Annotated in this window: 37 protein-coding genes and 3 pseudogenes (1 of these 40 cut by a window edge); 32 read left to right on the top strand and 8 right to left on the bottom strand. The window is 28.6% G+C overall.

All coding sequences use genetic code 11. The features are described from left to right. Positions 1-185 (bottom strand): annotated as a pseudogene (locus KQI30_RS04595) (transposase); the annotation flags it as partial. Positions 186-364: 179 nt separating this feature from the next. Here KQI30_RS04595 and KQI30_RS04590 point away from each other — a divergent pair. The 12 genes and pseudogenes from KQI30_RS04590 (at position 365) to KQI30_RS04535 (ending at position 13515) form a co-directional block, all read left to right on the top strand. After that, the gene (locus KQI30_RS04590) at positions 365-1822 is read left to right on the top strand and encodes a methyl-accepting chemotaxis protein (RefSeq protein WP_216462066.1); all 1458 of its coding nucleotides are present in this window, start codon (positions 365-367) and stop codon (positions 1820-1822) included. Between the two features lie 149 nt (positions 1823-1971). Continuing rightward, the gene (locus tag KQI30_RS04585) at positions 1972-3117 is read left to right on the top strand and encodes an iron-containing alcohol dehydrogenase (protein WP_216462065.1); all 1146 of its coding nucleotides are present in this window, start codon (positions 1972-1974) and stop codon (positions 3115-3117) included. 2 nt (positions 3118-3119) lie between these two features. Beyond that, a complete protein-coding gene (locus KQI30_RS04580; RefSeq protein WP_216462064.1) occupies positions 3120-4058 on the top strand; it encodes an AEC family transporter in 939 nt (312 codons plus the stop codon). 158 nt (positions 4059-4216) lie between these two features. Further along, a pseudogene (locus tag KQI30_RS04575) lies at positions 4217-5061 on the top strand (dimethylarginine dimethylaminohydrolase family protein). 27 nt (positions 5062-5088) lie between these two features. Beyond that, the gene (locus KQI30_RS04570; RefSeq protein WP_216462063.1) at positions 5089-5742 is read left to right on the top strand and encodes a GntR family transcriptional regulator; all 654 of its coding nucleotides are present in this window, start codon (positions 5089-5091) and stop codon (positions 5740-5742) included. A 33-nt stretch (positions 5743-5775) separates the two neighbouring features. Next, positions 5776-7416: a M20/M25/M40 family metallo-hydrolase gene (locus KQI30_RS04565; RefSeq protein WP_216462062.1), complete on the top strand. Its 1641-nt coding sequence runs from the start codon at positions 5776-5778 to the stop codon at positions 7414-7416. Between the two features lie 9 nt (positions 7417-7425). Further along, the gene (locus tag KQI30_RS04560) at positions 7426-8697 is read left to right on the top strand and encodes an aspartate aminotransferase family protein (protein ID WP_216462061.1); all 1272 of its coding nucleotides are present in this window, start codon (positions 7426-7428) and stop codon (positions 8695-8697) included. A 40-nt stretch (positions 8698-8737) separates the two neighbouring features. After that, positions 8738-9820 carry a histidinol-phosphate transaminase gene (hisC, locus tag KQI30_RS04555; protein ID WP_216462060.1) on the top strand — a complete coding sequence of 361 codons (1083 nt, stop codon included), beginning with the start codon at positions 8738-8740 and terminating at the stop codon, positions 9818-9820. A 22-nt stretch (positions 9821-9842) separates the two neighbouring features. Next, positions 9843-10826: a C-terminal binding protein gene (locus KQI30_RS04550; RefSeq protein WP_216462059.1), complete on the top strand. Its 984-nt coding sequence runs from the start codon at positions 9843-9845 to the stop codon at positions 10824-10826. A 372-nt stretch (positions 10827-11198) separates the two neighbouring features. Continuing rightward, positions 11199-12020: a transporter substrate-binding domain-containing protein gene (locus KQI30_RS04545; RefSeq protein ID WP_216462058.1), complete on the top strand. Its 822-nt coding sequence runs from the start codon at positions 11199-11201 to the stop codon at positions 12018-12020. A gap of 108 nt (positions 12021-12128) precedes the next feature. Continuing rightward, positions 12129-12806 carry an amino acid ABC transporter permease gene (locus KQI30_RS04540; protein ID WP_216462057.1) on the top strand — a complete coding sequence of 226 codons (678 nt, stop codon included), beginning with the start codon at positions 12129-12131 and terminating at the stop codon, positions 12804-12806. Continuing rightward, on the top strand, positions 12793-13515 hold the full coding sequence (locus KQI30_RS04535) for an amino acid ABC transporter ATP-binding protein (protein WP_216462056.1): 723 nt from the start codon (positions 12793-12795) through the stop codon (positions 13513-13515). Before KQI30_RS04540 ends, KQI30_RS04535 begins: the two co-directional genes overlap by 14 nt. A gap of 74 nt (positions 13516-13589) precedes the next feature. On the opposite strand, the gene KQI30_RS04530 is transcribed toward KQI30_RS04535, so the two are convergent. Further along, the gene (locus tag KQI30_RS04530) at positions 13590-14441 is read right to left on the bottom strand and encodes a YitT family protein (RefSeq protein WP_367397832.1); all 852 of its coding nucleotides are present in this window, start codon (positions 14439-14441) and stop codon (positions 13590-13592) included. 419 nt (positions 14442-14860) lie between these two features. Between KQI30_RS04530 and hslO the strand changes: the two genes are divergently transcribed. The 6 genes from hslO (at position 14861) to KQI30_RS04500 (ending at position 22171) form a co-directional block, all read left to right on the top strand. Then, a complete protein-coding gene (gene hslO / locus KQI30_RS04525) occupies positions 14861-15727 on the top strand; it encodes an Hsp33 family molecular chaperone HslO (protein ID WP_216462054.1) in 867 nt (288 codons plus the stop codon). 23 nt (positions 15728-15750) lie between these two features. Then, positions 15751-16422 (top strand): response regulator transcription factor, encoded by a 672-nt coding sequence (locus KQI30_RS04520; protein ID WP_216462052.1) that lies wholly within the window; start codon positions 15751-15753, stop codon positions 16420-16422. Then, positions 16419-17435, top strand: coding sequence for a sensor histidine kinase (locus tag KQI30_RS04515; RefSeq protein ID WP_216462051.1), 1017 nt, complete (start codon positions 16419-16421; stop codon positions 17433-17435). The genes KQI30_RS04520 and KQI30_RS04515 overlap by 4 nt, the downstream gene beginning before the upstream one ends. Positions 17436-17538: 103 nt before the next feature. Then, the gene (locus KQI30_RS04510) at positions 17539-18309 is read left to right on the top strand and encodes an ABC transporter ATP-binding protein (protein ID WP_216462050.1); all 771 of its coding nucleotides are present in this window, start codon (positions 17539-17541) and stop codon (positions 18307-18309) included. Then, positions 18296-20284, top strand: a complete 1989-nt coding sequence (locus KQI30_RS04505; RefSeq protein WP_216462048.1) for an ABC transporter permease — start codon at positions 18296-18298, stop codon at positions 20282-20284. Before KQI30_RS04510 ends, KQI30_RS04505 begins: the two co-directional genes overlap by 14 nt. A 168-nt stretch (positions 20285-20452) precedes the next feature. Continuing rightward, positions 20453-22171: a cellulase family glycosylhydrolase gene (locus tag KQI30_RS04500; RefSeq protein ID WP_216462046.1), complete on the top strand. Its 1719-nt coding sequence runs from the start codon at positions 20453-20455 to the stop codon at positions 22169-22171. 64 nt (positions 22172-22235) lie between these two features. Here KQI30_RS04500 and KQI30_RS04495 read toward each other — a convergent pair whose 3' ends face one another. After that, complete coding sequence (locus tag KQI30_RS04495) at positions 22236-23633, bottom strand: aspartate ammonia-lyase (RefSeq protein ID WP_216462044.1); 1398 nt, start codon at positions 23631-23633, stop codon at positions 22236-22238. 398 nt (positions 23634-24031) lie between these two features. Here KQI30_RS04495 and KQI30_RS04490 point away from each other — a divergent pair, with 398 nt between their 5' ends. Beyond that, positions 24032-24493, top strand: coding sequence for an Lrp/AsnC family transcriptional regulator (locus KQI30_RS04490; protein WP_216462042.1), 462 nt, complete (start codon positions 24032-24034; stop codon positions 24491-24493). 246 nt (positions 24494-24739) lie between these two features. Continuing rightward, positions 24740-25999, top strand: coding sequence for an NAD(P)/FAD-dependent oxidoreductase (locus tag KQI30_RS04485; RefSeq protein WP_216462041.1), 1260 nt, complete (start codon positions 24740-24742; stop codon positions 25997-25999). An 80-nt stretch (positions 26000-26079) separates the two neighbouring features. Here KQI30_RS04485 and KQI30_RS04480 read toward each other — a convergent pair whose 3' ends face one another. After that, positions 26080-26694, bottom strand: coding sequence for a RusA family crossover junction endodeoxyribonuclease (locus KQI30_RS04480; protein WP_216462040.1), 615 nt, complete (start codon positions 26692-26694; stop codon positions 26080-26082). Between the two features lie 132 nt (positions 26695-26826). Further along, positions 26827-27002, bottom strand: a pseudogene (locus KQI30_RS04475) (YmaF family protein). Positions 27003-27137: 135 nt separating this feature from the next. Here KQI30_RS04475 and tsaD point away from each other — a divergent pair. Both tsaD and KQI30_RS04465 read left to right on the top strand, forming a co-directional pair. Beyond that, the gene (gene tsaD, locus KQI30_RS04470; protein ID WP_216462039.1) at positions 27138-28157 is read left to right on the top strand and encodes a tRNA (adenosine(37)-N6)-threonylcarbamoyltransferase complex transferase subunit TsaD; all 1020 of its coding nucleotides are present in this window, start codon (positions 27138-27140) and stop codon (positions 28155-28157) included. A gap of 150 nt (positions 28158-28307) precedes the next feature. Beyond that, positions 28308-28970, top strand: a complete 663-nt coding sequence (locus KQI30_RS04465) for a hypothetical protein (protein WP_216462038.1) — start codon at positions 28308-28310, stop codon at positions 28968-28970. A gap of 195 nt (positions 28971-29165) precedes the next feature. On the opposite strand, the gene KQI30_RS04460 is transcribed toward KQI30_RS04465, so the two are convergent. Continuing rightward, on the bottom strand, positions 29166-30293 hold the full coding sequence (locus KQI30_RS04460; RefSeq protein ID WP_216462037.1) for an LCP family protein: 1128 nt from the start codon (positions 30291-30293) through the stop codon (positions 29166-29168). A 431-nt stretch (positions 30294-30724) separates the two neighbouring features. Between KQI30_RS04460 and hisZ the strand changes: the two genes are divergently transcribed. The 10 genes from hisZ to KQI30_RS04410 all read left to right on the top strand — a co-directional run bounded on the left by hisZ (position 30725) and on the right by KQI30_RS04410 (position 37537). Then, positions 30725-31930 carry an ATP phosphoribosyltransferase regulatory subunit gene (hisZ, locus tag KQI30_RS04455; protein ID WP_216462036.1) on the top strand — a complete coding sequence of 402 codons (1206 nt, stop codon included), beginning with the start codon at positions 30725-30727 and terminating at the stop codon, positions 31928-31930. Continuing rightward, a complete protein-coding gene (gene hisG, locus KQI30_RS04450; RefSeq protein ID WP_216462035.1) occupies positions 31931-32569 on the top strand; it encodes an ATP phosphoribosyltransferase in 639 nt (212 codons plus the stop codon). Between the two features lie 6 nt (positions 32570-32575). Beyond that, positions 32576-33865, top strand: coding sequence for a histidinol dehydrogenase (gene hisD / locus KQI30_RS04445; protein WP_216462034.1), 1290 nt, complete (start codon positions 32576-32578; stop codon positions 33863-33865). 26 nt (positions 33866-33891) lie between these two features. Next, positions 33892-34482: an imidazoleglycerol-phosphate dehydratase HisB gene (gene hisB, locus KQI30_RS04440; RefSeq protein WP_437177720.1), complete on the top strand. Its 591-nt coding sequence runs from the start codon at positions 33892-33894 to the stop codon at positions 34480-34482. After that, a complete protein-coding gene (gene hisH, locus KQI30_RS04435) occupies positions 34479-35081 on the top strand; it encodes an imidazole glycerol phosphate synthase subunit HisH (protein WP_216462030.1) in 603 nt (200 codons plus the stop codon). Before hisB ends, hisH begins: the two co-directional genes overlap by 4 nt. Continuing rightward, entirely contained in the window at positions 35078-35791 is a 714-nt protein-coding gene (gene hisA, locus KQI30_RS04430) for a 1-(5-phosphoribosyl)-5-[(5-phosphoribosylamino)methylideneamino]imidazole-4-carboxamide isomerase (protein ID WP_216462029.1), read from the top strand. Before hisH ends, hisA begins: the two co-directional genes overlap by 4 nt. A gap of 4 nt (positions 35792-35795) precedes the next feature. After that, positions 35796-36554 carry an imidazole glycerol phosphate synthase subunit HisF gene (gene hisF, locus KQI30_RS04425; protein WP_216462027.1) on the top strand — a complete coding sequence of 253 codons (759 nt, stop codon included), beginning with the start codon at positions 35796-35798 and terminating at the stop codon, positions 36552-36554. A gap of 8 nt (positions 36555-36562) precedes the next feature. Beyond that, a complete protein-coding gene (gene hisI / locus KQI30_RS04420) occupies positions 36563-36868 on the top strand; it encodes a phosphoribosyl-AMP cyclohydrolase (protein WP_216462025.1) in 306 nt (101 codons plus the stop codon). 19 nt (positions 36869-36887) lie between these two features. Further along, complete coding sequence (hisE, locus tag KQI30_RS04415; RefSeq protein ID WP_216462023.1) at positions 36888-37214, top strand: phosphoribosyl-ATP diphosphatase; 327 nt, start codon at positions 36888-36890, stop codon at positions 37212-37214. A 134-nt stretch (positions 37215-37348) separates the two neighbouring features. After that, positions 37349-37537, top strand: coding sequence for an alpha/beta-type small acid-soluble spore protein (locus KQI30_RS04410; RefSeq protein ID WP_044038490.1), 189 nt, complete (start codon positions 37349-37351; stop codon positions 37535-37537). An 82-nt stretch (positions 37538-37619) separates the two neighbouring features. On the opposite strand, the gene KQI30_RS04405 is transcribed toward KQI30_RS04410, so the two are convergent. Then, a complete protein-coding gene (locus tag KQI30_RS04405) occupies positions 37620-39581 on the bottom strand; it encodes a DUF6055 domain-containing protein (RefSeq protein WP_216462022.1) in 1962 nt (653 codons plus the stop codon). Positions 39582-39801: 220 nt separating this feature from the next. After that, positions 39802-40845 carry the 3' portion of a DUF6055 domain-containing protein gene (locus KQI30_RS04400; protein ID WP_216462020.1) on the bottom strand. 396 nt of this gene lie beyond the right edge of the window, so 1044 of the gene's 1440 nt are visible here — the last part of the coding sequence; its start codon lies beyond the right edge, outside the window — the gene reads right to left on this strand; the stop codon is at positions 39802-39804.

The following is a 40845-nucleotide window of genomic DNA, read 5'->3' as shown; positions in this document are numbered from 1 at the left end:
ACACTATGAAATTTAATTATTTTAGGAAGTTTATCTATTTTAAATTTTTGATACTCTGGGCTATTTGAATCATCAAAAGATAATTGTCCAAGTGGTATATATTTAGAAATAAATATGAGGAATTGAAAAATTATATTAATTAAATATTGATTATATTCTAGTAAATAAGTTATAATTGAATCCACAATAACGACAACCTTTCTAAGTTATTTTTGGTTTGTGAGAGATTCAATTTTAACATAGAAATCAGGGGGTCGTTGTTTTTTTATGAAAAAAAACTTCTAGAACCTTGATATATAAAGATTTTTAAAGAAAGAAGTGTAAATAAACTTTACACTATCTAGGAATAAAAGAGGGGGATTATATGGAAAAAATAGCTGATGATAGACATCTTAAGAAAGTCAATAGAGTAATAATTATAAGTTTATTTGTAGCTATTGTAATGCATCTAGGTTATGTAGTTTTTAAGATTTCTTTATTAAAAAATGTAATAAGAGTTATATTGCTATCATTAATTAGCATAGTTTCCATTATACTAGATAGGAGTCATAAAACTTGTGGGCTTGTGAAATATGTAGTAGTTATAGGGATAATGATGTTTGCAATTACTTATCATACATTTACAATAATGACAATATGGATAATGGTAATAGCAATAGTAATAGCTGGGATGTATTTTGATAAAAACTATTTTATAAAAATGATGGTGGCAGGAAATATATTTGAGGTAATAATACAAATTGTTTTAGTTGAAAAAGATTGGATGCAATTTTTAAATAGTGTTTTAGCTGTAAATCTTGTAATGGTGATGATTTTCTGTATAACAAAATGGAGTGGTGATCTTATAGAGAAATCTAGAAAAGAAGCGGAACATTCAAAAAATTTATTAGCTAAAATTGAAAATACTATGGATAATATAGAAGTAGGTACAAATAAATTAAATGTATATATTGTAGAGAGTAGTGGAAATTTAAATACTGTAAGTGAAGAGAGTACTAGTTTAACTGATACTATAAAAGAAGTAGCAGCAGGGGTAGTTAGACAATCTGAAATTATTTCTGAGATAAATGAAAAAATGTTAGGTGCAGAGGAAAAAGTTTCAATGACTTATTCTGTATCAGAAAAAACAGTTGAAGTTTCAAAAGAATCTTGTGAGGTTGTAAAAGAATCTGTGACTATGGTAGATGAAATGAACAATCAAATGGGAATCATACAAAAAGCAGTATTAGAGACTGTAACTGGTGTAGAAGATTTAATAGAAGGTACAGATAGAGTTGGTAATTTCTTAGAAGGTATAAAGAGTATAGCAGGACAAACAAATTTATTAGCATTAAATGCTTCAATAGAAGCAGCAAGAGCTGGTGAGGCTGGTAAAGGATTTGCTGTTGTAGCAGATGAAGTTAGAAAATTAGCAGAACAAAGTGATAGTGTAGCTACAGAAATTGATAAAATAATTAGTCAAATAAAACTATTAACAACAAGAGTTTTAGAGGAAATTAAAAATGTTGAAGATGTATCTAATAAGGGTACAGAAACAGCAGTTAGTGTAAATGATACATTTAAAAAGTTGGAAAGTGCTTTTATGGAGATAGATACTAATCTTGAAGAAAGCTTAGAAAATATGAAAGATATGAAGAATGTATTTGTGGAGATAGTTGATGAAACAACTACTATATCTAATATATCAGAGGAACATTCTGCTTCTATAGAAGAAACATTAGCTATTACAGAAAATCAAAATGAAAAGATAATAGGATTATCTAAATCTCTTCAAGATATAGAGAAGTTTAGTGGTGAATTAAGAGAATTAATAGAAAAATAAAAAATGTAGACAATGCAAAAAAATAGTACTATAATTATTTTATTGAATACATATGGCAATGGTGTCAAGGATAGAAATATCTTTGACACCTTTTTTTATTATTATTGCATTGTATACAGGATACTAAACATTATGAAAGGAATAAGATGATGAAGGAGTTAAGATTAAATAGTGAAGTATTAGTAGTAGGAATAAATTCTTTAGAATATTTAAAGAATATTAAATATAGTAAGGCAATGATTATTACTGGTGGGAAGTCTATGTTTGCTACAGGGGTTATTGATAAAGTAAAGGAGTATTTAGGAAAAGACAATAAAGAAGTTTATATTTATTCTGGTATAGGTAAAAATCCTACTGTTAGCGATGTTAAAGAAGGAGTAGCCAAAATGAAGGTTATATCTCCAGATTTAATAGTAGCGGTAGGTGGAGGATCTCCTATCGATGCAGCAAAGATAATAACATTATTATATGAATATCCAGAGTTGGATATTGAAAATATAAGTGGTGTAAGATTGCCGGAGAAAAGACATAAAACGAAATTTATAGCAATACCATCTACGTCAGGAACAGGAACAGAAGTAACTCATGTATCTGTTATAACTTATCCGGAAAAAAACTTAAAAATAGGATTAAAAGCTGAAAGTTTAAGACCGGATATAGCGATTTTAGATGGAAATATACCAATGTCTCTCCCAAGAAATATTGCATCTGAAACAGGCATGGATGCATTAACACATGCTATTGAATCTTATATAAATAAGACATCAAATGATTTTACAGAGGTTCTTGCAAAAGGTGCTATTGAGGGACTAATAAAGTGGTTGCCTATTTCTTGTAATGATAAAACTTTGGAAAGTAGAGAAAAAGTACACAATTATCAAAGTATGGCTGGAATGGCGTTTTCAAACTCTGGATTAGGTATGGTACATGGAATTTCCCATGCTTTTGGAGGAAGATATAATTTAGCTCATGGATTAACTAATGCAATAATTTTACCATATGCCATGAGGTACAATAGTAAGGATAAAGAGGTTTTTGAGAAGTTTAAAGATTTATCTAAAGCTATTGGATGTAAAGATATAATAGTTGAAATAGAAAATCTTAAAGAAAAGTTAGGAATAGCTAAATCAATTTCAGAAGTTGGAATAAAGGAAGAAATATTTAAAAAAGATTTTGATATATTATTAGAAAATTCGATGATGGGGTCTACAGTTGTAAATCCTATTAAAATCACTAAAGAAGATATGAAAAAGATAATAAATGCTGTTTATTATGGCAATGATATTGAGGAATAATTATGATTGAGATAGGATCAATAGTATTTAAACAAGTATTAATAATGTTTATATTTATAGAAATTGGTAGGTATAGTTGTAAAAAAAGTATACTTACAGAGGAGGCAACTAGAGTATATAGTAATTTATTACTTACAATAGTAGCACCAGCATTACTTATAGATGTTTATCAAAAAAAGTTAATTAAAGATCAATTATTTGGATTAATGATATCATTTATTCTTGCTATACTATTTCACATTTTTGCAATAATTATCACTAATATTTTCATAAAAAAACGTGAAAATGAAAATTACAAAATTGAAAGAGTCGGAGCAATTTATTCTAATTGTGGCTTTATGGCATTTCCTATATTATACGCTACTTTAGGTGAAATAGGAGCATTTTATGGCACAGCATTTGCTGGTATATTCAATGTATTTTTTTGGACCAATGGTGTAATGACTTTAAGTAAGAAAGGTAGTTTAAGTTTAAAAAAGATATTAATAAATCCAGGAACAATGGGGTTCTTAATAGGAATAATATTATATCTTACACAAATTCATTTACCTTCATTCATTGGAGAATCGATTAGCCTTTTAGCTTCTATTAATACGCCTTTAGCTATGATCATAATTGGAGTATTTTTAGCTAAAATAGAGATAAAAGAATTATTTAATGATTTTAATATATATAGAGCAGCAATTTTCAGAACTATAGTATTACCATTAGTGATGATTTTTATTATTAAGATAATTGGTGTAACATCATGGTTTGGTGATGGAGAAATTGTAGCTATAACTACAGTAATAGCGTGTGCATGTCCCTCTGCGGCGTCTACAATATTGTTTGTTTCAAAAATGGATTTAGATAGTAAGTATGGAGCTAAAATTGTTGCTATGTCCACGATATTTTCACTATTTACGATGCCAATGTTGACATTAATTATGAAAATTCTATAAGAATATATTGACATAAATAATAATAAATACTATCATAAAAGTATAAAATAATAATTAAATAGATGGCAATGGTGTCAAAGGATATATTATCTTTTGGCACCTTTTTTATTTATATCATTGTATACAGAATACAAAAAACAAGCTTTGGAGGTTTTATAATGGATAAAATGTTTGTTAAAAATTCAACTGGAGTTTTAAAAAAGGTTTTAATGTGTAGGCCTACCTATTTGAAAGCTGTGCCAATAAATGAAATAGCGAAAAAATGGGAAACAACAGAATTAGATGTCGAGAAGATGGAAAAGGAGCATAGATCATTAGTTGAAGCATATGAAGCTAATGGTGTAGAAGTAGTGATGGTAGATGCAGATCCGAGAAGAGGAAATTCTGTTTTTTCAAGAGATTTTGGAGGATGTATAAGAGAAGGATATATACTTGGAAATTTTAAGGAACCAGTAAGATTTCTAGAAAGAGAGTATATAAAAAGAAAATGGAGGAATTAGGAATTCCTATAGTGGCAGAGTGTAAAGAAGGATTATTTGAAGGAGGAGATTTTACTTTTCTCGATGATAATACATTAGCTATAGGAATGGTAGCTAGGAGTAATGAAAAAGGTATTGATGAAATAAGAAAATCATTGAAAAAATACGGATATAAAGTAATAGCAGTGCCTTGTGATGAAAAATATCTACATCTAGATTTATGTTTTAATCTTGTAGATGAAAAATTAGCAGTTGCTTATAGAGATGGGCTTCCAAGAGAATTCTTGAAAACATTAGATGATATGGGGATTGAGACTATTGATATAAGTGAAGAAAGTGTTTTTAACCATGGATGTAATTTGCAATCAATAGGGAAAAAGAGAGTTATATCATTAAGACAAAATACTTATGTTAATGAAGAGCTTAGAAAAAGAGGAATTACTGTAATAGATTTAGATATTACAGAGATATTAAAAGCTGGTGGAGGACCACATTGCATGACATTTCCATTAAGTAGAGTGTAATTAAAATAAGATATTGGGGGATAATTTATGAAAACATTAGGGGCTATAAAAAGAAATCCTACATTAGCAGATAGAGCTTATGAAATTATTAAGGAGGCCATTATAGCTAATGAACTTAAGCCAGGTCAAGTACTTACAGAAGAGGGATTAGCAGAAAAATTACAAATAAGTAGAACGCCGATTAAATCAGCATTACTTAGGTTGGTATATGAAGAAATAGCAGAGTATAACGGTAGCAAAAATGTGGTAGTATCTGATATTACAGAAAAGAGTATAGAAGATATAACTGTTGTAAGAAAATCACTAGAACCTCTTGCAATATTATTGTTGGAAAATAAAATAGCAAAAAGTGAAATAGAGGAACTTAAGGAAACACAAATAGAGCAATCTTACACTGTAGATAAAAGAAATAGTAAGGAGTTTATTGATTTAGATTATAAGTTTCATACTAAAATAGCAGAATTAACAGGAAATACTTTTCTCAGCGATATGGTAAGAAAAGCAAATCTTATTACGAAGAGATTTTTAATATTATCAGGTACATTACAACAGCATAGTAGAGTTGCTAGTGAGGAGCATGAAAAAATAATTTATTATTTAGAAAAAGGTGATTTCAAGTTAGCTAGTAAAGCTATGGAGGAACATTTAGATAAGGTTAATAAGAGAATGTTAATTCGCTAAAACTTACAATGAAATGGGGGGAGATATAAAAGTATGTTTAATGAAATATTAGAGTTAACAAAAAAACTCGTTAGCATTGCAAGTGTAAATAATACAGCAGGGGAAAAAGAGATTGCTTGCTACATAGAGAGATATTTAAAAGAAATACCGTATTTTAAAAAATACAACGATAGAGTTTTTATTCAGAAATTAGATGATGAACTTGATAGAAGAAATGTATTTGCATTAATAAAAGGTGAAAAGGGAGATTCAAAAGAAACAATTATATTACATGGGCATATGGATACTGTGGGTGTAGAGGATTTTGCACAATTAAAGGATGTTGCATTTCATTGTGATGAACTTATGGAAAGATTAAAAAAATTAGATTTAGATAAAGAAACAAAGGAAGATTTAATGTCTGGAAAATGGCTTTTTGGTAGAGGAGCCTGTGATATGAAAAGTGGCGTGGCGGTATTTATGGTAGTGATGAAATATCTTAGTGAAAGAGTAAAAGATATTGATGGAAATATACTTTTATCTATAAATCCTGTAGAAGAAAATTTACATACAGGAATAATTAAGGCATTGGAAGTATTTAAGAATTTACAGGATAAAGAAAAATTAACATACAAATTAGCCATTAATAATGATTATATATGTCCACTATATGAAGGAGATAAGACAAAATATATTTATACTGGTGCAGTAGGAAAGTTATTACCATGCTTTTATATACAAGGAAAAGAAACTCATGTAGGACAATGCTTTGAAGGTTTTGATGCATCTATGATAGCTAGTGAGCTTATTAGAGAAATGAATCTTAATCCAGATTATTGTAATGAATATGATGAAGAATATACATTGCCACCATCTGTATTAAAGATGAAGGATTTAAAGAAGCATTATAATGTACAAACTTCATATTCATCTTTTGTTTATTTTAATTACTTTATTCATAATGAAACTATAGATGAAACTATGGAAAAGTTAAAAGGTGCTGCGAAAATAGCTTGTAAGAATGTATTATTAACTATTAATAGTAGATACAAAAAATATTGCAGTATTACTTCTATGAATTATTCAAAAATTCATTATGATATTGAAATATTAGATTATAAAAGTTTAGTGGCTTTAGCTAAAGAAGCTTATTGTGGAGATCTTAATAAATATATAAATGACATTAGAAAAAAAGCTATAGCAGCGGATATGGATAAGAGAGAAGCTTCTCTTGAAATTGTAAAAAAACTTATAGTTGTTGTTGGAATTAAAAAACCTACAATAGTTATTTTTTTCGCAGCACCATATTGTCCACATAATACCCTTATGGATGAAGTGAACTCAGAAAGAAATATTTATAATGACATAAATACTATTGCAGAAAAGGTAGGAGCAGAAGAAGGAGAAAGTTATGAGATGATGAGGTTTTTTCCAAGTTTAAGTGATAGTAGTTATTTAAAAATTGATGATGATAATAGTTCTATTGATAAGCTTATAGATAATTTTCCTGAATATAAAAAACTTTATAATGTGCCAATAAAGGAAATAAAGAAGCTTAATATACCAGCTATAAACTATGGATGTTTTGGAAAGGATGCTCATAAGTGGACTGAGAGAGTGTACATGCCATATTCATTTGAAGTTTTACCAAAGTTGATAGTAAAAACAATAGAGCACTATTTTGTGGAACAATAGGAGGATGTTATGGAAAGTCTTTATGAAAGATGTAAAAAAGTAATGCCACCAGTTAGTGGAAGAGCTACTAAGTTAGGAGTAGTTAAGGGGAAAGGCTGTTATCTTACAACAGAAGATGGAAATGAAATTCTTGATTTTGCTAGTGGTGTAGCAGTATGTAATATTGGTCATAACCATGATAAGGTAGTAAAAGCTGCTACTGAACAATTAAATTTGCTAATTCATGGAGGTCATAATGTTGTATACTATGAATCTTATGTAGCTTTAGCTGAAAAGTTAGTAGAAATCTCTGGTGGAGATAATATGGTGTATTTTAGCAATAGTGGTGCAGAAGCTAATGAAGGTGCAATAAAATTAGCTAAATATATTACAAAAAGACCTGCTATTATTGCTTTTAAAGGGTCATTTCATGGAAGAACAGTAGGAACTACATCTATTACAGCATCTAATTCAGCTTATAGAAAGAACTATGAAGGATTGATGCCAAGTGTATACTTTGCAGAATATCCTTATTTATATAGAACTCCTTATAAAAAAGATGGAGATAAATGTCCAAAAGAGTATATGAATCAATTTAATGATATTTTCAAGAGATTAATAGATCCCTATTCAGTGGCAGCTATAATAATGGAGCCAATTCAAGGAGAAGGTGGATATATAGTTCCACCAGTAGAATTTGTTAAGCATGTTAGAAAAATATGTGATGATTATGGAATAATGCTTATTTTTGATGAAGTACAAACTGGTTTTGGTAGAACAGGTAAAATGTTTGCTAAAGAATACTTTGAAGTGGAACCAGATATATTTACTACAGCAAAGGCTATAGCATCAGGTTTCCCTCTTAGTGCAGTAATTGCTAAGAAAGAATATATGGAAAAATGGCCAGCTGGTGCTCATGGAGGTACTTTTGGTGGTAATCCTGTGGCTTGTGCTGCTGCATTAGCAACAATAGAGGTTTTAGAAAATGGTGCTATTGAAAATGCTGAAAAGATGGGTACTTATTTTAAAGGTAGGTTAATGGAATTAAAAAATAAGTACAATTGTATAGGTGATGTAAGAGGTATTGGACTTATGTTAGCTATAGAGATGGTGGATAAAGATGGAGAGCCAGATTCAGCATTAACTAAAAAAGTAATTTCTGATGCTTTGGATAATAAACTGTTATTACTATCATGCGGATGTGATAAAAATGTTATAAGATTTATTGCACCGACTATAGTTACTACAACAGAAATAGATATAGCTATAGAAATTTTAGATAAAGTATTAAAAAATCTTTAAAATGCTTAAGTAGAATTTGATATAAGTGAGGACTGTATATATGAGTAAATTTTTAATAGATAAATTTTATAACTTAGAAGCGTATGTGCCCGGAGAACAACCAAAAGATCAAAAGTACATTAAGCTAAATACTAATGAAGCACCATATCAAGCATCGCCTAATGTGGTAAAGGCAATAGATAAATCTGTAGTGGCAGGATTAAATCTTTATTGTGATCCTGATACAACAGAACTTACGCAAACAATAGCGGATTTCTATGGTATTGATTTTAATGAAGTTTTTATAGGAAATGGATCTGATGAAGTTTTATCATTAATTATGATGGCATTTATTGATGAAAAGAGTAAAGTGTGTTTTCCAGATATAACATATGGGTTTTATAGGGTATTTTCTAAATCTTTTGATTTAGATGCAAAAGAAATACCTATAAAAGATGATTTTACAATTGATATAAATGATTATATTAATTGTGATAGGAATATAATTATTGCAAATCCTAATGCACCAACAGGATTAGTATTAACTCATGAAGAAATAGAAAAAATTGTAGCATCTAATAAAAATAGAGTTGTAGTAATTGATGAGGCATATGTAGACTTTGGTAGCAAATCATGTGTTGATCTTATAAAAAAATATGACAATTTAATTATTGTACAAACTTTTTCTAAATCAAGAAATTTAGCAGGAGCAAGGGTAGGATTTGCTATTGCTTCAAAGGAAATAATAGAAGATTTAAATAAAATGAAGTTTTCTATTACTCCATATAATATAAATACAATGTCACAAATAGCAGCCATAGAAGCAATAAAAGATAATGGCTATTTTGAAGAATGTAATAATAAAGTAATAGATACGAGAGAAAGAATCAAGAAAGAATTAAAAAATCTTGGATTTAAGGTTACAGATAGCAAAACTAATTTCATTTTTGTAACTCATGATTCTATTAGTGGTGAAAAGTATCATAATGAATTAAGGAAATATGGTGTATTAACTAGACATTTTAAAAATAAGAGAATTAATGAATATGTGAGAATATCAATTGGAACTGATAAAGACATGGATAAGGTTGTAGAAATTACTAAGAAAATATTAAGTGAAATCAATGATTATAATTTAGTATGAAGATAGATTTAGGGGTGGAGAAATGAAAATAGTAATTTGTGATTATCCAGATGTTTTAATCAGAGATCTTGATTACGAAAAGAATATTATAAAAGACAATATAAAAGATGCTGAAGTAGTTGTTTATCAGTATAGAGATAATAAAGATGAATTTATTGAAATTATAAAAGATGCTGATGCAATTTTAACAGCTTTTTTACCTATAGATAAAGAAGTTATAGAAAAAACAAAAAAATTAAAATGTATTTCTGTTAATGCAGTTGGTTATGATACTGTTGATGTTGTAGAGGCTACAAAAAAGAATATTTCTGTTTTAACTATTAATGAATACTGTACACAAGAAGTTGCAGATCATACTTTATCATTGATATTATCTCTGGAAAGAGGAATAAAACATTATATAAATGATATTGATAAAAAACATATATGGCAGTATCAATCAATTGATGGATTAAGAAGATTAGAAAATGAAACATTAGGAATATTTGGGTTTGGAAAGATAGGACAGGCTGTAGCTAAAAGAGCATTAGCTTTTGGGATGAAAGTATTAGCGGTAGATCCTTATGTAAATAAAGAGAAAGCTAAAAGTTTAGGTGTAGAAATAGTAGATGAGGAATATATATTTCAGCATTCAGATATAATTAGTAATCATATGAGTCAAAATAGTGAAAATAAAGATTACTTTAATATAAATAGATTTAGAAAAATGAAGAAAATACCGATATTTATTAATGTAGCTAGAGGTGGAAGCGTTAATGAGAATGATTTAGTTAAAGCTTTAGATGAAGGAATAATAAGAGCAGCTGGTTTAGATGTATTAAAAGAGGAGAATCCTAATTTAGAAAATAGTAGTCTTATAAATAGGGAAAATGTAATTATTACTCCTCATGCAGCTTTTTATTCAGAAACATCAATGAAAAACTTACAAAGGATTTCTTGTGAAAATATTATATATTATTTTAATAATGAAATAGACAAAATATCTAAAATAGTAAATGTAAAATAGAATAAATCTCAATGAAGAGGAATAGAGCAAATAAATATTAAATTTGCATGTTCCTCTTTTGCTATAGTGAAGTTTATGTATAAGAAAAAATGAATATAAATAAATATCCAAAAATGTACGATAAATTTTAATAAAATTTTAATTAGTGTAAAATGCGAGATTGTGAATATTTATTCTTAATAATATTATGAAAATTCATGAATAAAAATACAGTAAAATACATAAAAACTATTGTATTTATGAATAAATCAGTATATAATAAGATTCAAATTTATAATTAATCAAAAAATGATGCGATTAAGTCTTTTTGAAATTAAAAATGATGAATAAATATCATAATAATATACATAGATAAGTGGGAGGATGATTAAAATGAAAAAGGGATTAATAAAAAAAATTTTTGCTGCAACGTTAGTGGGGGTTATGGCATTGTCATTTGTAGGTTGTGGAAGTAAAGAAGAAAAAAATGATTTAGAAACTATAAAAGAAAAAGGTAAAGTAGTAGTTGGTATGAGTGCTGATTATGCACCATATGAATTTCACGCTATGATTGATGGAAAAGATAAAGTAGTTGGATTTGATGTGAATTTGGCAAATGAGATTGCTAAAGATATGGGAGTAAAGTTAGAAATTAAAGAGATGGAGTTTGATCCTCTTATTGGAGCACTAAAAGCTGGACAAATCGATATGATTATTTCAGGGATGAATCCAGACGAAAAGAGAAAGAAGCAAATAGATTTTTCAGATATATATTATGAAGCAAAACATGGAGTATTAGTAAAGAAAGAAAACTTAGATAAATTTAAAAAAGTAGATGATTTAAATGGTAAGAAAATAGGAGCTCAACTTGGGTCAACACAACAAGAAATAGCAGAGAAAACTGTAAAGGATGCAGATGTACAATTATTAGCTAATGTAAATAACTTAATTCTTGAATTAAAGACAGATAAGGTGAACGCTCTTATTATAGAAGAACCAGTGGCAAAAATGGCAATGGAAACAAATCCTGAATTAGCTCTTTCAGAAATAACTTTTAAAGATACTTCTGGTGGTAATGCAGTAGGTATGAGAAAAGGACAAGATGATTTAGTAAAGCAAGTAAATATGACAATAAAGAGACTTAAGGATTCTGGTGACTTAGATAAATTTATAATAGATGCTAATAATATAGCAGCAGAAAATCAAAGTAATTAGTTTTTTAAAATTGCCAGCAGAGTAGCAGCGTTTAATAAGATAAGGATATTAATTGTTAAATAGTTGTGAGTTGGCAATTATTTATTGTCTAGATAAGGAGGAGCGAAAGTGTTTGACTTTGGATTTATAGGGGAATATTTCAATACCTTTCTTAATGGTGTAGGTATTACATTAGGTATTTCAATAATTACTGTATTTTTAGGAATATTATTTGGATCATTATTATTTTTTATGAAAGCATCAAAATTTCATATATGGAAAGTGAAGCCTCTTAAGATTATTGCTTCTATATATGTTGAGATCATTAGAGGAACACCGATGTTACTTCAAATAATGATGGTATATTCAGGATCTAAGTTGATCTTTGATTTAGATATATCTGCTTTTACTGCAGCAATAATAGCAATAGGGTTAAATTCTGCTGCATATGTATCTGAGATTGTAAGAGCAGGAATTGAAGCTGTTGATAAGGGGCAAATGGAGGCAGCTAGAAGTTTAGGAATGAAAAAATCTACAGCTATGAGATTAATTATAATACCACAAGCAATAAAAAATATATTACCGGCTCTAGGTAATGAATTAGTTACAGTAATAAAGGATTCATCAATGGCATCTGTAATTGGTGTAGGTGAGCTTATGTTTTCAGCAAAGATTGTACAAGGAGCTACTTATCTTTCATTAGAACCACTTATGGTTGCTGCGGTATTCTATTTTATTTTGACATTCTCATTAGGACGTTTAATGAGTTACTTTGAAAGGAGGATGAGTGTAAGTGATTCACGTTAAAAATTTAAAAAAGAGTTTTGGAAAAGTATCAGTGTTAAAAGGTATAGATGAACATATTGAAAAAGGCGAAGTAGTTGTTGTTATAGGACCATCTGGGTCAGGAAAATCAACATTTTTAAGATGCCTAAATTTACTTGAAGAGCCTACATCAGGAGAGATAATATTTGAAGGTAATAATATTATGGACAAAGGTGTAGATATAAATGAGATTAGAGAAAAGATGGGGATGGTTTTTCAAAACTTTAATCTATTTCCTCATAAATCTGTAATAGAAAATATTACATTAGCTCCAATTAAGATTAAAGGAATTTCGAAAAGTGAAGCAGAAAGAAAAGCAATGGAACTTTTAAAAATGGTAGGATTAGAAGATAAGAGAAATGCTTATCCATCCTCATTATCAGGAGGACAAAAGCAAAGAATAGCTATTGCCAGAGCATTAGCAATGGAGCCAGATGTAATGCTTTTTGATGAACCTACTTCTGCATTAGACCCAGAAATGGTAGGAGAGGTATTATCAGTAATGAAAAAACTTGCAAAAGAAGGGATGACTATGGTAGTAGTTACTCACGAAATGGGATTTGCAAGAGAAGTTGGAGATAGAATTTTATTTATAGATGGAGGAAAAGTTTTAGAAGAAGGAAAACCAAGTGAGATTTTTGAAAACCCTAAGAACTCTAGAACTAAAGATTTTCTGTCAAAGGTATTGTAATAAGTAGATTATTATATAATAATTAAAAGGAACTATTGCATGAAAAGTTGCGATAGTTCCTTTTATTATCAAGTTTAGTTCTTTACAGGTGTACCTATAACTTCTGATACATCAGAAATAGTAACAAATGCAGAACGATCATCTTCTTGAACTATTTTCTTTAAGGCATAAACTTCTAATCTTGTTATAACGGAATAGAGGATAACTTTTTCCCCAGATATAAGACCTTTACCTTCCATTATAGTAACTGTTCGACCTAATTTATTAAAAATATCTTCAGATATTTCTTTTCCTTGGTTTGTAATAATCATTGCTGACTTAGCTTGTTCAAAACCTTCAACTACCATATCTATAATTTTAAAAGCAATAAAATAGGTTAATAGGGAATATAATGCTCTATCCCATCCGAAAAGAAAACCAGAAGTGCCAAAGATAAGTAAATTGCAGATTAACACTATTTGTCCAACTGATAAAGAAGTATGTTTACTTATTAATATAGCAATAGTTTCTGTACCATCTAAACATCCACCATATCTTATTACTATTCCAGCGCCAGCTCCTAATAATATACCACCAAAGATTGTACATAATAGCATATCATTTGTTACTTCAGGAACACTATGAAGTACTGAAAGTAAAAGCGAAAAGCAAATCATAGCATAAGATGTTTTTATTACGAATATTTTGCCTATATGCTTTAATCCTATAAATATAAACGGCAAATTTAATAAGAAAACAAAAAGTCCTAAAGGAAGTTTTGTAAGGTTACTGACCATGATAGAAATACCAGTTATACCACCATCGATAATCAAATTAGGTACGAGGAAAGTCTCTAGTGAAACTGCTGCTAGAATACAACCTAATGTTATCATAATAAAATGAAAGATAGAAATAAAAAAGTTGTTTGATTTGATTAATTGTTTCAAAATAATCCCCCCCTATAAAATTTAAAAAATGAATTAAATGAAAATAAATTAGTCAATTTATTCATAATTGTGATAATAATATAATATCATTTTTCAAAAGAAACATCTATATTTTACATGGTATATATTGCATGATATTTGTAAACTTTTCTTTAAGAAAGCTATGTGTATCAATGGATGTAGTGATAATGTAAGTATAAAGGAGTGACTTTAACCTTATTTTATGTAAAAATATATTATTATATTACAAAGAACTATATAGAAAAAATAATGCAAGAGACTATATACAAAAAATTCATTGTTCGAACTATATATAAATTTATAAGAGAAAATAGTAATATGGTATAATTTCTTTATAACTAAGGTTAAATTATAAATAAAAAGATATCAGTATTTCTAAGTAAGACGGAGGAGTAAATATGAAAGATTACATTATAAGAGGAACAGCAGCAAACAATCAAATAAGAGCCTTTGCTTCTACTACAAGAAACTTAGTGGAAGAGGCTAAAAATATACACAATACAAGCCCTATTGCAACAGCAGCATTAGGGAGACTTATGACAGCAGCAGGGATGATGGGAATAATGATGAAGGGAACAAAAGATTTATTAACATTACAAATAAAGTGTGATGGACCAATAAAAGGACTTACTGTAACAACAGATCCCGATGCTAATGTTAAAGGATATGTAGTAAATCCAGAAGTTATGTTACCACCTAGTGATAAAGGAAAATTGGATGTAGGTAAAGCTTTAGGGTTAGGCGTTTTAAGTGTTATAAGAGATATGGGACTTAGAGAACCTTATATAGGGCAAACACATTTAGTTTCTGGGGAGATAGCAGAAGACTTAACATATTATTTTGTTACATCAGATCAAGTACCATCTTCAGTGGCATTAGGAGTTTTAATGAATAAAGATAATACGGTGAAGCATGCTGGAGGTTTCATTATACAGTTGATGCCCAATACTGACGAAGAAGTTATTGATAAATTGCAAGAAAAGCTAAATTCTATTAGTTCAATAACTAGTCTTTTAGATGAAGGAATGACACCGGAAGATATTTTAGAAGAAATTTTAGGTGATTTTGGATTAGAGATAATGGAAAAAACAGAAACAAAATATAGTTGTAACTGTAGTATTGAAAGAGTTTCAAAAGCAGTGGCAAGTATAGGAAGAAAAGATTTAGAAGAGATTATTGAGGAAGGAAAACCTATAGAGGTAAATTGTCATTTCTGCGGTAAGAATTATATTTTAGGAATCGATGAATTAGGTAAGATGCTATAAGTAGGATATTGCGTGGTGGGGAAATGAAGTATAAAGTTTTTATAATAGAAGATGAAGAAAAAATTAGGAAGGAACTTGCTACTTTTTTAAGTAGATATGGTTATGAAGCGGTCTATTCAACTGATTTTGAAAATATAGTAGATGAAGCATTGAAAAGTGAACCTAATGTTATTTTATTGGATGTTAATTTACCTTTTTATGATGGATATTATGTATGTAGAGAAATAAGAAAAAGATCTAATATACCTATTATAGTGGTAACTAGCAGAGATAGTGATGCTGATGAACTTATTAGTATGAATCTAGGTGCAGATGATTTTATAACAAAGCCATATAATACTGAAATTTTATTAGCAAGAATAGCATCGATTATAAGAAGGGTGTATGTAAGTAGTGAAGTAGATTTATTTACTTACAAAGATTTGAAATATAATCTTTCAACTAGTGAAATGAGTTGTAGCGAAGGTAAAGTAGAACTAACTAAAAATGAAAGCAGGATATTATATACCCTTATTAAAAATAAAGAAAAGATAGTATCAAGAGAAGATATTATTAAGGCTTTATGGCAGGATGATGAGTTTATAGATGATAATACTTTAACAGTTAATGTTAATAGGCTTAGAAAGAAGCTTGAAGAGATTGGTGCAAAAGGGTATCTGCAAACAAAGAGGGGGCAAGGATATATATTAAAATGAATATAGTGGAATATATCAAAGAAAAGATAATTTTTATTTTAATAAATATAATAATTATGATTTTTACATCAACTTTATTAGGAGCTATGGCAGTAAATACTTATGCCATAGTTTTTACTAATACTCTAAATTTTATTGGTATAAGTATTTATTATATTTATGATTATTATAGTAAAAATAAATACTATAATGGAGTATTAGATAAATTAGAAAATTTACAGGAGAAATATATTCTACCGGATGTAAGTGAAAGCGGAGACTTTTTAGAAAGTAAGATTTTTTATGAAGTCATAGGGAAAATGGGCAAGAGCATGAAAGATAAAGTTTCTGAAATTAGAAGAGAAAGCTGTGAGTACAGAGAATATATTGAACTTTGGGTTCATGAAATTAAGACACCAATAGCTAGCTGCAAGCTTATTGTTGAGAACAATAAAAGTGAGACAATGAACAGTATTGAGGAAGAGTTAGAAAAAGTAGAAGATTACATAGAACAATCTTTATTTTATGCTAGAAGTAACAATATAGAAAAGGATTATTTAATAAAAGAAGTAGATCTAAGAAAATCTATTAATTCAGTTATAAGAAGAAATGCTAATATTTTAATTGAAAATAATATAAAAATAGATATTAAAGATTGTGACAAGGTTGTTTATTCAGATACAAAGTGGATAGAATTTATATTCCACCAAATAATAAGTAACTCCATAAAGTACATGGATAAGAAAGAGAAGATAATAAAAATTTATACTAAAGAAAAAGATCATAATGTAATATTGTACATTGAAGACAATGGCATGGGAATTAATGAAAAATCACTTGGTAAGGTTTTTGAAAAAGGATATACAGGGGAAAATGGGCGAATTGGAAAAAAATCCACAGGGATTGGACTATTTTTATGTAAGAAACTTAGTAAAAAGCTAGGTCTATCTATACAAATTAATTCTATAGAAAAAGAAGGAACTACAGTATCGATATTATTTCCTATAAATAGAATGATGATTTTTGAAAGTTAAGATTTTTAATATTACAAAAATGTAAGGTTAGTGTTATATAGTTCTATGGTTTAAAAAATGAAATAATAGTAATCTTTACTTGTAGAGAAAAGGAGTGAAGATTGTGAATAATGAAATTTTAAAAGTTAAAAATATAGAGAAGTATTATGGAAGCAAAGGTAGTATTACAAAGGCTATAAATAATATTAGTTTTACTGTTGGAGAAGGTGAATTTGTTGGTATAATGGGACCTTCTGGTAGTGGTAAAACAACATTATTAAATTGCATTTCTACTATTGATAAAGTTAGTAGTGGAAATATTATTATTGGTAATGAAGATATAACAAAATTTAATGGAAAGAGATTATCTAGATTTAGAAGAGAAGAATTAGGGTTTATTTTTCAAGATTTTAATTTATTAGATACATTAACTTGTTATGAAAACATAGCACTAGCTCTTACAATTTTAAAAGTTAATCATAAAGATATTGATGGTAAAGTTAAAGATATAGCGAAAGCATTAAATATTGAGCAAATATTAAATAAATATCCCTATGAAATATCAGGTGGGCAAAAGCAAAGAGTTGCTTGTGCTAGAGCAATTGTTACAAATCCATCATTAATATTAGCAGATGAACCTACTGGGGCTTTAGATTCAAAATCATCAAAAATGCTACTTGAAAGTTTAGAAGTTCTTAATAAAGAAAGAAAAGCTACAATTATGATGGTAACACATGATGCATTTACAGCTAGTTATGCTAGTAGAATTTTATTTATAAAAGATGGCGTAATCTTTAATGAGATAGTAAGAGGAAATGATTCAAGAAAAGAATTTTTCGATAAAATAATAGAAGTTGTAACTCTCCTTGGAGGTGATCAACGTGACTTATTTTAAATTAGCTTTTAAAAATTTAAAGAAAAGTTTTAAAGAATATACAATTTATTTTCTAACATTGTTATTTGGTGTATGTATATTTTATACTTTTAATTCTATTGAAGCTCAAAAAGTTATGATGGACATTAGTGATTACCAAGCAGAAGCATTTACTATGGTCGGAAAGGTTTTGTCAGTAGCATCAGTATTTATTGCTGCAGTGTTAGGATTTTTAATAGTATATGCCAACAATTATCTTATAAAAAGAAGAAAAAAGGAACTTGGAGTTTACATGGTACTAGGGATGGAGAAAGGCAGTATTGGAAGAATACTTTTTCTAGAGACGGTATTAATAGGACTAGTTTCTTTAGTGGTAGGAACAGTATTAGGAGTTTTCTTATCACAAGGATTATCTATATTTACAGCAAAGTTATTTCAAGTTAATCTTACTAAATTCCAATTTGTTTTTTCAGCAGATGCGTTAAGAAAGACTATTCTTTATTTTACTATTATATATTTTATTGTGTTGATTTTTAATTCCTTAACCCTTAGAAAAGTTAAGTTGATTGATCTATTTTTAGCTGCAAAGAAAAATGAAAAGTTAAAAACTAAAAATATAATGGTTTCAGTAATAGTATTTATAATAAGTATTATAATGATTGGGTTGGCTTATCATAGAATACTTAAAGATGGAATAGCAGTATTAGATGGAAACATTAAAGCAACATTAGCTTTAGGGGTTATAGGTACATTTTTATTTTTCTTTTCATTATCAGGATTCTTATTAAGAGTTGTTCAAAGTAATAAAAGAATATATTTGAAGAACTTAAATATGTTTGTATTACGTCAAATTAATAGTAAAATCAATACAACTTTTATTTCTATGTCTATAATATGCCTTATGCTTTTTGTAGCAATTTGTACACTTTCAGGTGGATTAGGAATAAATAAATCTATTAATTCAGATATGGGAGATTTAACAAAGGTAGATGCTACAATCTACAGTTATTATGGTCTTGATATAGGAACAGTATTAAAGGAACAAGGTGTTAATATTGAAGACTTCACTGATGATTATGTAGATTATCAACTTTATAATAGTACAATAGGATTAAAAGACTATTTAGGTAAAGAAGAAAGTGAAAAGGCTAAGAACTTATATCCAGTATCAAGTAATAGACCTATGATGGTTATTGGTGTATCTGATTTTAATAAGATATTAACTATGTTAGGTAAGGGTAAAATAGAATTAAATAATAATGAGTATGCTATTTATTCCGACATTCCAGATACTAAAGAAGGGTTAAAAAAGTCATTAAAAGCTAAGAAGGAAATAACAATTGATAATAAAAAGCTTGTTCCAAGCAATATCGCTTTGATGGATGTAACAATAAATAATGAAGTTGTAAAGAATAACACTGGTATTTTTGTAGTTTCTGATTCATTAGTTGGTAATCTAGAAAAGGGAAATGAATTTTTAGTATTAAACTATAAAGGCAAAAAGGAAGAAACTGAAAAGAAATTTGCAGAAACAATGGATAATACTATAGACAATTTGTCAGAGATTTATGCTATAACTAAAGAAAAATTATTAGTTAGCAACATAGGTGCTGGAGCAATGGTGTCTTTTCTAGCAATATATATTGGAGTAATATTTTTATTAACAACAGCAGCAATTCTTGCTATACAACAATTATCTGAAAGTGCAGAAAATATAAGTAAATATAACTTGCTTAGAAAAATTGGTGTTGATAATAATATGATAAATAAGTCATTGTTAGCACAGATAGCAATTTATTTTATGGTACCACTCTCTTTAGCTATAATTCATTCTATTGTTGGACTAAAAGTGTCATCAGATATAGTAAATGTTTTTGGTAGTGGAAATATTATGATTCACATTATTATTTCTATAGTAATTTTAGTTATTGTTTATGGTGGATACTTCCTTGCGACATATTTAGGAGCTAAAAAAATGATAAAAGAAAATAGATAAAAATTTAAGTATATTTAAAAAGGAGCAATAAAAATCAATGCGTTTTATTGCTCCTTTTATTTTTGAATACTTTATGTTACAAAATGTGAAAAAAGATTGAAAAGTGTCATTATTTATAATAAAATGAATAAAAAAGAAACGGTATATACTTAAAGAAAGGAAGACACTATGAAAGTTTTAACTAAATTAAAAAGGAAACTTTTTGTTGTTGCAATAGTATTAGCGCAAATAGCGACTATGGTAACATCAATGAATGTATATGCATCAAGTTCAAAAAGTGGATTTAAAGTAGAAGGAACGAAACTTTATGATGCAAATGGTAAAGAATTTGTTATGAGAGGGATAAATCATGCACATGCATGGTATAAAGGTAATGAAGAGACAGCTATAACAGCAATTGCAAAGACTGGAGCTAATACGGTAAGAATAGCTTTAGGGGATGGCGATAAATGGGGATATGATGATATAAATACCATAAAGAATATTATTTCTCTTTGTGAAAAAAATAAGATGATAGCAGTATTAGAAGTACATGATGCAACTGGAGAAGATGATATTTCAAAATTAAATAATGCAGTAGATTATTGGGTGAAAATGAAAGATGCATTAATAGGAAAAGAAGATAAAGTTATATTAAATATTGCAAATGAATGGTTTGGAACTTGGGACGGAAAGAAATGGGCTGAAGGGTATAAGCAAGCTATTCCAAAGTTAAGAAAGGCTGGAATAAAAAACACTATAATGGTTGATTGTGCAGGTTGGGGACAATACCCTAAATCTATACATGATTATGGTAAGGAAGTATTTAATGCTGATCCAGAAAAGAATACAATGTTTTCAATACATATGTATGAATATGCTGGAGGAGATGCAAATACTATAAAAAATAATATAGATAATACATTAAATCAAGGACTAGCGCTTACTATTGGTGAATTTGGAATAAAGCATACAAATGGTGACGTAGATGAAAAAACAATTATGAGTTATTGCAAGGAGAAATCAGTAGGATATATTGGATGGTCTTGGTATGGCAATGGAAGTGAATGGAAGTATCTTGATATTGCAAATGATTGGTCAGGAAATTCTTTTAGTGAATGGGGTAATGTATTATTAAATTATAAGGATGGAATTAAGAATACATCTAAAATTTGTTCTGTATATTTAAAAAACGATGATACAAAAAATGATGATACAAGCAATAAATCAGAAAATCAAGCTATAGCAACAGTTTATGAGAATGTAAAATACAAAGGGAAAAAGGTAAATCTTAAAACTGGGACTTATATACTAAGTGATATGAAGAAATTGGGTATAAAAGACAATTGGATATCATCAGTAAAAGTTAAGTCAGGATATAAAATAACATTATATGAAAATGATAATTTTCAAGGAAAAAGACTAGTTAAAAAATCTAATAATAGTGATTTAAATAAACATAATTTTGATAATATAACTTCATCAATAAAAGTTGAAAAACTTTCAGAGGGAAATAATAGTAGTAATACTGGAAGTACTAAAATAACAGTGGAAGCAGAACAAGGAGAATTACATGGAGTATCTTCAAATACTAAAGTAAGTGGATATAGCGGAAGTGGTTATGTTGATAATATGGATAGTAATGGAGACTATGTACAAGTAACAATGAATGTTCCAAAGGCAGGAAAATATAACTTAGATATAAGATATGCATCTCCATATGATAAGAAAATTGAAACTTTATATATAAATGGAAGTAAAATGAAAGAAGTTGAATTCCCTATGACAAGTAGTTTTAAAAGTGTTTCTATTGGAACAGTAGATTTGAAAGCGGGAAAGAATACTATAAAAATTCAAAAGAATTGGGGATGGACATTAATAGATAATTTTACAGTGACATCAAAATAGAAATTAAGAAAGTGCTTGAAAGACATAGGTATTATGTAGCAAGCACTTTCTTAGTGTAAAGAAATTATATTGTGATAGCTTTTGCGTTAGTCATAGATAGAGGGTTTAATATCGTATCAAGTTTATCTTTACTAATTAAACCTTCATTTAAAACTAAATTTTTTATAGATATTCCTGTAGATAATGATTTTTTAGCTATCTCAGCTGATTTTTTGTATCCTATATAAGGGCAAAGTGCTGTAGCAATACCAACACTAGATTCTAAGAGTTCTATGCAGTGATTAGCATTAGCTGTTATACCAACAATACAATTATCAACAAAAGTTGAAACAGCATGACTTAGTGTTTCTATTGACTCAAATAGATTATAGAATAATACTGGTTCGAAGGCATTTAATTCTAATTGACCAGCTTCTGCCGCCATATTAATAGTAAAATCATTACCAATAATATTAAAAGATACTTGGGAAACTACTTCTGGGATTACAGGATTGATTTTCCCAGGCATTATAGAGGATCCATTTTGCATAGCAGGAAGGTTGATTTCGCCTAATCCTGTTTTAGGACCACTAGAGAGAAGTCTAAGATCATTTGCTATTTTTGAAAGGTTAATGGCACAAGTTTTAATTGTACCGGATACAGATACAAGCCCATCTAAGTTTTGAGTTGCATCAATAAGATCTGAGGCACTATAAATGTTCTCACCAGTAATATGTTTTAAATTTTTTATAATATTGCTTATGTAATTAGTATTAGCATTAATTGATGTACCAATAGCAGTACCACCTATATTTACAGAAGATACTTCTGACTTTGATTTATTTAGTCTATTTATATCTCTACCTATTACAGAGGCAAAGGCATGAAATGATTGACCAAGTCTTATTGGCACAGCATCTTGTAATTGAGTTCTGCCCATTTTAATAATATCATCAAATTCTGAAGATTTTATCATTAATGCATTATAAAGTCTTTCTAATTCTTTTATTGCAGTAGGGAGCAATTTAAGAATTGTTAGTTTTCCTGCTGTTGGAAATACATCATTAGTAGATTGACACATGTTAACATCATCATTGGGATGAACTAATGAATAGTCACCTTTTTTACCACCAAGAACTTCTATTGCTCTATTAGCTATAACTTCATTAGCATTCATATTAGCTGAAGTCCCAGCACCACCTTGAATAGCATCTACTATAAATTGATCATGTAAGTTGCCGTTTATAATTTCATCGCAGGCAGTTATAATTGCGTCAGCAATGTTTGAGTCAAGTAAGCCGATTTCTTTGTTTGTTATTGCAGCAGCTTTTTTTATTTCTGCTAGACTAACAATAAGGAGAGGATGAATTTTTTTGCCTGTTATATTAAAATTTTTATTTCCGCGTAAGGTTTGTATACCATAATAAGCATCAATAGGTACGTTCATAGATCCTATTGAATCATATTCTATTCTTGTATTCATATTAGACACCTCATTTTTTAATATTACATATATGGAGAATACTCTTAAAAATATTTAATGTAAATATATTCTAAGTTATTCAAAATAAATATTTAAATTTTATTAATGTTACTTAATAAAAATAGACAATAAGGATTTCAACTTAATTATTTTAAGAATAAAAAATAAAGTAATATCAATATAATAGATGGATATAAAAAAGAACTTTTAATGGAATATAGAAAAATCTTAATAAAAATAAAATATTTTACTAGAATATATTGTATTTTTAGGTGAAAAACTTTATTATATAAATAGAACATATAGTATATAATGCAATGAGGCATATTGAAGGGTATAATTCTTATCAATATGCCTTTTTGTATAGTAAATATAAATATGTTGATGGAGGAATATGGATGGACAAAATAGATTTAAAATTAATCAAATTATTACAAGAAAATGCTAGATATCCTGTAAAACATCTTGCAGAAGAAGTTTTTTTATCACCACCAGCAGTGTCTGCCAGAATTGAAAAGTTAGAAAAGCTAGGTGTGATTAATGGTTATACAGTTAATGTTAATAAGTTGAAGTTAGGATATAATATAACTGCATTTATAAATTTAGAAGTAGATCCAAAGGATAAGGCAGAATTTTATCCTTTTATAGCTAAATGCAAAAATGTAATAGAGTGTAATTGCGTAACTGGAAAATATTCTATGTTACTTAAAGTTGCATATAATACTACTATGGAGTTAGATTTGTTTATTGGACAACTTCAAAGATTCGGTAATACGGAAACGCAAATTGTTTTCTCTACAGCAGTAGAACCGAGGGGAGTAGATGTTGATTCTTATTTCAATAAAGATGTTTTGAAATAAAAATATTGGGGTTGAAGCATAATATTAAGTAATTTTAGTATGCTTCAACCCCTTATGTAATTAAAGGGTTAAGTATTGGGTAAGATTTAATTCCTATAGGAAATTATAGGATAAAGGGGTACATGATATTTTTAGGGGACATTAGTAGTATTTGTTTTAATTCTACTTTTATTCATTATATAGAATAGTGATTATAAAAAAGGTATAATTAGTAGGGGAATAAAAAGATAGTGGAGGTTAAAAAATATGGTCCATTATGATGCAGTAATTATAGGTGGCGGTGGCGCTGGACTTATAAGTGCTATAACAGCAAAAAAAGAGGGAGCAAAAAAAGTTTTAGTAATAGAAAGAAGAGAAGAATTAGGTGGAATGCTTAATTTTAATATAAATAATGCTTTTGGGAAAGGTTATTATGAAGAAATGATAACAGGTCCAGAATTTATTCAAAGATTAATAGATGAAATAAAAGAACTTCAAATAGAAATAAAGTTAAATACTATGGTATTAGATATAACAAAAGAAAAAATAATTAAAGTAGTTAGTGAAGATGGAGTATACAACATATCTTGTGGAACAATAATTTTAGCTACAGGATATAGAGAAAGACCAAGAGGTATAACTAATATACCTGGAAATAAGCATGCAGGAGTGTATACTGCAGGAGCAGCGCAAAGGTTTATAAGTAGAGAAGGATATATACCAGGTAAAGAGGTTGTTATATTCGGCAGCAGTGATAGTGGTCTTGTTATAGCAAAACAACTTACTATTGAGGGTGCTAAAATAAAAATGATATTGGAGGTAACACCGAATATAAAAGGAACTTTAGAGAACTATGAAAGGTGTGTAGAGAATTTCCATATACCTGTTTTATTTAGTCATACAATTTTAAAAGTAGAAGGAAATGAGAGGTTAACGGCATTAACAATATCAGAGGTAGATGAAGATAAGACACCGATAAAAGGTACAGAAAAATATATACCTTGTGATACTCTAATTATAGCTGCTTCCAATGAGCCGGAAAGTATATTGTTAGAAAAGATAGGTGGAGAAATAAATAACAATACATTAGGTGTAAATGTCAATGAGAGTTATGAAACTAATATTGATGGAATCTTTGCTATAGGTAATGTATTATACCCGCATGATTATAGTGAAGACATAACAGAAGAAGCAATCATGGCAGGTAAAAATGCAGTAAAATATCTTAATGGAAAGAAATTTGCTTTTGATGATATAGATGTTGTTGCTGGAGAAAATATTATATTTGTATCACCAAGTCATATAAATTTAAAAAATGCACAAGAGAAAATAACTTTTAGTTTTAGACCTTTTACATATTGTGAAGAAGGAAATATTGTTATGTACATAGATGGAGAAGAAAAGATTAAAGTGCCATTTGAAATGTTGTATTCTGGTGAAACTATGAAATTGAAATTAAAAAAATCTATGTTAAGTTATGATATGAAAGAAATAAAATTTGATATATTGAAAACAATAGTTGATTAGTACACAGTTTTTATGATTAAAAAAAATAATGGTATCGCTAACAAATTTATATTTGTTAATGCGATACCTTTTTCATATGCTTAAAATGATTTTTTTAGGCAACTTGTACAAATGAATTCTGTACCTCTATTTATTGAAACACCGTCACCTTTTTTCAGTGGTTTATTACATATAGAGCAAGTATTTTTATTTGTAGATGTTATTTCTTTTGGTTTAATTGTTACAGATTTTTTATTTGGTGGTGGCGAATATTTTTTACTAGCTAGTGGAGTATCTCTCTTTATAATAGAAAAATCTAGAGAGTATTGGCTTTCAGAGAAAAGTTCCAATTCAAATCTTGGATTTTCTTTATCATAAAACTCATTTATAACTAGAGTTTTTACTTGAGAATCATTTATTATAAGACCACTTTTTTCAATACCATCAAAAATAGATTTCGGAATATTATTTGTATCAGGATGCCTAAGTTCACTTTTATAGTAAACATTAAGTATAGCAATAAGACCATCTTCTAAAATTACATCTGGATTTTGAGCTCTAGCTTCAAAAGCTATGGTTTCTTCATATATTGCATATCTATCGTGATATTTTCCTGATGATACTGGTAATATAGATCTCCCATTAGAATTTACTAATTTAAAGTTTGATTTTGATATGGGAGACCCTTTAACTACTACTTTTGCATAACTGTCCATTTATAATCTCCTAATTTTTTTTTATAGAAGTTATTATATCATAAATGTTAAATATGTAGTAAAGTGTTACATTAATAATGTGGGCTGTGGCTCACGAGATTTAATCTACGATGCTACACAGCCTCTTAAAGTCTATACTAAAGGACTTGATATTAAAGTAGCAACTTCAAAACAGTGAGAGTGACCGTCATTGCAAGAAGTTGAAGCTTCAACAAAATGAACATGCCACCATTTTCAGCTAACTTAGTACTTCCTAAGAATTCATGATTATGGTTTCTTTCTATATTGCATCTATTTTCGTTATTCATAAATATATACTTCTTTGTTTTTTAGTAATTACGTTATACAATAAATTATGATAGAACTAATAAAAAGGTGAATGATTTGAATCAGATAAATTATAAGGGTATAATGTATAATGATTAGAAAAGTGGAGGTATAGCATGAAGATTTTATCAATAGAAAGTAGTTGTGATGAAACTTCAGCAGCAGTAGTTGAAGATGGAAGAAATGTATTATCAAATATAATATCATCACAAATAGATATACATACTAAGTTTGGAGGAGTAGTTCCAGAGGTAGCCTCTAGAAAGCATATAGAAAATATATCTATAGTAGTGAAAGAGGCTTTAAAAGAAAGTGGATGTACATTTGAAGATATAGATGCCATTGCTGTAACTTATGGACCAGGATTAGTAGGAGCATTATTAGTTGGATTACAATATGCAAAAGGACTTGCTTATTCATTAGATAAACCATTAATTGCAGTAAATCATACTGAGGGTCATATATCAGCAAATTACATAGAACATAAAGAGTTAGAACCACCGTTTGTAACATTAGTTGTTTCTGGAGGAAATACTTTTATAGCTTATGTAAAGGATTATGGAGAATATGAAATTTTAGGTCAAACAAGAGATGATGCAGCTGGAGAAGCTTTTGATAAGGTTGCAAGATCTATTGGACTAGGATATCCAGGAGGACCTAAGGTAGATAAAGTTTCAAAAGAAGGAAATGAAGATTTTATAAAATTCCCTAAAGCAAATTTTCATGATGATAAGGTGCTAGATTTCTCTTTTAGTGGAGTAAAATCAGCAGTATTAAATTATATAAACAATTCAAAAATGAAAGGGGAATCTTATAAAGTAGAAGATGTTGCAGCTTCTTTCCAAAAGTCTGTTGTAGAAGTTCTTGTTGATAACGGGATAAAAGCTTGTAAAAATAAGAAAAATTACACTATAGCAGTAGCTGGTGGTGTAGGATGTAATACAAAGCTTAGAACAGCATTAAAAGAGCAAGGTGAAAAAGCAGGGATTAAAGTATTATTTCCATCACCAGTATTATGCACAGATAATGCTGCTATGATAGGTGCTGCTGCTTATTATCAATATATGAAAGTAGGTGCGACACCACTAGAAGTTAATGCAACACCAAATTTAAAATTAGGTGAAAGAAGATATTAGATTTTATCAAATAAATATATTAAATAATAAAATTCTACATTATCTAGTATAAGAAGAAGTATAAATACAAAATTTAGTCGGAAAAAGCATAAAGGAAATATTTTACAAATATTTCCTTTATGCTTATAATTATTTATAGGGGTGATAAACATGGAAGAATCAATATTAAGTCCTCAGTGGAGAAAAAATAATATAGCAATCTTTGCAAAAAAACTTAATGAAAAATTAAAAACATCTTATATAGTTTCTGGAATTACTATAATAATAGCATTAATTGCAATGTACATAGTAGTAGATAGATTTTTTCAATCTTCTACAATAATATTATCAATGATATCAGTAGTAATTGGCATTTTTGCAGGAACAATTATTACTATAAAGATTATATACTGGTATTTTAATGAATTTTGTTTAAAAGAAAATAAAGATATGGGAAAAGATTATTCTAAGATGGTAATTGCAGATATAGAAAGAACAAAGAAAGTTTTTCAAAATAAAAATTGGCAGTTAAAGAGAGTACCTGATATAACATTTATAGAACATTGGACATTAGTACTTTCAAATCTATCTGGATTTTTAACAATGGAAGAAATAAAGGAATATGTAGAATATTATTCATCAGTAGAGAGTATTATAGAATTACAAGAGGACATAAATAGGCATATAAAATTTATGAAAAAAGTGCCATTATCAGAATATAAGCATATGAAAGAATATAAGGAAATGTATAATCTATTTAATATGGAAATTAATAAACTATTTAATGTTAATACAGAAAAACTAACATTAAAATTAATGAATATGGCTGCATAGAATTAGTGAATAGAGCACAAGTAAGGGGAAATTCAGTTCACAGTGCACTGATATATACTTGTGCCTTCTGCCATATAACCTGTGCTCTGTCTCGTATCATAATTAAAGGAGGTATCGCTAACAACTTTTCATGTGTTAATGCGACACCTCCATTATAATCTTAAACGGTGTATAAATATATACTTGTGCTTCTAACTAATTTAAAATAAGTTTATTTCGTTGAACACTGTTATCAGGCACTGTTACAGTGGAAAAATCTTGTCCAGGATAAATGAAGTTTAGAACTTCTTCTGTAGTTGCTTGAAGATTAGGAAAAACTACAGATGCTTTATCGCTACCAATATATATATCACCTAAAGTAATATTATCATCAGAAGGAATTCTTAAGTTTTGAATTTGTAGATCTTTCATTTGATATACAGTATTACCCATAGTAATAATATTTGCTAAAGTCATATCGCTATCAATAGAATTATATATTGATGATAGAAATTTAGGATATTCTAAAGCAGTCATATTTTTAACTTTATCAAGAGAAGCACTCATAACTCTTTTTTGTCTTTCTACTCTTTCAAAATCAGAATTTCCAACATATCTTATTCTAGAGTAAGATAAAGCTTGTTGACCATTTAATGATTGCATTCCAGAGATTGACAACAATGTGGAATCAGTACCATTTACTTCTTTTATATACTTATTAATTTCGTTTATCTCAGTATCTTTAACATCAACATTTACACCACCAATAGAATCTATAACATTTTGAAAGTTAAGAAAATCAATAGTGATATAATTATCAAGAGTGATATTGAAGTTATATTTTATAGTTCTTGATAGTAATTCTACACCACCTATGGCAAAGGCAGCATTAATTTTATTATATCCATGTTCAGGAATTTCAACATATGTATCTCTTAATATAGAAGTTAATTTAACATTACTATTTTCAGGATCAACGGTAGCAATCATTATAGAATCCGTTCTACCAGTATCTTCTCCTTCTCGTTTATCCACACCTATCAATAAAATGTTTTTAGTTTTTGTTTCTACATCTAAATGTTTATTTGAATCATTAATTTCTTTTTCTTCATCAGTAATTTTATTAGTATAAACTACAGAATTGCTTTTTTTGAACAAGTTACTAAAAAGTAAATATACACTTAATGATGATACTAATATAAGTAGTAAAAATGCTGATAAGAGTATTTTTTTAGTTTTACTAAGTTTAGAAAAGAAATTCCTCTTTTCTTTTTTTCTACGCTTTCTCTTTATATGTAAAGATTCTTTGTCATTATCAATATTAGAATTTGAGCTTTTTTTCAAAACGTCACCTCCATATATAATTGAGTGTAGTTTTATACCAGAATTCATATTAAATTTACAAATTAATTCTATTTTAACTTAATACATAATATTATGCAATATTTTCAACAAGGACAATATCAATTGTGGTATATAGTTACTATATAAAAAAGGTTTATGATAACAAAAATTAATTAAAAAGTGATGAGTTTATAAGAAAAAAATATGAAATTAATTGATTATTATGAAGTTAAAATGAAGGAAATCTTTTAAAAATGGTAAAAAAAATAAAAAAAATATATCTAAATTTTAAAGGTAAATATAAGGATTTTACCTATGTTTTCAAATAGGCTAAATTTACAGTAAACTATTGACATATAAAATAATATAATATAATATCATATTAATAATTTAGTGTGATAAAGTGATAAAACGATAAAGTGGGTGGTGCTATGAAAAAATGGAGAAATTATATCCCAGAAGGAACTAGGGATATTCTTTTCGATAAGTGTTCATTAAAAAAAGAAATAGAAAATAGTATTAGAAATACTTATATAAATAGTGGATTTCATCAAGTAGAGACTCCAACAATTGAATTTTATGATGTCTTTGATTTTAAAGATAATGGTATTCCACAAGAAAATATGTATAAATTTTTTGATGCAAAGGGAAGAATTTTAGTGCTTAGACCAGATTATACAATACCAGTAGCTAGGGTTGCAGCATCGAAGGTTGATCAATTACCTATGAAGTTTTTCTATAGTGGGCAAGTATTTACACCATCAGATAATTTTAGTGGTAAAGATAGTGAAATTACTCAAGCAGGTGTTGAGATTATAGGTGAGGGCTCAATAAGAAGTGAAATTGAACTTATTTTAAGAGCTATAGAGGCACTTGAAAATTGTGGATTAGATAATTTTAAAATTGAACTTGGGGAAAGTAATTTTTACAGAAAAATTATAGAATCTATTGAGATAGATGACATGGAAAAGGAAAAGTTAACAAGGCTTGTAAGAAACAAAAATATAGGATTAATAAATGAATTCTTGAAAAAAGAAGGAGCTACATTAACAAAAGAAAGTAAAGATCTTATTAGAATGTTACCAGAATTATTTGGAGAAATAGATATTTTGGATAAGGTAAGTAATTATATACCGAATTCTTTACAAAAGGATATTGATAAATTGAGAGCAATATATGATGGGCTTAAGATGTTAGGATATGAAAAATATATATCAATAGATCTTGGTATGGTTTCAAATTTAAATTATTATACTGGAATAACTATAAAAGGTTATGTTGACAATTTTGGTGAAGAGATTTTAAGTGGTGGAAGATATGATAAGGTATTTTGTGAATTTGGTGAAAAGACACCAGCAGCAGGTTTAGCATTTAACATTAACAATATATTAGAAGTGCTATTTAACAAATCAATTGCAACTAAAAAAAGCAAGATATTAATTCATTATGAATTGGATCAATTAAAGGTAGTGTTAGATAAAGAAAAAGAATTAATTACAAAAGGGTATGAAGTTGAGTTATCTCTTTATGAAAATATAGAAAAATCAAAAGAGTATGGAAAAGCGAAAGGATTTAATAAGTTTATTGCAATAAGTAAAGAAGATATTATAGAGGAAGATATAGGGGCGGTGAAATAAATGACAATAACAGTAGCATTAACAAAGGGACGTATTGAAAAGAAAGCCATTGAAATATTTGAAAATATAGGTGTTGATGTAGAATCTTTAAAAGATAAGGGAAGAAAGCTTGTATTTAAAAGTGAGAATAAGGATATTCAATTTATATTAGTAAAAGCTGTAGATGTCTTAACTTACGTAGAGCATGGTGTTGCAGATATGGGGATCGTAGGAAAAGATACTATATTAGAAGGAAATAGAGATTTTTATGAAGTTGCAGATTTAAAATTCGGTAAATGTAAGTTTTCATTAGCATCATTACCAAAATATAAAGATTTTCAAAGTTATGAAAAAAGAGTTATTGCAACAAAGTATCCTAAAGTAGCTAGGGAGTTCTTTAAAAGCAAAGGTGAAGATGTTGAAATAATTAAGATAGAAGGATCTGTTGAATTAGCACCTATTTTAGGTATGGCACATGGAATTGTAGATATTGTAGAAACTGGTGTTACATTAAAAGAAAATGGACTTATAGTTTTAGAAGATATTTGTGATATTAGTGCAAGATTAATAGTTAACAAGGCATCGATGAAAATGAAAAAAGACGAAGTGATGGAGATTGTTAATAACATTGAAGAGTATATTGAAGGAAAGGAGCAATAGATATATATGAGAATTATTAAAGGATATGATGAAGGTATTAAGTATTTGTCATCTTTAAGAAGAGAAAGTGGAAATGTAGAAAAAGATGTTGAGAACACTGTAAAAGAAATTATTGCAGAAATAAGAGAAAATGGAGATAAAGCCTTACTTCATTATACAAAGAAATTTGATTATAAAGATACAAAAGACGTTACTATAGAAGATATAAAAGTATCTAAGGAAGAAATAGAAGAAGCTTATAATAGTTGTGATAAAGAATTAATAGAAGCTTTAGAATTAGCTAAAGTTAATATTGAAGGATATCATAAAAATCAAATTAAACAAGGATTTAGTTACACTCCAGTAGAGGGTAAAGTAATGGGACAAATGGTAAGAGGACTTGAAAGAGTTGGAGTATATGTACCAGGTGGTACTGCAGCATATCCATCAACAGTTCTTATGAATGTAATCCCTGCTAAGCTTGCTTCTGTTGAAAAAGTAATTATGATAACACCAGGAAGTAATAGTCAACTACCAGCAATACTTGCAGCAGCTAAAATAGCTGGTGTTGATGAAGTGTATAAAATTAGTGGTGCACAAGGAATTGCAGCATTAGCTCACGGAACAGAAACAATAAAAAGAGTAGACAAGATTGTTGGCCCGGGAAATATATTTGTTGCTACAGCTAAAAAGTTATGTTATGGTGCAGTGGATATAGATAGTATAGCAGGACCATCAGAAATATTAGTAGTTGCTGATGATAGTGCAGATAAAACTTTTGTAGCAGCAGATTTATTAAGTCAAAGCGAACATGATGTATTGGCGGCAGCAATATTGGTAACCGATAGTGAAAGATTAATAAATGAAATTAGCGAAGAAGTAGAAAAGCAACTAAGTAAATTATCAAGAAAAGAAATAGCAGGAAAATCTTTAGAAAACTATGGAGCAGCAATACTAGTAAAAGACTTAAAAGAAGCTATTAATCTAGCTAATGCTATCGCACCAGAACATCTAGAACTTATGGTAGAAAATCCATTTGAACACCTTGGAGCAGTAAAAAATGCTGGATCAATATTTCTTGGGAAATATTCACCAGAACCATTAGGAGATTACATGGGAGGACCAAACCACGTTCTTCCTACCAGCGGTACAGCAAGATTCTTCTCACCACTATCTGTAGATGATTTTATAAAGAAAACTTCATATATTTATTATAGTAGAGAAGAACTTGAAAAGATTAAAGATAAGATTGTAAAAATTGCTGATACAGAAGGACTAACAGCACATGGAAACTCTATTAAAGTTAGATTTAAGTAGAGAATCAGTGCACTGACAGGGGGGGTATTATGAGATCAAGTAACATAAGTAGAGATACTTTAGAAACGAAGATAAAGTTAAAACTTAATATAGATGGTTCTGGTGAGGGGACTATTAAAACAGGGATTGGTTTTTTTGATCATATGCTTATTTTGTTTAAGAAGCATGGTGGATTTGATTTAGATTTAACTTGTGATGGTGACTTATATGTTGATGGTCATCATACAGTAGAGGATATTGGTATAGTTCTTGGTAAGGCTTTTAGGGAAGCTATGGGAGACAAGAAGGGTATTAAGAGATATGGGACAAGTTATGTACCAATGGATGAAACTTTGGCTATGGTGTCTTTGGATCTTAGTGGTAGAAGTTTTTTAGTATTTAATGTTGATATGGATAAGAAGATGATTGGGGATTTTGATTCAGAACTTTTAGAGGAGTTTTTAAGAGCATTTGCTTTTAATGGTGGTATAACTCTTCATGTTAATTTAATGTATGGTAGTAATAGTCATCATATTGTTGAAGGGATTTTTAAGGCTTTAGGCAGAGCTTTAAGAGAGGCTCTTACTGTAGATGAAACTATTAAGGGAGTAATGTCTACAAAGGGGGTATTAGAATGATTGCTATTATAGATTATGGTATGGGAAATATAAATAGTATTTATAAGGCTATGAAGAAAATTGGGGCAGAGGTAACTTTGACTAATGATAAGAAGGTAATTAGGGATAGTAAGGGAATTATAATTCCTGGAGTAGGCGCTTTTAAGAAGGCAATGGAAAATTTAAAATCTATGGGATTAGATACTATTATTAAAGAGGAAATAGAAAAAGGTAAGCCAATGCTTGGAATTTGTCTTGGAATGCAATTAGTTTTTGATTCCTCTGAAGAGATGGGATATTCAGAAGGGTTAGGACTTATTCCTGGGAAGGTAACAAAATTTCAAATTTCAAAAAAGATTCCTCATATTGGTTGGAATAGTGTGAGAATAAAGCAAAATCATCCTATATTTAAAGGAATAGATGATGGAGAATATTTTTATTTTGTACATTCTTTTCATGGAAATTGTGATGAAAAGTATATTTTAGGAGATTGCAATTATGAAGTGGATTTTCCTGCTATAGTTGGTAGAGATAATATTGTAGCTTCACAATTTCATCCAGAAAAAAGTGGTGAAGTAGGTCTTAAATTATTAAAAAATTTTAAGGAGATGGTGGGATGATTTTATTTCCGGCGATAGATATAAAAGGTGGTAAGGCAGTAAGACTTTATCAAGGTAGATTTGATAAGTGTGAGGAAATGGGTATTCCTCTTGAGATAGCAAAGGAATTTGAGAAAACAGGTGCAGAATTTATTCATTTAGTTGATTTAGATGGTGCAAAAGAAGGTAAGAGGGTTAATTCTGATATTATAAAGGCTATTGCCAAAACTGTTAATATACCAGTGCAATTAGGTGGTGGTATAAGAACATTAGAAGATTTAGAAGCAATTTTTGACCTAGGGGTTTCAAGAGCTATTATTGGTACAGCTGCATATAAGGATAAAGAATTTTTAATAAAAGCAGTGGAGAAGTACGGAGAAAAAATTGCTGTTGGTGTTGATGCCAAGGATAATAAAGTGGCTTTAGAGGGATGGCTTGAGAGTACTAATATGGATTATATAGAATTTTCTCGTCAGTTGGAGAAGATAGGGGTAAAGACTGTAATATATACAGATATATCAAAGGATGGAACTTTAGAAGGAGCTAATATTGAAGGATTAAAGGCATTAAGTGATGCAGTAAATATGGATATTGTTGCTTCTGGTGGTGTTAAAGATTTGGAGGATTTACTAAAGATTAAAGAGTTAAATCTTTATGGTGCTATTTCAGGAAAAGCTATTTATAGTGGTTCCTTAGATTTGAAAGAAGCTTTGGATGCTCTAAAGGGGTGAGGTTATGTTAACTAAAAGAATAATACCTTGTTTAGATGTAAAGGAAGGTAAAGTTGTTAAGGGAATAAATTTTGTTGGTATAAAGGATGTTGGTGATCCTGTAGAAATCGCAAAGGTTTATAATGCTGAGGGCGCTGATGAATTAGTATTTTTAGATATTACAGCATCTTTTGAAGAGAGAAAAACTATGATTGATGTTGTTGAAAGAACTTCAAGAGAAGTGTTTATACCGCTTACTGTTGGTGGTGGCGTTAATTCTATTGAAGATATAAAAAATCTTTTAAGAGCCGGTGCTGATAAAGTGTCAATTAATTCAGCAGCAGTGAGAAATCCTAGTCTTATTAGTGAAGGTGCAGAATCTTTTGGAAGTCAATGTATAGTAGTTGCTATTGATGGAAAAAGAAGAGCTGATGGTGGGTTTAATGTGTATGTAAAAGGTGGACGTGAGGATACAGGAATTGATGCTATAGAATGGGCAAAAAAAGTTGAAGAACTTGGCGCTGGGGAAATTCTTTTAACATCTATGGATAAAGATGGAACAAGAGATGGCTTTGATATAGAATTTTTAAATGAAGTATTGAAAGTTGTAAATATACCAGTAATAGCTTCTGGTGGTTGTGGAGATATAGATAGTTTTTATGAGGTATTTAAAGAAACAGATTGTGATGCAGCTCTTGCAGCATCAATATTTCACTATAAAGAAGCTACTATAGGAGAAGTTAAAGAATATTTACATGAAAGAAATATAGAAGTTAGGTTATAGGGGGAAATATGGATATAGATTTTTCAAAAGGATTAGTGCCTGCTATTGTTGTTGATTATAAAACTAACAAGGTTTTAATGCTTGCTTATGTTAATGAAGAATCATACAAAAAAACATTAGAAACAAAAACAACATGGTTTTATTCAAGAAGTAGAAAAGAACTTTGGAATAAAGGCGCAACATCTGGACATTATCAATATATAAAAGAAATGTATACAGATTGTGATAATGATACTTTACTTATTAAGGTAGAGCAAGTTGGAGTACCATGCCATACTGGTGCTGATACATGTTTTTTTAATAAAATTATTTAATTTTTAAGAGGTGTTTATTTTGAGTAATGTTATTAATGATTTATATAATGTAGTAAAAGATAGATTAGATAATCCAGTAGAGAATTCATATACTAATTATCTTTTTAATAAAGGAACTGACAAAATATTAAAAAAAGTTGGAGAAGAATGTACAGAAGTTATAATTGCTGCAAAAGGCGATAGCAAAGAAGACATGGTGGCAGAAATTTGTGATTTATTATATCACTTAGAAGTATTGATGGTGGATAGAAAAATTGAAATATCTGCTGTGGAAGAGGAACTTAAAAAGAGAAGTACTAAGATAGGTAATTCTAAAGGTGATAGAAAAGAAATAACTAATCTTTAGGAATAATATGGAAAACTCTCCAGTGATACCACAGTGTATAAAAAATATAATGGGGTAAATTAATAGTGCAAGGCAGTTAACAAATCAAAAAGCTTTGCATCACCGGAAGGTGAAATTTAAAGGAGGGACTCAAAATGGCAAGTTCACAAAAATTAGTACCAGAAGCAAAGAATGGATTATCAAAATTCAAGGCTGAAGTAGCAAATGAATTAGGAGTTCCATTCACAGATTATAATGGAGACTTAAGCTCTAAACAATGTGGATCCGTAGGTGGAGAAATGGTTAAGAGAATGGTAGCTGAATACGAGAACAAGTTAAAGTAATCCCAAATTAAATTTTAGTCATTCGAGTGAAAAAAAGAAAGACGTTGCAAGATGTATCTCTTGCAACGTTTTTCTTTTTATATTAAGGTTCATTTCCCCAAACAAGAGTTCCGTTAACATATCCACTAACTTTGTTCCATTGAACATAATTGTTAGCGTAACTATTGAAGGAATAGTCATTGCTTTGATTATAATTTGTCCAATTATTTTTAGCTATTCTAGAGTGAATGTAGATTTCTTCGTTTGGTTTTAAAATTGTATTACTATTAAATGATAATTCTAAACAAGTATCTGCATTATATTTTCCACTTATAGAAATAAAATTTGATTTAACGGCATTATTATTAATTGAACACCAATCGCAGTAAAAAGATTGAGGTTCATTGCCATCTTTTGTGTAGTAATAATGTAATTTTATATCTTTTACGTTTATAGAAGTTGATCCTGTATTAGTGATTCTAAAATTTAGAGTTAGATTATTACAATAACTATTTTTTATTTTATTGTACATTTCAATTTTTATTTTATCATTACAAACTTTTGTAGGTGTACTAGTATTACTATTTCCTCTATCATTATTGGTAGTATTATTTTTAGTTGCATCATTATTAGTATTAACATTAGTATTGTTATTAATAGTAGTATTGTTTATAGCGTTACTATTTTCAGTTGTATTATTGCTAGAAGTTGTACTAGTATTAGTAGAATTTTGTGATGATACTTTAAGTTTTATTTTATATGGGTAAGATGGTATTTCATCATCTTGTTCAATTTTTGATAAATCTTTAAAATCTTTAGGTGTAGCAGCAACAATTAAATATATAGCAGTTTCTTTTCCAGTAAGGGTTAGTGAATTTTCACCATTGTTCCAAGTTGAAGAGTAAGTAGTTGAGTTATCTTCATTTAAAGCTACAATAGTTGCTCTCCAATTATCTGCATCATTATTTATTCCGTTAAAATCTATAGTGATAGGAGAATTTTTGTTATAGTTTTTTATAGGAATAACATTGTAACCACCTTGCTTAGGTGCTTTATTATCAGGGATAGTAACCCAAGTACCTTTTGAAAGATCAAGGTTTGTAAAAATTTTATTTTCGTTATCAGAATCTGCTTTCAATTGATCTAAATAATAGAGGTATTTTTCCTTATTAGCAAAATCCATAGTAATCATTCGTTTTGTATAATTACCGATAATATCTTGCAGAGAAGTATCTAATTTATCATTTAAAATATCAAAAACATTAGAGTGCTTTTTATTTTCTAATATAGAGTGTATTAAATTTAAACCTAAGCCATCTAGATTGTCAGGATTTTCTGATAGATAATTAATAAATGGCCAAGAATCATTAGAATTTTCTGCTTCTGGAAAAGCTAAGTTGCTATTTAGCACAATGGATGAAAAAAAGCTTGTGTCAGGATCTAAAACAGTATCTTTGTAGCAATATTTATCACTGCTAAGATATTGATTTTTAAACCAGTTTGACATAGTATTGCGCCAGTATTTATCAAGTGTGCCACCTTGATGTAAGATGACAACATCAGCATAAGCTTCAGCTAATGTCCAACTAGGGGGATTAGTATTGCTTATTGTTGAAGGATCTAATACCATATACCCAAAGCCATTGGAATCACAATCAGAAAAAGTATCTTTATTTTTTATCTTTTTTAAACCAGTATTGGATAAATAGATATTTGTTTTATAATTTCCCTTGCCATCAGTGATTGATTTACAGGTTTCTTTCATTTTTAATTCTTCTATGTATAGTAATCTTATATTTTCTAAATTTTCTAGGTTGTCTTTAATAAGATCTTTAGTTATTATATCATCATTTTTTCCCCAGATTATTTGGAAGTGTTTTGATGATTGTCTATTTACAGATTCATCATCTAAGGAATAAAATGAATCTCTTAGTTTATAAGAATCGTTACTAGCTTTTAATTTTATATTAGTATTGTTATTAATGAACTTTAAAGAAACTTTGCTACAAATAAAAATATTAAAAACAACAGCTATAAAAATTATGAAAAATTTTAGTTTTTTCATTAATGCCTCCGATTTTCGTTATAAAAAAATAATTTATGATTTTATTTTACAAGATAATACAAATAAAATAAATAGAAATTAAAAAATTAAGTGGAATATATATTTGTATAATGCATTTATGGGATTAATTTCAATGAATTATTATAAATGACATAATAAAAAGGAGGTATCACTAACAACTTTTTATTTGTTACTGCGACACCTCCACCTTTTTAATTTATTATTCAAATGAAACTTTTACTTTATAAGGATAGGTGGTTAGTTTATTAGTATCAATTTTGGACATATCTTCAAAGTTTTTAGGTGTTGCTGCTACTATTAAATAAAGAGCAGTTTCATTACCCGAAAGTTTCATAGTATTTTTACCATCATTCCAAGTTGAGGAGTAGGTAGTTGTTTTATTTTTATTGTAAGCAACAATGGTTCCTCGCCAATCATCAGTATTCTTATTTTTTATGCCGTGAAATTCTACTGTTATTGTTGATTTTCCACTAAAATCTTTAATAGGTATTACATTATAACCACCTTGTTGAGGTGCTTTATTATAAGGTACAGTAACCCAAGTGTTTGATGAAAAATCTAAGTTTGTAAAAATCAAATCATTATTAGATTCAGTGGATTGTAATTCGGATAAATATGTTAAATATTCTTTTTGTCTAGTATAATCCATAGTTATCATTCGTTTGCTATAGTTGCCAATAACATCTTGTAGAGATAATTTTGTCTTTTTATTTATTGCATTAATTGGATTTTTAATAGTTTTGTCTTCTAAAATATTGTGTATTAAATCTAATCCTAAGCCATCTAATTTATCTGGATTTTCAGATATATAGGTAATAAAAGGCCAAGAATCATAGGCATTTTTTTGTTGAGGAAAAGCTAAATTAGAATTTAATACAACTGATTTAAAAAAGCTTGACGCAGGGCCGTAAACAGTGCCATTAGAGGAATATTTATCGCTACCTAAATATTGATTTCTAAACCAATTAGCCATAGCGTCAGACCAATTACTATCAAGGGAGCCACCTTGATGTAATATAACTGCATGAGCATATTCTTTTGCTAATATCCAACTTGGCGGATCAACTCTTATTAATAAAGGGTCTACTATCATATAGGCAAATCCAGCATTGTCACAAGCGCTATATTTTTTTTCATTACGTATTTTTTTAAGTCCAGTATCAGATAAATATATATTAGTTTTATATGAACCATTATTAGTTTTAGTTGAAGAGCTTGTATCTTTCATTTCTAAAGTATCTAT

The organism is Clostridium bornimense, from assembly GCF_018917145.1.
Classification (GTDB): domain Bacteria; phylum Bacillota; class Clostridia; order Clostridiales; family Clostridiaceae; genus Clostridium_AN; species Clostridium_AN bornimense_A.
This window is presented reverse-complemented; position numbering and strand designations above follow the sequence as displayed.

Coding starts and splice junctions, on each gene's coding strand:
- hisF (WP_216462027.1), top strand. CDS start 35,796: ATGTTAACTAAAAGAATAATACCTTGTTTAGATGTAAAGGAAGGTAAA.
- hisD (WP_216462034.1), top strand. CDS start 32,576: ATGAGAATTATTAAAGGATATGATGAAGGTATTAAGTATTTGTCATCT.
- KQI30_RS04490 (WP_216462042.1), top strand. CDS start 24,032: ATGGACAAAATAGATTTAAAATTAATCAAATTATTACAAGAAAATGCT.
- tsaD (WP_216462039.1), top strand. CDS start 27,138: ATGAAGATTTTATCAATAGAAAGTAGTTGTGATGAAACTTCAGCAGCA.
- KQI30_RS04485 (WP_216462041.1), top strand. CDS start 24,740: ATGGTCCATTATGATGCAGTAATTATAGGTGGCGGTGGCGCTGGACTT.
- KQI30_RS04480 (WP_216462040.1), bottom strand. CDS start 26,694: ATGGACAGTTATGCAAAAGTAGTAGTTAAAGGGTCTCCCATATCAAAA.
- hisA (WP_216462029.1), top strand. CDS start 35,078: ATGATTTTATTTCCGGCGATAGATATAAAAGGTGGTAAGGCAGTAAGA.
- hisH (WP_216462030.1), top strand. CDS start 34,479: ATGATTGCTATTATAGATTATGGTATGGGAAATATAAATAGTATTTAT.
- KQI30_RS04500 (WP_216462046.1), top strand. CDS start 20,453: ATGAAAGTTTTAACTAAATTAAAAAGGAAACTTTTTGTTGTTGCAATA.
- KQI30_RS04585 (WP_216462065.1), top strand. CDS start 1,972: ATGAAGGAGTTAAGATTAAATAGTGAAGTATTAGTAGTAGGAATAAAT.
- KQI30_RS04560 (WP_216462061.1), top strand. CDS start 7,426: ATGGAAAGTCTTTATGAAAGATGTAAAAAAGTAATGCCACCAGTTAGT.
- KQI30_RS04520 (WP_216462052.1), top strand. CDS start 15,751: ATGAAGTATAAAGTTTTTATAATAGAAGATGAAGAAAAAATTAGGAAG.
- KQI30_RS04565 (WP_216462062.1), top strand. CDS start 5,776: ATGTTTAATGAAATATTAGAGTTAACAAAAAAACTCGTTAGCATTGCA.
- hisI (WP_216462025.1), top strand. CDS start 36,563: ATGGATATAGATTTTTCAAAAGGATTAGTGCCTGCTATTGTTGTTGAT.
- KQI30_RS04515 (WP_216462051.1), top strand. CDS start 16,419: ATGAATATAGTGGAATATATCAAAGAAAAGATAATTTTTATTTTAATA.
- hisZ (WP_216462036.1), top strand. CDS start 30,725: ATGAAAAAATGGAGAAATTATATCCCAGAAGGAACTAGGGATATTCTT.
- hslO (WP_216462054.1), top strand. CDS start 14,861: ATGAAAGATTACATTATAAGAGGAACAGCAGCAAACAATCAAATAAGA.
- KQI30_RS04495 (WP_216462044.1), bottom strand. CDS start 23,633: ATGAATACAAGAATAGAATATGATTCAATAGGATCTATGAACGTACCT.
- hisG (WP_216462035.1), top strand. CDS start 31,931: ATGACAATAACAGTAGCATTAACAAAGGGACGTATTGAAAAGAAAGCC.
- KQI30_RS04405 (WP_216462022.1), bottom strand. CDS start 39,581: ATGAAAAAACTAAAATTTTTCATAATTTTTATAGCTGTTGTTTTTAAT.
- KQI30_RS04410 (WP_044038490.1), top strand. CDS start 37,349: ATGGCAAGTTCACAAAAATTAGTACCAGAAGCAAAGAATGGATTATCA.
- hisC (WP_216462060.1), top strand. CDS start 8,738: ATGAGTAAATTTTTAATAGATAAATTTTATAACTTAGAAGCGTATGTG.
- KQI30_RS04590 (WP_216462066.1), top strand. CDS start 365: ATGGAAAAAATAGCTGATGATAGACATCTTAAGAAAGTCAATAGAGTA.
- KQI30_RS04570 (WP_216462063.1), top strand. CDS start 5,089: ATGAAAACATTAGGGGCTATAAAAAGAAATCCTACATTAGCAGATAGA.
- KQI30_RS04550 (WP_216462059.1), top strand. CDS start 9,843: ATGAAAATAGTAATTTGTGATTATCCAGATGTTTTAATCAGAGATCTT.
- KQI30_RS04465 (WP_216462038.1), top strand. CDS start 28,308: ATGGAAGAATCAATATTAAGTCCTCAGTGGAGAAAAAATAATATAGCA.
- KQI30_RS04580 (WP_216462064.1), top strand. CDS start 3,120: ATGATTGAGATAGGATCAATAGTATTTAAACAAGTATTAATAATGTTT.
- KQI30_RS04545 (WP_216462058.1), top strand. CDS start 11,199: ATGAAAAAGGGATTAATAAAAAAAATTTTTGCTGCAACGTTAGTGGGG.